This is a genomic window from Duganella rhizosphaerae (assembly GCF_040364205.1).
GTDB lineage: Bacteria > Pseudomonadota > Gammaproteobacteria > Burkholderiales > Burkholderiaceae_D > Rugamonas > Rugamonas rhizosphaerae.
The window spans coordinates 226242-282217 of sequence record NZ_BPWK01000005.1 but is presented as its reverse complement, the minus strand read 5'-3'; the positions used below and the strand labels follow the sequence as shown (position 1 = coordinate 282217).

51 protein-coding genes (2 of these 51 cut by a window edge) are annotated in these 55976 nt (G+C 63.0%); 15 read left to right on the top strand and 36 right to left on the bottom strand.

Translation table 11 applies throughout. The features are described from left to right. Positions 1 to 52, top strand: partial view of an alpha/beta hydrolase gene (locus tag RUGAMON1_RS13620; RefSeq protein WP_445231014.1) — the final stretch only. It extends 782 nt beyond the left edge of the window; the window shows 52 of its 834 coding nt (coding positions 783-834); its start codon lies off the left edge, out of view; it ends in the stop codon at positions 50 to 52. A 55-nt stretch (positions 53 to 107) separates the two neighbouring features. After that, complete coding sequence (gene dcd, locus RUGAMON1_RS13615; protein WP_026334698.1) at positions 108 to 674, top strand: dCTP deaminase; 567 nt, start codon at positions 108 to 110, stop codon at positions 672 to 674. 8 nt (positions 675 to 682) lie between these two features. Here the strand turns inward: dcd and RUGAMON1_RS13610 are convergent, their stop codons facing one another. Together RUGAMON1_RS13610 and RUGAMON1_RS13605 are read right to left on the bottom strand one after the other, a co-directional pair. Further along, positions 683 to 2233, bottom strand: a complete 1551-nt coding sequence (locus RUGAMON1_RS13610; RefSeq protein WP_445231013.1) for a HAMP domain-containing sensor histidine kinase — start codon at positions 2231 to 2233, stop codon at positions 683 to 685. Positions 2234 to 2236: 3 nt separating this feature from the next. Next, positions 2237 to 2929 (bottom strand): response regulator transcription factor, encoded by a 693-nt coding sequence (locus tag RUGAMON1_RS13605; RefSeq protein WP_116990876.1) that lies wholly within the window; start codon positions 2927 to 2929, stop codon positions 2237 to 2239. A 206-nt stretch (positions 2930 to 3135) separates the two neighbouring features. Between RUGAMON1_RS13605 and RUGAMON1_RS13600 the strand changes: the two genes are divergently transcribed. The 4 genes from RUGAMON1_RS13600 (at position 3136) to RUGAMON1_RS13585 (ending at position 6186) form a co-directional block, all read left to right on the top strand. Continuing rightward, a complete protein-coding gene (locus tag RUGAMON1_RS13600) occupies positions 3136 to 3657 on the top strand; it encodes a Spy/CpxP family protein refolding chaperone (protein WP_445231012.1) in 522 nt (173 codons plus the stop codon). Positions 3658 to 3686: 29 nt separating this feature from the next. Next, positions 3687 to 4346, top strand: coding sequence for a hypothetical protein (locus tag RUGAMON1_RS13595; RefSeq protein ID WP_445231011.1), 660 nt, complete (start codon positions 3687 to 3689; stop codon positions 4344 to 4346). Positions 4347 to 4359: 13 nt separating this feature from the next. Continuing rightward, a complete protein-coding gene (locus RUGAMON1_RS13590) occupies positions 4360 to 5235 on the top strand; it encodes a dioxygenase family protein (RefSeq protein ID WP_445231010.1) in 876 nt (291 codons plus the stop codon). A 156-nt stretch (positions 5236 to 5391) separates the two neighbouring features. Next, on the top strand, positions 5392 to 6186 hold the full coding sequence (locus RUGAMON1_RS13585) for a PEP-CTERM sorting domain-containing protein (RefSeq protein WP_445231009.1): 795 nt from the start codon (positions 5392 to 5394) through the stop codon (positions 6184 to 6186). A gap of 19 nt (positions 6187 to 6205) precedes the next feature. Here RUGAMON1_RS13585 and RUGAMON1_RS13580 read toward each other — a convergent pair whose 3' ends face one another. From RUGAMON1_RS13580 to RUGAMON1_RS13570, 3 genes are read right to left on the bottom strand one after another with little or no spacing between them, the layout of a single operon-like run. Next, positions 6206 to 7012, bottom strand: a complete 807-nt coding sequence (locus RUGAMON1_RS13580; protein ID WP_445231008.1) for a lipid II flippase Amj family protein — start codon at positions 7010 to 7012, stop codon at positions 6206 to 6208. Between the two features lie 32 nt (positions 7013 to 7044). Then, positions 7045 to 8481, bottom strand: coding sequence for a DUF1501 domain-containing protein (locus RUGAMON1_RS13575; RefSeq protein WP_445231007.1), 1437 nt, complete (start codon positions 8479 to 8481; stop codon positions 7045 to 7047). Between the two features lie 10 nt (positions 8482 to 8491). After that, the gene (locus RUGAMON1_RS13570; RefSeq protein ID WP_445231006.1) at positions 8492 to 10162 is read right to left on the bottom strand and encodes a DUF1800 domain-containing protein; all 1671 of its coding nucleotides are present in this window, start codon (positions 10160 to 10162) and stop codon (positions 8492 to 8494) included. An 85-nt stretch (positions 10163 to 10247) separates the two neighbouring features. On the opposite strand from RUGAMON1_RS13570, the gene RUGAMON1_RS13565 reads away from it, so the two are divergent. Further along, positions 10248 to 10409, top strand: a complete 162-nt coding sequence (locus RUGAMON1_RS13565) for a hypothetical protein (RefSeq protein ID WP_445231005.1) — start codon at positions 10248 to 10250, stop codon at positions 10407 to 10409. Between the two features lie 155 nt (positions 10410 to 10564). Here RUGAMON1_RS13565 and RUGAMON1_RS13560 read toward each other — a convergent pair whose 3' ends face one another. The 7 genes from RUGAMON1_RS13560 to RUGAMON1_RS13530 all read right to left on the bottom strand — a co-directional run bounded on the left by RUGAMON1_RS13560 (position 10565) and on the right by RUGAMON1_RS13530 (position 16733). After that, complete coding sequence (locus tag RUGAMON1_RS13560) at positions 10565 to 12817, bottom strand: Orn/Lys/Arg family decarboxylase (protein WP_445231004.1); 2253 nt, start codon at positions 12815 to 12817, stop codon at positions 10565 to 10567. Positions 12818 to 13017: 200 nt separating this feature from the next. After that, positions 13018 to 13638, bottom strand: coding sequence for a DUF4337 domain-containing protein (locus RUGAMON1_RS13555; protein ID WP_445231003.1), 621 nt, complete (start codon positions 13636 to 13638; stop codon positions 13018 to 13020). A 36-nt stretch (positions 13639 to 13674) separates the two neighbouring features. Further along, positions 13675 to 14160: a dihydrofolate reductase gene (locus tag RUGAMON1_RS13550; RefSeq protein ID WP_445231002.1), complete on the bottom strand. Its 486-nt coding sequence runs from the start codon at positions 14158 to 14160 to the stop codon at positions 13675 to 13677. Next, on the bottom strand, positions 14157 to 14636 hold the full coding sequence (gene yidD / locus RUGAMON1_RS13545; RefSeq protein WP_445231001.1) for a membrane protein insertion efficiency factor YidD: 480 nt from the start codon (positions 14634 to 14636) through the stop codon (positions 14157 to 14159). The genes RUGAMON1_RS13550 and yidD (RUGAMON1_RS13545) overlap by 4 nt, the downstream gene beginning before the upstream one ends. Positions 14637 to 14638: 2 nt before the next feature. Beyond that, positions 14639 to 15361, bottom strand: a complete 723-nt coding sequence (locus tag RUGAMON1_RS13540) for a hypothetical protein (protein WP_445231000.1) — start codon at positions 15359 to 15361, stop codon at positions 14639 to 14641. A gap of 60 nt (positions 15362 to 15421) precedes the next feature. After that, the gene (locus tag RUGAMON1_RS13535) at positions 15422 to 16207 is read right to left on the bottom strand and encodes an anti-sigma factor family protein (protein WP_445230999.1); all 786 of its coding nucleotides are present in this window, start codon (positions 16205 to 16207) and stop codon (positions 15422 to 15424) included. After that, positions 16197 to 16733 carry a sigma-70 family RNA polymerase sigma factor gene (locus RUGAMON1_RS13530; protein WP_445230998.1) on the bottom strand — a complete coding sequence of 179 codons (537 nt, stop codon included), beginning with the start codon at positions 16731 to 16733 and terminating at the stop codon, positions 16197 to 16199. The genes RUGAMON1_RS13535 and RUGAMON1_RS13530 overlap by 11 nt, the downstream gene beginning before the upstream one ends. Positions 16734 to 16907: 174 nt before the next feature. Here RUGAMON1_RS13530 and RUGAMON1_RS13525 point away from each other — a divergent pair, with 174 nt between their 5' ends. Both RUGAMON1_RS13525 and RUGAMON1_RS13520 read left to right on the top strand, forming a co-directional pair. Further along, the gene (locus tag RUGAMON1_RS13525; protein WP_445230997.1) at positions 16908 to 17789 is read left to right on the top strand and encodes a metallophosphoesterase family protein; all 882 of its coding nucleotides are present in this window, start codon (positions 16908 to 16910) and stop codon (positions 17787 to 17789) included. 6 nt (positions 17790 to 17795) lie between these two features. Beyond that, positions 17796 to 18149: a cupredoxin domain-containing protein gene (locus tag RUGAMON1_RS13520; protein ID WP_445230996.1), complete on the top strand. Its 354-nt coding sequence runs from the start codon at positions 17796 to 17798 to the stop codon at positions 18147 to 18149. Between the two features lies 1 nt (position 18150). On the opposite strand, the gene yidD (RUGAMON1_RS13515) is transcribed toward RUGAMON1_RS13520, so the two are convergent. The 13 genes from yidD (RUGAMON1_RS13515) to wrbA all read right to left on the bottom strand — a co-directional run bounded on the left by yidD (RUGAMON1_RS13515) (position 18151) and on the right by wrbA (position 32432). After that, the gene (gene yidD / locus RUGAMON1_RS13515; RefSeq protein ID WP_445230995.1) at positions 18151 to 18585 is read right to left on the bottom strand and encodes a membrane protein insertion efficiency factor YidD; all 435 of its coding nucleotides are present in this window, start codon (positions 18583 to 18585) and stop codon (positions 18151 to 18153) included. Further along, the gene (locus tag RUGAMON1_RS13510) at positions 18582 to 19277 is read right to left on the bottom strand and encodes an alpha/beta fold hydrolase (RefSeq protein WP_445230994.1); all 696 of its coding nucleotides are present in this window, start codon (positions 19275 to 19277) and stop codon (positions 18582 to 18584) included. Before RUGAMON1_RS13510 ends, yidD (RUGAMON1_RS13515) begins: the two co-directional genes overlap by 4 nt. Beyond that, positions 19274 to 20248: a thymidylate synthase gene (locus RUGAMON1_RS13505; protein WP_445230993.1), complete on the bottom strand. Its 975-nt coding sequence runs from the start codon at positions 20246 to 20248 to the stop codon at positions 19274 to 19276. Before RUGAMON1_RS13505 ends, RUGAMON1_RS13510 begins: the two co-directional genes overlap by 4 nt. A gap of 94 nt (positions 20249 to 20342) precedes the next feature. After that, positions 20343 to 21896: a DEAD/DEAH box helicase gene (locus RUGAMON1_RS13500; RefSeq protein ID WP_445230992.1), complete on the bottom strand. Its 1554-nt coding sequence runs from the start codon at positions 21894 to 21896 to the stop codon at positions 20343 to 20345. Positions 21897 to 21971: 75 nt separating this feature from the next. Then, positions 21972 to 23057: a threonine aldolase family protein gene (locus tag RUGAMON1_RS13495; protein ID WP_445230991.1), complete on the bottom strand. Its 1086-nt coding sequence runs from the start codon at positions 23055 to 23057 to the stop codon at positions 21972 to 21974. Between the two features lie 24 nt (positions 23058 to 23081). Beyond that, positions 23082 to 23855 carry a sterol desaturase family protein gene (locus tag RUGAMON1_RS13490; RefSeq protein WP_445230990.1) on the bottom strand — a complete coding sequence of 258 codons (774 nt, stop codon included), beginning with the start codon at positions 23853 to 23855 and terminating at the stop codon, positions 23082 to 23084. A gap of 66 nt (positions 23856 to 23921) precedes the next feature. After that, positions 23922 to 25757, bottom strand: a complete 1836-nt coding sequence (locus tag RUGAMON1_RS13485; RefSeq protein WP_445230989.1) for an ABC transporter transmembrane domain-containing protein — start codon at positions 25755 to 25757, stop codon at positions 23922 to 23924. Between the two features lie 66 nt (positions 25758 to 25823). Beyond that, positions 25824 to 26909, bottom strand: a complete 1086-nt coding sequence (locus RUGAMON1_RS13480) for a lipocalin-like domain-containing protein (protein WP_445230988.1) — start codon at positions 26907 to 26909, stop codon at positions 25824 to 25826. Further along, positions 26909 to 29464: an FtsX-like permease family protein gene (locus tag RUGAMON1_RS13475; RefSeq protein WP_445230987.1), complete on the bottom strand. Its 2556-nt coding sequence runs from the start codon at positions 29462 to 29464 to the stop codon at positions 26909 to 26911. Before RUGAMON1_RS13475 ends, RUGAMON1_RS13480 begins: the two co-directional genes overlap by 1 nt. A 74-nt stretch (positions 29465 to 29538) precedes the next feature. Next, positions 29539 to 29985 carry a DUF4124 domain-containing protein gene (locus RUGAMON1_RS13470; protein WP_445230986.1) on the bottom strand — a complete coding sequence of 149 codons (447 nt, stop codon included), beginning with the start codon at positions 29983 to 29985 and terminating at the stop codon, positions 29539 to 29541. Positions 29986 to 29996: 11 nt separating this feature from the next. Further along, positions 29997 to 31403: an FAD-binding oxidoreductase gene (locus RUGAMON1_RS13465; protein ID WP_445230985.1), complete on the bottom strand. Its 1407-nt coding sequence runs from the start codon at positions 31401 to 31403 to the stop codon at positions 29997 to 29999. Beyond that, the gene (locus tag RUGAMON1_RS13460; RefSeq protein WP_217944786.1) at positions 31400 to 31807 is read right to left on the bottom strand and encodes a DUF2069 domain-containing protein; all 408 of its coding nucleotides are present in this window, start codon (positions 31805 to 31807) and stop codon (positions 31400 to 31402) included. Before RUGAMON1_RS13460 ends, RUGAMON1_RS13465 begins: the two co-directional genes overlap by 4 nt. A 13-nt stretch (positions 31808 to 31820) precedes the next feature. Next, positions 31821 to 32432 carry an NAD(P)H:quinone oxidoreductase gene (wrbA, locus tag RUGAMON1_RS13455; protein WP_445230984.1) on the bottom strand — a complete coding sequence of 204 codons (612 nt, stop codon included), beginning with the start codon at positions 32430 to 32432 and terminating at the stop codon, positions 31821 to 31823. Positions 32433 to 32566: 134 nt separating this feature from the next. Between wrbA and RUGAMON1_RS13450 the strand changes: the two genes are divergently transcribed. Then, complete coding sequence (locus tag RUGAMON1_RS13450; RefSeq protein ID WP_445230983.1) at positions 32567 to 33874, top strand: YihY family inner membrane protein; 1308 nt, start codon at positions 32567 to 32569, stop codon at positions 33872 to 33874. Here the strand turns inward: RUGAMON1_RS13450 and RUGAMON1_RS13445 are convergent. Continuing rightward, the gene (locus tag RUGAMON1_RS13445) at positions 33871 to 35331 is read right to left on the bottom strand and encodes an aminotransferase-like domain-containing protein (RefSeq protein WP_445230982.1); all 1461 of its coding nucleotides are present in this window, start codon (positions 35329 to 35331) and stop codon (positions 33871 to 33873) included. The genes RUGAMON1_RS13450 and RUGAMON1_RS13445 overlap by 4 nt on opposite strands. 9 nt (positions 35332 to 35340) lie before the next feature. Next, a complete protein-coding gene (locus RUGAMON1_RS13440; protein ID WP_445230981.1) occupies positions 35341 to 35925 on the bottom strand; it encodes a LysE family translocator in 585 nt (194 codons plus the stop codon). Between the two features lie 175 nt (positions 35926 to 36100). Here RUGAMON1_RS13440 and RUGAMON1_RS13435 point away from each other — a divergent pair, with 175 nt between their 5' ends. Beyond that, complete coding sequence (locus RUGAMON1_RS13435; protein ID WP_445230980.1) at positions 36101 to 37237, top strand: HAF repeat-containing protein; 1137 nt, start codon at positions 36101 to 36103, stop codon at positions 37235 to 37237. Positions 37238 to 37306: 69 nt separating this feature from the next. Further along, positions 37307 to 37942: a hypothetical protein gene (locus RUGAMON1_RS13430; protein WP_445230979.1), complete on the top strand. Its 636-nt coding sequence runs from the start codon at positions 37307 to 37309 to the stop codon at positions 37940 to 37942. On the opposite strand, the gene RUGAMON1_RS13425 is transcribed toward RUGAMON1_RS13430, so the two are convergent. From RUGAMON1_RS13425 to RUGAMON1_RS13405, 5 genes are all read right to left on the bottom strand, one after another. Then, positions 37932 to 40169 (bottom strand): DEAD/DEAH box helicase, encoded by a 2238-nt coding sequence (locus tag RUGAMON1_RS13425; RefSeq protein WP_445230978.1) that lies wholly within the window; start codon positions 40167 to 40169, stop codon positions 37932 to 37934. The genes RUGAMON1_RS13430 and RUGAMON1_RS13425 overlap by 11 nt on opposite strands. Positions 40170 to 40172: 3 nt before the next feature. Next, on the bottom strand, positions 40173 to 41474 hold the full coding sequence (locus RUGAMON1_RS13420) for an ATP-binding protein (RefSeq protein WP_445230977.1): 1302 nt from the start codon (positions 41472 to 41474) through the stop codon (positions 40173 to 40175). Beyond that, positions 41471 to 43909 carry a tellurite resistance TerB family protein gene (locus RUGAMON1_RS13415; protein WP_445230976.1) on the bottom strand — a complete coding sequence of 813 codons (2439 nt, stop codon included), beginning with the start codon at positions 43907 to 43909 and terminating at the stop codon, positions 41471 to 41473. The genes RUGAMON1_RS13420 and RUGAMON1_RS13415 overlap by 4 nt, the downstream gene beginning before the upstream one ends. Positions 43910 to 44343: 434 nt before the next feature. Continuing rightward, positions 44344 to 45147, bottom strand: a complete 804-nt coding sequence (locus RUGAMON1_RS13410) for an alpha/beta fold hydrolase (protein ID WP_445230975.1) — start codon at positions 45145 to 45147, stop codon at positions 44344 to 44346. A gap of 1 nt (position 45148) precedes the next feature. After that, complete coding sequence (locus RUGAMON1_RS13405; RefSeq protein ID WP_445230974.1) at positions 45149 to 46459, bottom strand: O-acetylhomoserine aminocarboxypropyltransferase; 1311 nt, start codon at positions 46457 to 46459, stop codon at positions 45149 to 45151. Positions 46460 to 46655: 196 nt separating this feature from the next. On the opposite strand from RUGAMON1_RS13405, the gene RUGAMON1_RS13400 reads away from it, so the two are divergent. Further along, positions 46656 to 47111 carry a CBS domain-containing protein gene (locus RUGAMON1_RS13400; protein WP_445230973.1) on the top strand — a complete coding sequence of 152 codons (456 nt, stop codon included), beginning with the start codon at positions 46656 to 46658 and terminating at the stop codon, positions 47109 to 47111. 48 nt (positions 47112 to 47159) lie between these two features. On the opposite strand, the gene RUGAMON1_RS13395 is transcribed toward RUGAMON1_RS13400, so the two are convergent. Beyond that, entirely contained in the window at positions 47160 to 49421 is a 2262-nt protein-coding gene (locus RUGAMON1_RS13395; protein ID WP_445230972.1) for a putative bifunctional diguanylate cyclase/phosphodiesterase, read from the bottom strand. Between the two features lie 252 nt (positions 49422 to 49673). Here RUGAMON1_RS13395 and aroC point away from each other — a divergent pair, with 252 nt between their 5' ends. Continuing rightward, positions 49674 to 50795 carry a chorismate synthase gene (gene aroC / locus RUGAMON1_RS13390; protein WP_445230971.1) on the top strand — a complete coding sequence of 374 codons (1122 nt, stop codon included), beginning with the start codon at positions 49674 to 49676 and terminating at the stop codon, positions 50793 to 50795. A gap of 3 nt (positions 50796 to 50798) precedes the next feature. Continuing rightward, complete coding sequence (locus RUGAMON1_RS13385; protein WP_445230970.1) at positions 50799 to 51950, top strand: MFS transporter; 1152 nt, start codon at positions 50799 to 50801, stop codon at positions 51948 to 51950. On the opposite strand, the gene RUGAMON1_RS13380 is transcribed toward RUGAMON1_RS13385, so the two are convergent. The 3 genes from RUGAMON1_RS13380 to RUGAMON1_RS13370 form a co-directional block, all read right to left on the bottom strand. Beyond that, positions 51947 to 53443 (bottom strand): HDOD domain-containing protein, encoded by a 1497-nt coding sequence (locus tag RUGAMON1_RS13380; RefSeq protein WP_445230969.1) that lies wholly within the window; start codon positions 53441 to 53443, stop codon positions 51947 to 51949. The genes RUGAMON1_RS13385 and RUGAMON1_RS13380 overlap by 4 nt on opposite strands. Continuing rightward, positions 53440 to 55113 carry a putative bifunctional diguanylate cyclase/phosphodiesterase gene (locus RUGAMON1_RS13375; RefSeq protein WP_445230968.1) on the bottom strand — a complete coding sequence of 558 codons (1674 nt, stop codon included), beginning with the start codon at positions 55111 to 55113 and terminating at the stop codon, positions 53440 to 53442. The genes RUGAMON1_RS13380 and RUGAMON1_RS13375 overlap by 4 nt, the downstream gene beginning before the upstream one ends. Positions 55114 to 55371: 258 nt before the next feature. Next, positions 55372 to 55976, bottom strand: partial view of an enoyl-CoA hydratase-related protein gene (locus tag RUGAMON1_RS13370; RefSeq protein WP_445230967.1) — the 3' end only. Its footprint extends 688 nt past the window's final position; 605 of the gene's 1293 nt are visible here — the last part of the coding sequence; its start codon lies off the right edge, out of view; it ends in the stop codon at positions 55372 to 55374.

The following is a 55976-nucleotide window of genomic DNA, read 5'->3' as shown; positions in this document are numbered from 1 at the left end:
GCTGTTGGGTGAATCTGGTAAAAAAGTTCTTAAAAAGCAGGCTTTCGCGTAAAATCTTGGGCATTCGGCGCTGTTGCGCCGCCCCTGAACTTTAGGAATGCCTCGCGATGACGATTAAAAGTGATAAATGGATACGCCGTATGGCGGAGCAGCATGGGATGATCGAGCCGTTCTTCCCGGACCAGGTACGCCAGGAAGACGGCCGCAAGGTCATCTCCTACGGCACGTCTTCCTACGGTTACGACATCCGTTGCGCCGATGAATTCAAGGTCTTCACCAACATCAACAGCACCATCGTCGATCCGAAGAACTTCGATTCGAACTCCTTCGTCGATATCAAGAGCGATGTCTGCATCATCCCGCCGAACTCGTTCGCGCTGGCCCGCACCATGGAATACTTCCGCATTCCACGCAGCGTGTTGACGGTTTGCCTGGGCAAATCGACCTATGCGCGTTGCGGCATCATCGTCAACGTGACGCCGTTCGAGCCGGAATGGGAAGGTTATGTGACGCTGGAGTTCTCCAACACCACGCCGCTGCCGGCCAAGATCTATGCGCACGAAGGCTGCGCGCAGGTGCTGTTCTTCGAGAGCGACGAAGTGTGCGACGTGTCGTACAAGGACCGCAACGGCAAGTACCAGGGCCAGCACGGCGTAACGTTGCCTAAGGCCTAAGAACTGGTTCAGGCTTTCACAGGCAGTATCATTTCCACGCACAGGCCGCCACCGGCGCGGTTGCTGGCCTTGATGCTGCCACCGTAGGCTTCGATCACGTGCTGGGCGATCGCCAGGCCGAGGCCGTGGCCTTCGGTGCTGGCGCTGCTGGAGCGGAAGAAGGGCTGGAAGATGGTGTCGAGCTCGGCCGGCGCCACGCCCGGCCCGCGATCGAGCACGCGGATGCTCAGGCTGCGGGCGTCGGGCAGGGCGCGGGTTTGCAGCTGCACCACGCCGCCCTCGGGACTGTGCTTGATGGCGTTGCGCACCACGTTCTCGATGGCGCGGCCCAGCAGGTCGGCCTGGCCGGCGACCAGCACGTCGGCTTCGCCTTCCTGCACCACGCTGCGCTGCTGGCTGGATGCTTCGTAGTTGGCGTCGTCGGCGATTTGCTCCAGCAGTTCGGCCATGCTGATTTCTTCCTGGCTGGCCTTGATGGCGCCTGCTTCCAGGCGCGCCAGCGTCAGTAATTCCCCCACCAGCTTGTCCATGCGCACGCTCTCGCGTTCAATGCGCTCCAGCGAGGCCGCCAGCTTTTCCGGCTGCTGGTGCGCCAGGCCGATCGCCGCCTGCAAGCGCGCCAGCGGCGAACGCAGTTCGTGCGAGACGTCGTGCAGCAAGCGGGTCTGGCCGTCGATCAGGCTGCGCAGGCGCGCCGTCATGCGGTCGAAGTCTCGGCCGAGGTCGTTCAGTTCGGAGTTGCGTTTGCCTTTGCCGGTCGCGCCGAAACGCGGCGCCAGGTCGCCGCCGGCGGCGGCGTCGAAGGCCAGCCGCAGGGCGCGGATCGGCCGTGAAAAATACCAGGCCAGCAGCATTGAGAACAACAGGCTGGCCAGCGTGGCGGCGGCGACCGGCACCCACAGGGTCAGCGGCTGGAAGCGCGGGCCGCGCATGTCGCCAGGGCCGCCCGGACCGCCGTAGCCGCGGTCGTTGCCCGGCGGGGCGTCGGGAGCGGCGCCGGCGTGGCTGGGATCGAAGCCGGGGCCGGAATCTGGGCCCGGACCTGGGCCCGGAGCTTGGCCGGCGCCGTCGGGCCGGCCGCCGCGTGGAGTCGGTCCCCCTTGCAGCGCCATCTGGGTGCTGCCCAGGCCCGCCATCAGCGGGCGGTCGAGGCCGAGGCCGTGCGATGGTATAAACAATATATATCGTTTCCCTTCCAGGTCGGCGACCTGGCGCACCACGCGGCGCTTGCCTTCCTGCTTGAGCAAGGCGCGCGATTCGCGCAGCATGGATGCATTGACGGTGCGCTCCAACAGCTCATGGCCCTGTTCGTCGACCGCGAACACCTTGTGCCGTTCCATCCCCTCCAGCAGACGCCGCAGCGCCTTGACGCCGCCGAATTCCAGCGTGGCGGCGGCCGAGCCGATCGCCATTTCTGCCGGCGGGCTGGTGTCCAGGTCGTTGGCCTGGCTGGCTTGCTGATCGCGGTTCTTGAGCCAGACGGCGCCGCCGATGCCAACCGTGGCGGTCAGCTGGGCCAGCAAGATGCAGACGAAAAACTTCCAGAACAAACGGCCCACGGGCTACTCCTTGATCAGCTGATAGCCCAGGCGGTACACGGTTTGCAGGCAGGAGCGGCCGTCGGCGATGGTGCCGAGCTTGTGGCGCAAGCTGCTCAGGTGGACGTCGATATTGCGGTCGAAGCGCGCCAGCGGCCGGCCCAGGCCCTGCTCGGACAAGGCGTTCTTGCTGACCGGACGGCCTGCGTTGCGTGCCAGCACTTCGAGCAGGTTGAATTCGGTGCTGGTCAGTTCCAGCTTGTCGCCGGCCCAGGCCGCGCGCCGTTGTTCCGGCCACATGGTCAGCTGGCCGACGGTCAGCGCGGCCGGCGTGCCGTTGTCGAGCGGCGCGCTCTGCGCCCGGCGCAGGATGGCGCGGATGCGGGCGGTCAGCTCGCGCGGGGTGCAAGGCTTGGCCACGTAATCGTCGGCGCCCAGCTCCAGGCCGACGATGCGGTCGGTGTCGTCGCCGCGTCCGGTCAGCATCAGGATCGGCAACTGGCTGTTGGTGCGGATGCGGCGCAGCGTCTCCAGGCCGTTCATGCGCGGCATCATCACATCCAGGATGGCGATCGAATACAGGCCGGTGAAGGCCTCGGCGGTGCCGGCTTCGCCGTCGTGCACCATTTTAACGTCGAAGCCTTCCTGTTCCAGGTATTCCTTGAACATGCCCACCAGTTCGATGTCGTCGTCTATCAGCAGTACTTTGCTCTTCATGCCGCATGCTTCTTTCTATGTCAATGGGCCGATCATAACAGCCCCGCAGGTGCATCCGGCGGTCTTTTACCCCGATTTACAACGCCTTGCTCAATGCCAATTACGTGTCAAAACGGCCATCTTTACATCGATTTACCCGGGGCTTACGGCGCTTTACACGGGGCGGCCAGAGAATGGCTGCTCCCTACCAACCAAGGATTGTTTGCATGAAAACTCCAAAAAACGGCTTACACAATATCTTGCTGGCTGCCGCCATGGCGCTGCCGCTGTTCGCCGCAGGCGGCGCCGCCCGTGCCGATGACCTGGGCGACGACGGCGTCCGTCCACCGATGATGAGGCAGGGCGCCGAGCACGACGGCCCTGAGCATGGCGCCGGCAACCGCGGTCCCGTACCGGGCTTCCACCACGGCCGTCCGCCGTTTGTCCACGGTATCGAACTGAGCGAGGCACAGGAAGACCAGGTGTTCGCCATTCTGCATGCGCAGGAACCGTATCTGCGCGACCAGGGCAAGGCCGCCGCCAAGGCCCACGAGGCGTTGCGCGCGCTGGGCAGCGCCGACCGGTACGACGACGCCAAGGCCGCAGCGCTGGCCAGGGATGGCGCGACGGCGATGGCCAACATCGCCTTGCAGCATGTGCGTACCCAACAGAAGCTGCTGGCCGTGCTGACCGCGGAGCAGCGCAAGAAGCAGGCCGAAGGCGAAGCCCGCCGCATGCCGAGTCCCTGATGTCCCTGAACCATTGAACGGAGAATCTTATGTCGATTAGCGCCCTGAGTTCCAGCAACACCAGCCAGCTTAGCTTCCTGAGCCGTTTGAGCAGTGCCAGCGCCAGCAGCGGCGCCGAGGCCACGCGCGGCGCACCGCCGCCACGTCCGCCCGATGGCGGCGGCTTCGTCTCGGCCATCGCCGACGCGTTGAAATCGATCGGCATCACCGACGCCAGCGATACCAACAGCACCAGCAGCACCGGCAGCTCGACTTCCAGCAACAGTGCCGACGGCGCCGACACCACGGACAGCAGCGGCACCGTGGCCGATGCGCTGGGCAGCTTCCTGCAAAGCCTGATGGGCGCGCTGCACGCGCAGCACACCAGCAGCAGCGAGGCGCCGGCGTATGGCGACGCGCAGCAGGGAGGCGGCCCCGGCGGCCCGGGCAAGCTGGAGTCGGATCTGCAAAGCCTGCTCTCCAAACTGGACTCGGGCGGCACCGACAGCACGGACGACAGCGACGCTGTCAGCCAGCTGGAAAGCAGCTTCGCCAACCTGCTCGACAAGCTGGGCGGCGGCGCCAGCGCCGGCGCCGACAGCACCGCCAGCACCGACGCCAACACCAAGCTGGCGGCATTCCTGCAGGCGTTGTCGACCAAGGCGGGCGGCAACGGGACCAGCGGCAACCTGGTCAACACCACGGTATAAACAAGGAGAAAAAATGCAATCCCACGACGACACCCACGAACATAGCCTGGCGGCCGACCTGAGCGCCATGCTGAACCTGGTCAGCGACCGTCGCCAGAGCTTGCGCTGGCTGCTGGCTGGCGCCTCGGCGCTGCCGGTCCTTGGTTGCGGCGGAGGCGGCTCATCGGCCAGCGACACCAGCAGCGCGACTACTACCAGCACGGCCACCACCACCACCACGACAACTACAACGCCAACCGGCTCGTGCGCGGTGATCCCCGAGGAAACCGGCGGCCCGTATCCGGGCGACGGCACCAACAGCAACAACAGCGGCGTGGTCAATGTGCTGACCCAGTCGGGCGTGGTGCGCAGCGACATCCGCAGCAGCTTCAACGGCCCGACCGGCGTCGCGGCCGGCGTGCCGCTGACCATCAAGCTGCAGATCGTCAACGCCAACGGCAGTTGCGCGGCGCTGTCCGGCTACGCGGTCTACCTGTGGCACTGCGACCGCGACGGCAACTACTCGTTGTACTCGAACGGGGTCACCGACCAGAACTACCTGCGCGGGGTGCAGGCCAGCGACAGCAACGGCAACCTGACGTTCCAGACCATCTTCCCGGGCTGCTACTCGGGCCGCATGCCACACGTACACTTCGAGGTCTATCCGACGCTGGCCAAGAGCAGCAGCGCGGCCAACCGCGTCAAGACCTCGCAGTTCACTTTCCCGATGGCGACGCTCAACGAGGTCTACGCCGCCAGCGGCTACAGCGCCAGCGTGCGCAACCTGGCGCAGATCAGCTACGCCAGCGACATGGTCTTCAGCGACGGCTATTCCCTGCAAATGGCCGCCGTCACCGGCAACGCCACCGACGGCTACGTGGTGACGTTGACGGTGGGAGTGAGCGCCTGATTGAATGACGCCTGGGCCGCCGGAGCAGACTGGAGACGCTTGCCGTTAATTAATCGTTGTCAACAATGCATCCGCATGCTAATCTGCGTTGCGTTGTTTTCAAAATGACAATATACGGTATTCTTTTGATACTCTCTTGAAGCCAAGGACCGGTCCATGAAATCACTTTCCCGCGTAGTCGCAAGTCTTTCCCTCATGCTGGCGGCCAGCTGCGCCAGCGCCTATGAATCGCATCTGGATACCAATGCTCTTACCTACGATTCCAGTGCACCTTATGCAACTCTCGAGTACGACAATCCAGGGGCGACCCAGATAACAACGGGATTTGGCGGGTATAACACGGCGGATACCGGCGCCGTCTTTTTCGCAGGGGGGCGAACGGGAAGCAGTCTCTATCAGCAGGATATCCAGATTGCAGCGAAGGCGGGCTACACCGTAACAGGCTACTCGCTGTCGACCTTCTTCCAGTCCGAGGTTGTTAACAACTATCCGGTGATCATTCCCGACCCCTCGCTTCACGTCAATACCGCAGGCGTCGCCTCTGCCGACTTCACGCTGACCATGACCGCAAAATCGATCGACGGCTCCACGATTTACGACAGGTCTTCGCTGGAGCAGTCAAATTTGAATGGGGAATCGGGGAATTGGGTGACGTTGAATAGCCCGGTCATGTCTCTGCAGAACCCGTTCTTGCTGCATCTGGATCAAAACCTGATGGTGACAGCTATCGCAGGACTGCGCGAGCGGTGGATTAGCGGCGAAGGGTACGATTACGTTGACGACCAGTTCTTTGCTGCGCATGCCTTTGGCATCGCCGTGTTGTTGGAGCTGACGGTCTATACGGCGCCGCTGGCGGCCCCGGTCCCGGAACCGGAACAATATGCCATGCTGCTGCTGGGATGTGCGCTGGTGGGCGCCGTTGCGCTGCGAAATAAACGGCGCCGGTCGTAGCCTTCCACGTTCCAAGCTGTTACAGCACCTTGGCCACCCAGACGATCAGCGCGGCCGAGGGCACCAGCAGCATTTGCGCCAGCAAGGTGCCGGCCAGGCGGCTGCCGACCAGCCATACGACGGCGCGGCGGAACTGTGTATCGCTGACGCGGCCCTCGACCACGTCGTCGGTCATGCCCGACATATGGGGATCGATGAACACCGCCATCATCACGGTGGCGCCGCCGTTGATGATGGACGACAGCGTGCTCGACGTGACCCGCACCTCGGGATCGAGCACGCCGGCATACAGCGAGGCGAACACGCCGACGGTCCACAGCGCCACCGCGCCGACGTTGAGCAAGGTCACCGACATCGACACGCTGCCGCTGTCGCGCAGCCCGCGCACATTGTCGGGCGACGGCATGGCCGCCACGTCCTTCACGTAGGACAGCCCACCTTTGAAGAAGCCGTGCAGCAGCAGCTTGGGCACCGAGCGGTGCACCTGGAAATGCTCGACCGCGCGGCAGAACACGCGCTGGAAGGTCGGGATCAGGATGGCCCCGGCCAGCGTCGCCAGCGTGGCCGCCAGCAGCAGCCAGCGCAGGTCGGACAGCACATGGTCGGCCGCCAGCGGCTGGGCCAGGCTCAGTTCGATGCGCTTGGCCAGGAAGGGGCCGAGGAAGGAATTCGAGGTGCGCGACACCAGCACCAGGATGCTGAACAAGGCCAGCGATACGGCGATGCGCCGGGTGCGCACCCCGGCTATCCTCACCGAGTAGGCGAGGGTGCCGATGATGTGGATCACAAACGTCAGAAAACAGATGAAGACCAGTTGCTTGTCCATGGGGCGCGCGGGCGGGTGTTACAGATCCGGCATCATCCCATAAAGCCGAGGTTGCGGGTGCTGAAGTTGCCGATATTCGGGAACACATCGGCGATCTGCGTGGCCGACAGGCCGAACCAGCTGGCCAGCGTGGCGCCGTACTGGTCGACCGAGGTGGTCGGCAGCAGCGCGCCGGAGCCGACGTCGAGGTCGTGGCCCAGGCCGGTGTCCGGCATGTGGCCGTAGATGTTCTTGCCCTTGACCGCGCCGCCCATGATGAAGTGGTGCGAGCCCCAGCCGTGATCGGTGCCGTCGCCGTTGCTGGTGAAGGTGCGGCCGAAGTCCGAGGCGGTGAACAGCGTCACCTGCTTGCGCATGTCGGCGCCTTGCAGCCCCGCCATGACGCCGTCGAAGTAGGCCATGGCGTGCGCCACCTTGGCCAGCAGGTCGGCTTGATTGCGCGCCTGCAGATCATGGCTGTCGAAGCCGCTCAGGCTGACATAGAACACCTGGCGCTTGAGCCCCAATGCGTTGCGGGCGCCAATGACGCGGGCCACTGTCTGCAGCTGCACTGCGAGCGGATTCACACTGGTCGCCCCGGTGTTCGGATTGATGTAAGGGGGGGGATTGGCGACCCCAGTTGCGCCGGCGCCCAACATGGCGCTCGCCAAGGCGGCATGGGAATCGATCGCGCGTGCCGTGACAGCGGCATATTCCTTTTGGAAGGGATCGTTGTAGTCGCCGGCCACGATCTGGCGCAAGGGGTTGGCGGAGGCGGGGGCACCGAACATGCTGCCGGAGAGTTTATTGATCGGTGCGGCGCCGGCGCCGCTTAGCTGATAGTAGCGCACCGAACGGCCACTCAAGAATGTCGCGTTGCCGGCGGTCGAGATGCAGGTGAAGGAGGCATTGCCGTTACTCGCGGCCAGCAAGTCGCCGAGCCGGCCGCCCCAGCCGGGGCCGCCAGCTTGCTCGGTCTGTGACGATTGCCACATTGCTTGCTGGTCGTTGTGCGAGAAAAGACGCGATGGCAGGACCGCGGCGCCAGCCTTGTACTGTGCCAGGGTCACCGGCTCGATCAGGGTGCCAACGTTGGCCAGCACGGCGACGCGGCCGGCGTCAAACAGCTCTTTCAGCGGCTGCATCGATGGGTGGAGCGCAAATGTGCGTCCCGCTTGCGGTGAATTTGGTACGACGGGTAGGACGCCGCCTGTGGCACCTACGGCTGGCAAGGCGATGGAGCCGCCGTCGGCGGTGGTGCGGATGCGTCGATAAGTGTTCCAGGAGGTGCTGTCGGTGGCCAGCACAGTGTTGAAATGGTCATTGCCGCCGTTGAGGAAAAGACATACGATGGCTTTGTAGTCGGTGGCGTCGGCGGCGGCGGCGTTGCCCATGGCTGCAAGGTTGAGGGTGAACGGTAGGCTGCTGCCACCGGCCAGTGCTAGCATTTTTCCGAGAAACTGGCGGCGTGTAGGTGAGTCGAAGTGCATGATTGGTTCCTTAACGTTGGGCCAGGTATTCGGGAGATGCCATGGTCAGAAAAATCGCCATACAAACCCGATTTTTACGGGCACTGGCGACCTCGCTTGCGTTGCTGCTGTTGGCGACTGGCAGCGTGATGGTGTTCAGCGTGCTGATGATCTGGTTGCGCAGCGTGGTCGACATTCCCCCGCTGAGCAGCAATAGATTAAGGCGGTCGAGCAGCAATGCCGGCTGCGCGGCCAAGGCCATTTCGGCGCTATAGTCGCCCTTGACATCACCGAGAGCGCCAACCCCGTAGGGTATGACTTCCTGCATGAAGTTCAGATAGCCGGTGACGGACGGCTCGCCGGTGATCTGCATTTCCGGCGCCACCAGGCCCTGTGCCGACAGTGACGTGTTCGGCGGCATATAGGTGGGACGGAAGAAGTTGAATACCGACGGTGAGCGCAGCGGTGTCTGGGCCAGCGCGCCGAGGACGCTGTCCGTGGTGGTTATCTGGAAGTGACCCGAGGCGGACTTTGCGTTGAAGGCGCGCATCCAGTTCGCCAAGCGCAGTACCGGCTCACGCAGCTTCTTCGCGGCGCCGGTGTCTTGCGCTTCAGGGGCAAGCAGCACTGCTCGGATGACCGCACGCATGTCGCCGCGCACGCCGTAGCCGTTGTTCGCGAAGGCTGCCGACACCCGGCTGACGTAGGCAGGGCTCGGGTTGCTGCTGACCAGGCGCTGGATCAACTGGCGTCCGATGAAGGGACCAACGTTCGGGTGCAGGAACAGCGTGTCGAGCGCTGCCTTGAGCTCGACCGTGGCGTTGCCTCCGCTCAGTTGCGTACCAAGGAAGCTTTTTGCCGACGTCGAATGGAAGGCCGGGTAGTTCTGCATTGGCGTCCAGTCGCGCGCCGGGTCAACGGCCGCGCCATAGAAACGGTTCGCGCTGAGGTCGGGCCCGGCCCAGCTCCAGCCGGTAAATACCTTGGACAGACCAGCGACGTCTTCGTGCCTATAGGTTTCGACCGGCCGCCCATTTTGAAGTTTCAGGCTGCCGTCGGCATTTAGCTGATACAAGCCGATCGTCATCAACTGCATGATTTCACGGGCGAAGTTTTCGTCCGGTAGCCGGGTGCCGTCTTCTTTTTGATTGTGCATGTGGCTCAGATACATGCCCATCATTGGATGCAGCGCTACGTTTTGCAGCAGGTCACGAAAATTGCCGAAGGCGCTATGACCTAACATGTCGTAGTAACTTGCGACGCCAGCTGGGTGAGAATAAAGACGGTCCTCCGCAGTGGAAATGACAAATATCTGCGAGAGTGCAAAGGTGACGCGTTGTCGCAGCTGGTCATCGCCGGTCGCAGCCTGTTTCCAGAACGATTCATACACTTGATTGGGTGACAGGGCGATGACAGCTGGCAGTGAGGGTGCGAGGTTTTGCACGTAGCTGCGGTGTAGTGACTGAGGTTTCTTGAATTGATCCGTGATCCAGTCCTCTTTACTGCTGGACACGAGTGCACTGATGGATGCGGCGCTCGGGCCGAACGTGGCCTGGGCCAGGAACTGTGCGGCTGCGGCCGGTGTGAGCGGATTGACTGGGCCGGTGGGTGACGGCGAAATAGGTTCTGCCGGCGTGAGTGGCGCACTAGGCCCGGCGCCACGCCGGCTTTCGTTGGTACTAGCGGCAGTGCCGGCCGCCAAACTACCCCCTGAGCTGATCCTGAGGCCTGCGGTTACGGGGGGGCGGGATGGGGCGGGATCAGGCGTTCCGCCGCCGCAAGCGCTGATGGCCAAGACTACTGCCAGCCCGGATGCTGATTTCAGTAAAGTGAACTTCATGCTTTTGCCTTTTGGAATTCCAAAAGGGGCGATTGTAAAAGAGCTCAACTATCAAGACAAAACCAATTTCAATTCCGCGTGGCAACATTGGATTTTTGACCGATTTTGACAGATGAAGCGCAAATTTTAGATGAAGTTATGATGATGCAAATAACAAATTTTCTCGGGAAATGTTAATTATACGCAACATAAAATTTCTAGTGCAAAAAAAACCGCCGGCCCGAACGCATTCGGTGCCGGCGGTTGACGGGCCGTGGTTGCTGTTTATTGCTTGACGCAATCGACGAAGTAACCGCGCTTGCCGTCCACTTCACGCTTGACCAGGCCGTGCACGTCGGTCTCGAAGCCGGGGAAGCGCTCGTTGAAGTCGCGCGCGAAGCGCAGGTAGTCGACGATGGTCTTGTTGAAGCGCTCGCCCGGGATCAGCAGCGGAATGCCCGGCGGGTAAGGCGTCAGCAGGATCGACGTGATGCGGCCTTCCAGCTCGTCAATGGCGACGCGCTCGATCTCGCGGTGCGCCATCTTGGCGAACGCGTCCGACGGCTTCATGGCCGGGATCATGTCCGACAGGTACATCTCGGTGGTCAGGCGCGCGACGTCGTAGGCCTTGTAGAAATCGTGGATCTGCTGGCACAGGTCGCGCAGGCCCATGCCTTCGTAGGTCGGGTTGGCGGCCGCGAACTCCGGCAGGATGCGCCACATCGGCTGGTTCTTGTCGTAATCGTCCTTGAACTGCTGCAAGGCGGTCAGCAGCGTGTTCCAGCGGCCCTTGGTGATGCCGATGGTGAACATGATGAAGAACGAGTACAGGCCGCACTTCTCGATGATCACGCCGTGCTCGGCCAGGTACTTGGTGACGATGGACGCCGGAATGCCGGTCTCGGCAAACTGGCCGTCCAGCGACAGGCCGGGGTTGACGATGGTGGCCTTGATCGGGTCCAGCATGTTGAAGCCCGGCGCCAGCTTGCCGAAGCCGTGCCAGTCGTCCTCGGCCTTGATGATCCAGTCTTCCTGCGAACCGATGCCTTCTTCGGCGAACTTGTCCGGGCCCCACACCTGGAACCACCAGTCCTTGCCCCATTCCTGGTCGATCTTCTTCATCGCGCGGCGGAAGTCCAGCGCTTCGAGGATCGATTCTTCCACCAGCGCGGTGCCGCCCGGCGCTTCCATCATGGCCGCGGCGACGTCGCACGAGGCGATGATCGAATACTGCGGCGAGGTCGAGGTGTGCATCAGGTAGGCCTCGTTGAAGGCGTCGCGGTCCAGCTTGACCGACTCCGATTCGCGCACCAGCACCTGCGAGGCCTGCGACAGGCCGGCCAGCAGCTTGTGGGTGGACTGGGTCGAGAAGATCATCGACTCCTTGGCGCGCGGACGGTCCTTGCCGATCGCGTGCATGTTCTTGTAGAAGTCGTGGAAGGTGGCGTGCGGCAGCCATGCTTCGTCGAAGTGCAGCGTGTCGATCCGGCCGTCGAGCATTTCGCGCAGGGTTTCGACGTTGTAGACCACGCCGTCGTAGGTCGACTGGGTGATGGTCAGGATGCGCGGCTTCTTGTTCACCGCTTCGCGCGCGAACGGGTTGGCGTCGATCTTGCGCTGGATGCTCTCCATCGTGAACTCTTCCAGCGGAATCGGACCGATGATGCCCAGGTGGTTGCGGGTCGGCATCAGGAACACCGGAATCGCACCGCACATGATGATCGAGTGCAGGATGGACTTGTGGCAGTTGCGGTCGACCACGACGATGTCGCCCGGCGCCACCGTCGAGTGCCAGACCATCTTGTTCGAGGTCGAGGTGCCGTTGGTGACGAAGTAGCAGTGGTCGGCGTTGAAGATGCGGGCGGCGTTGCGCTCGGACGCGGCCACCGGGCCGGTGTGGTCGAGCAGCTGGCCCAGCTCTTCGACGGCGTTGCAGACGTCGGCGCGCAGCATGTTTTCGCCGAAGAACTGGTGGAACATCTGGCCGATCGGCGACTTCAGGAAGGCCACGCCGCCCGAGTGGCCGGGGCAGTGCCACGAGTAGGAACCGTCGTTGGCGTAGTGCACCAGCGCGCGGAAGAACGGCGGCGACAGGCCGTCCAGGTAGGACTTGGCTTCGCGGATGATGTGGCGCGCCACGAACTCCGGGGTGTCCTCGAACATGTGGATGAAGCCGTGCAGCTCGCGCAGGATATCGTTGGGGATATGGCGCGAGGTGCGGGTTTCGCCGTACAGGTAGATCGGGATGTCGGCGTTCTTGTAGCGGATTTCCTCGACGAAGGCGCGCAGCGACTTCAGCGCGGTGTCGGTTTCCTCGACCGAGCCGCCGCCGAATTCCTCATCGTCGATCGACAGCACGAAGGCCGAGGCGCGCGACTGCTGCTGGGCGAACTGGGACAGGTCGCCGTAGCTGGTCACGCCCACCACTTCCATGCCTTCTTTTTCCATTGCATCGGCCAGGGCGCGAATGCCCAGGCCGGACGTGTTCTCGGAACGGAAATCCTCGTCGATAATGACGATGGGGAAACGAAATTTCATGCATGTCTCCAAAAAAGCAAGCCGCCCCTGACTTGTGTGGAGGGGCGGACTAGGGCGCGACCACCGATCCGGCAGCCGCAGAAAAAAAATAAGAACGGGATTCTCGCAGAAATGGGGCCGCTGCGGGAAAAAAATATTGCAAAAATCCAGACAAGATTGCCGCAATACTATGACGACGGTATTACACCGGTTGTTACGCCTTAGTGCCCGACCGCGCCGCCGCCCAGTTTGGCCAGCATCTGGCCGACCGGATCGACGTGGAACCAGGCAAACGCGCCCAGCGCGATGCCGACGCCGGCCACGCCGTAGGCCAGGCCCATCATCCATTTCTTGCGGGTCAGCAGGGTGATGGCGGCCAGCGAGATGGCGATCTGCTCGGCGGTGGTGGCCAGCGCCCACTGGTGGTGCTCGTGCATGGCTTCGTCCGATTTGTGGTTCCACTCTTTAGAGGATTCCTCCCACTTTTCGGCTTCCTTCTTGATGTCTTCCTTTTCCGTCTTGTAGCGGGCCATGTCGGCCTCGTACTTCTTCGGATCGATGCCCGGCAGCGACATCGCCAGCTCGGCCAGGTTCTGCTTGCTGGACTTGGCCTGGTAGTAGTTCCAGCTGTTGGCGGCCTGGGTCTTGTCGATGGCCGCGTTGTTCTTGAACAGCGCCGCGTCATTCTGCGTGGCGCCGCCCAGGTAGCCGAAGGTGGCGCCGACGGTGGCCAGGATGGCCGTCATGACGGCAATATTGTTCGAAAAGCCATCGCTACCGTGGGCAGCGTGTTCGACCGCGTGATCGTGCGGTCCGTGTACGTGAAAACCGTCGCCTGACATGTGCTGTTGATCCTTGATGAGGTTGAAGATTGGGACTTAGGCCTTGCGGCGCAGTGTAACAAAAGCGTACTGCAAATCGGCCGCTTCCGACGCATGCCGCTCGCGCGCGGTTTCCTGCCACACGCTGGCGTCCAGCTCGGGGAAGAAGGCGTCACACTGGTAGGTGCGGGCGATCTCGGTGATTATCAACTGGTCGGCCAGCTGCATCGATTGTCGGTAGATCTCGGCGCCGCCGATGACGAAGCCGGTGGCGCCGTCCAGCAGCGCCAGGGCCGCCTCGACCGAGCCGACCGCTTCCACGCCGTCGTGGCGCCAGTCGGGATTGCGGGTGATGACGATGTTGCGGCGGTTGGGCAGCGGACGGCCGATCGAATCAAACGTTTTACGACCCATGATGATCGGGTGGCCGGTGGTCAAACGCTTGAAATGCGCGAGGTCTTCCGGCAGCTTCCACGGCAGGGTGTTGTTGATGCCGATGCCGCGCTGGGCGTCCATGGCGACGATGATGGTCAGTGTGCTCATTTTTTGATGCTATCAGATGCAGAGCCGACATTATCGTTCAATTTGGCCTTTTTCGGCGTCGCCGATTTCTTGCGCCGTGCGCGGCGGGGCGAGTTGCCGGGATAGTTGTCGTCGAGTTCGGTCGGCAGGGTGCTGTAGCGCCAGCTGCAGCAGCGGGCGCTGCGCGCCCAGTCGGCGAAGAAGTCGCAGCCGAACTCGAACACCTCGCCCCAGCTGCAAAAGCCTGCCTGCCTGAGATGGCGCGCCGACAGGGCCGGGCGCGGCGGCCGATGACGGTGGTGCAGGTCGCCGCAATCGTCCATGCGGCGGCGTAACAGCAGCAAGCCGGCCACCGTGCCGTAGCGGGCGATGGCGCGCTTGCCATACTGGGAGCAGCTGTCGCGGCCGGTATGGACGCGAAAGGCGCAGCTGAAGCCCTTCAGCGGCGACAGGTAGCGTTGGTAGGCCGCGATGGCGGCGAGGGCGGGGCGTTTCATCGTCAGGGATTGTATTCGGCTTCTATCTTCGCGTATTCGCCGCTAGCGTCCTCAAAGAACTTGCCGTTCCAGCGGAAGACGATAGTACGCTCCGGCTGCTGCTCCACCTTGACCCGGTAGACGAGGGCCGGCTGGCCGTCGCGCGTGGATTCCTCGACGGTGGCCTTGAGTTTTTGCGGCGGCGGACCATTGCCATCCTCGCGGTCGCGCTCAATGATGAGTTGGACAAGCTCTTGCAGGGTGTCGCCTTCAATGCGGAACATCATGTAATGGCCCAGCATACCTTCGCCGCGCATCAGCATTTCCGAGCCTTTGCAGACGATCTGCTCGCGCGGTTCGCCAGGAATGATTGTCTTGAGCTCGAAGTTATGGGCAGGCGCGAACCTCGCGTCGGACATAGCGCTGGCCTGGCTGCCGTGTAGTGCTTTGTACTTGCTGACGGACTGCCCATTGCTCATGGTGATCGACAGGAAGCGTATCGTTTCTATCGGCGGCGCGGTCACCTCCAACAGGAAGTCCTTGCCTTTCAGTGATTGTTCCACTTCCATGGCCTTGGCGGGCGCCTCCTCGGCGACGGCAGTGGCCGCCGGTGCCCTGGGGCCGACCGGAGCGCCGGCCACCACCCGCGGCGTCGGGGTGGCGGTATCGGCAGGGCGACGGTTGACTACCAATACCAGCACGACTAGCGCCAGCGCGGCGATGGACGCGATCAATTTTTTGTTCATGTTCTAATGTGATCAATTAAACAAGCCACAATAGCACGCCGCTGCGAAAACCCGCGTCCTCTACTGCGCGTCGGCCTGCGCCACTTTCTGGCGCAGCTGGCCGGCGAACTGCGCCAGGTCCTGCGGGTTCATGTCCGACACGGCCGAGTACTGCATGCCGTCCTGCGACCAGCGCAGCAGGTGAAAGCCCTGCCGCATGCTCGCCTGCGGGGCGCCGGCATGGGCGCGGGCGTCCGGCCAGATGTACAGGTTGAGGATGTGCTGGCGGTGGCGGTAGGCCAGCGCCGCCACCGGCCGCTGCTGAAGATAATCGAGGCGGCCGCCGACCAGCGTGTAGCCCTGCTCCGCCAGGTCGAACACCGGCGGCGAAAAATCCAGCTTGCCGGCGAACCAGGGCTTGACCGTATGCTGGTCGGTCGAGGCCACGTCGGCCAGGTGGTTGGGCATCAGCGCGCGGAAGTGGCTGGCCACCAGTTCCTGCTCGATGCGCTCGTTGGCTGTCGGCTGGCCGAGGTACAGCGTCAGCGTGACGGCAAAGGCGGCCGTCGCCGCTCCCGCCAGGCCGAGGTTGATCCACGCCCACGGCCATGCGCGCAGGGCCGGGCGGCGCGGCCGGTGCGCGGGCTCGGCGCGTAGCGCGGCGTGGATGCGGTGCTTCAGATACTCGGGCGCGGCATGGCGGCTCGCCTCCGCGCCGATCCGCCCGCGCAGCGCCTCCAGCTCCTCCAGCGCGGCGCTGCAATCGGCGCAGCCCGACAAATGCGCCTCCAGCTGCCGCCGGTCGGCCGCACTCAGTTCATCGTCCAGATACGCCGACAGCATTTCCTGGCTGTGCTTAGATTCCATCCTGTCCTCCGTGCTTCAGATACGCCAGCAGCAGCTTGCGCGCGCGGGCCAGCCGCGACATCACCGTGCCGATCGGCGTTTCAGTCACCTGCGCAATCTGCTTGTACGACAGATCGTCCATCTCCTTCAACACCAGCACTTCGCGGAACGCCTGCGGCAACTGGGCCAGCGCGGCGTTGACGCTGCGGCCGGTGTCGCGGCTGGCGACGATGGCGGCCGGATCGGTGGACTCATCGTCGCCGTGCAGCGTCTCATCGAAGCTGACATCGCCGCGCTGCGCCTGGCCGTCGCGCAGCGCGCTGTAGTAGGTATGGCGCACGATGGTCAGCAGCCACGCGCGCACGTCGCCTCCGCGAAAGCCGTCGGCAAAGCGGAAGGCGCGCAGATAGGCGCTCTGCACCAGATCGTCGGCGTCATGCTCGTTGCGGGTCAGCCAGCGGGCCAGGTTGTAGGCCGCGTCCAGGTGCGGCATGGCCATCGCCTCGAACCGTGCGGTTTTGTCGTCGTCGCCCAAAAACTTATCCATTGCAGTGGTCCAGTGGATGAAGACTCCGTCCGGTGCGGTTTTATTCCCGCCTGAGAAATAAAAAAATAATCGGGAATATCCGGGCCGTGATCCGGGTTTTAGCCGGTACGACCGTCGCTTGCCGATTATGCCATGTCGCGGCGACGTCCTGATAACCACACCACGGAGTACATCATGATCGATCGCAGAGGATTTTTAAGGCTGGGCGCAGTGGGCGGCGGCGCCGTCTTCATGTCCGGCTTGTACGGCAAGGCCATGGCCGCCGCCGGCTACGAGGATTTCTACTTTGTGCAGCTGTCCGACTCGCACTGGGGCTACAAGGGCCCGGCCAATCCGGAGGCGCAGAACACGCTCAGGCAGGCGGTGGAGAGCGTCAATGCGCTGACGACGCCGCCCGATTTCATCGTCTTCACCGGCGACCTGACCCACACCACCGACGACGCGGCCGAGCGCCGCCGGCGCATGGCGGAGTTCAAGCAGATCGTGGGCGGCCTGAAGGTCAAGGACGTGCACTTCCTGGCGGGCGAGCACGACGCTTCGCTCGACAACGGCGCGGCGTTCCAGGAGTTCTTCGGGCCCACGCACTACAGCTTCGATCACAAGGGCGTGCACTTCATCGCCATCGACAACGTCTCCGACCCCGGCGCGCGCATCGGCGAGGCGCAACTGGCGTGGCTGAAGGCCGATCTGGCGAAACAGGCGCAGGACGCGCGCATCGTCGTGCTGACGCACCGGCCTTTGTTCGATCTGGCGCCGAAATGGGACTGGGCCACGCGCGACGGCGAGCAGGCGATGGCGCTGCTGATGCCGTATTCGAACGTCACGGTGTTCTATGGCCATATCCACCAAGAGAATCACCATATGAGCGGCCACATCGCGCATCACGCGGCCAAGTCGCTGATCTTCCCGCTGCCGGCGCCGGGTTCGCAGGACAAGCGCACGCCGCTGCCGTGGGACCCCGCAGCTCCCGGCAAGGGTCTGGGCTTCCGCGAGGTGGAGGCAGAGATGAAGCCGGTGGCGTATCAGATCACCGAATTCCCAGCGATGAAAGGATAAATCAACATGTTGAGCAAACGTAGAATGCTGATGTGCGCGCCGTTGGCGCTGGTCGCCCTGGGCGCGGTGCAGGCCAAGGCGAAGGAGCGGGTCATCAAGATCGAGGCCCGCAAGTTCCGCTACGCGCCGAACGTGATCGAATTGAAGAAGGGCGAGGCGGTGGTGCTGGAACTGACGGCGCTGGACTTCCCGCACGGCTTCAGCCTGCCGGACTTCAAGATCCGCGCCGATCTGGTGATCGGCAAACCCGTGCGGGTGAAACTGAAGCCGGAGGAGGCCGGGCAGTTCGGTTTTTTATGCGATAACTTCTGCGGCAGCGGCCATGAGGAGATGTCCGGCACGCTGATCGTCAAGGCCTGAGTTATTCCAGTCCCTCCGTAGGGTAGACGCGTACATAAGGGTCTTTGTTCTTGCGGTTGCGCCCTTGGTCGCGGCAACCTCTGATGTCGCAATTGCCGATGTCGCCCGCGCATGAGGCGATATCGCAGGCGTCTCCGACGCAGGACAGGTCGGGCAGGTCGCAGGACGGGTCGCAAAAACCGGCCTGCGCACGGTGGCGCGCGCTCATGGCGCGCATCGCCGGCGGGCGATGCTGGCGATGCTTGTCGCCGCAGGCGTTCATGCGGCGGTTCAGCAGCATCAGGCCGAGGACCAGGCCATGCCTGGCGATGACGCGCTGGCCGTAAGCGGAGCAGCTATCGCGGCCGGTGTAGACGCTGAACGCGCAGGAAAAGCCCTTTAACCGCGACAGGTGGCGTCGATAGAACGCGATGGCGGCGAGGGCGAGTCGTTTCATGCGGCGTGATGGAACGCCAGTATGTCGGCGGCCAGCGTTTGCGGGGCCTCCAGCGGGATCATATGGCCGGTGTCGTCGTGAAGGTTCAGGCGGGCGTCGGGCAGGTGGCGCTGCATCTCGCGAAGGTGGGCCGGGTCGACCAGTTGGTCGCCCGTTGCGCCGACGATCAGCACCGGGCAGGTGATTTCCGTCAGCCGCTCCATCAGGTCCGGCCGCTCCATCGAAGCGGTGAACTGCGCCAGCAGAACATCCTTGCCCAGGTCCAGCGCCATCTGCTGGATGATGTCGATGATGGACTGGTCGCCGAGATGCGTCTCATGCAGCAGCTCGCGCAGGCGCATGCGCGTCATGCCGGTGTAGGCATTGTTCTTCAACATGGGGATGATGCGGCGGCGGGTTTGTATCTCGGTTTCGCTCAGGCCGCGCGCCGAATTTGCGATCAGCACCAGCGACTGCACGCGCTCGGGATGCAGCAGCGCGTACTCGATGGCGAGATAGGCGCCCAGCGAGAACGCCACCAGGTGCGCCGACGGCGCGCTGTGCGCCGCGATCAGCTCCTGCATCTCCAAGCGTGTGCGCGCCTTGTGCAGCGGGACGTAGTTGAACGCGAAGCCGCTGCCCAGCAACGGCGTCAAACGGGACCACATCCTTTCGTCGCACAGCGTGCCGGGGATGAAGTCCAGTTGCGTCATACCGCCATCGGTGCCGTGATCGGCGCGTGGTGCTGGTAGCCTTCCAGCGAGAAGTCCGACGGCTCGACTTTTTCCAGCCATTCCGGCTCGTACTTGCCGGTCTTGGCGAAATCCGGCACGCGGTCGGAGATGCGGAACTGCGGCGCTGGGAACGGCGTGCGGGTCAGCTGTTCCTTGACCATGTCCATGTGGTTTTCGTAGATATGCGCGTCACCGATGAAGTAGGTGAACCAGCGCGGCGTGTAGCCGGTCAGACGGCCGACCAGGTGCATCAGCGCGGCGCCTTCCGCGAGGTTGAACGGCGTGCCCAGACCCAGGTCGTTGGAGCGGACGTAGAGGCACATCGACAGCTCGCGCGTGGCTGGATTCGGAATGAACTGGTACAGCAGGTGGCAGGCAGGCAGCGCGACCGAGTCCAGTACCGCAGGATTCCAGCCGTGGAAAAGGATGCGGCGGCTGCCCGGATTGTTGACGATGGTGTCCAGGCATTCGCGCAGCTGGTCGATCGCCTTGTGCAGCAGGACCTTGGTCACGCCTTGGTCTTCGATCTGCGAGATCAGACGGAAGCCGTTCTTTTGCGCGTCGGCGATCTGCGCCGGCTGGTCGACGGCGATCAGTTTGAAGCCCGGCCATTGGCGCCATTGCACGCCGTAGACCGGACCCAGGTCGTCTTCGCCGAGGCGGTACGGATTGTCCAGCCACTGCTTGTTCTCGTTGGCGTTCTGGTCCCAGACCTTGCAGCCCAGCGCGCGGAAGTCGGCGGCGCTGCTGGAGGCGCGCAGGAAGGCGCACAGTTCGCCGACCACGGATTTGAATGCCAGTTTTTTGGTCGTCACGGCGGGGAAGCCGTCGTTCAGCAGGTCGAAGCGCATCATCGCGCCCGGCACGCTCAGGGTGCGGATGCCGGTGCGGTTGTCTTGCCAGCTGCCCGTATCGAGGACGGTCTGGATCAGTTCCTGGTATTGCTGCATTCAATTCTCCAACATGGTGCACGGGCCGCGACGGCCCGGAAAGATGGCTATTTTATCAGGCGGCGCGCATGAAAGCACATGGCCGCCCAGGCGCTCAGCTTGGGCCGGTCTTGCGGCCGCCCGGCTTTGCGGCGGCCTTGCCTGCGGTCCGCGCCAGCGACTTGGCGCCACGTCCGCCGGTGACCACGACCGCTCCCTTGGGCGCTGCCGCCGCTGGCTTGCCGCCGTAGATGCGGCCTGCGGCCGGTTTGCCGCCTGCCGAGCGTGCGCCGCCGGGTGGTTTGCCCGAAGGCGCCGGTGGCGTCCACGTGCCCAGCGACGCATCGCCGCCGGCCGGACGGGCCGTCACTGCTGGCTTGCCGCCCGCCGCAACGCCGCCCGTGGCAGAGCTGCCAGTCGCCGCCTTGCCGCCGGCAGGACCGGTGAATGGGCGCTTCTTCTTGGCCGGCGCTTCCGCTGCGGCTTTCTTGGCCAATGCTGCCGCCACGCCTTTCGGACCGGTCTCCGGTACGCGGTGGTCGGCCTCGAAGCCCGGCTCCTCAATGCGATGGATGACCTGGCGGGTCAGTGTTTCGATGGCCTTCAGCATATCGACTTCGTCGGCGCAGACCAGCGAGACGGCTTCGCCCTCCATGCCGGCGCGGCCGGTGCGGCCGATGCGGTGGATGTAGTCCTCGGCCACGGTCGGCAGGTCGAAGTTGACCACCTGCGGCAGCGCCTGGATATCCAGGCCGCGCGCGGCGACGTCGGTGGCCACCAGCAGCTGCACTTCGGCGTTCTTGAAGCGGGCCAGCGCGCGCAGGCGGGCCGGCTGGGTTTTGTCGCCGTGGATGGAATCGGCGGAAATGCCGTGTTCCTGCAAGGTCGTCATCAGCGTCTCGACGCCCTTGCGGGTCTTGACGAAGACCAGCACCTGGCCCCAGTTCAGCTTCTTCAGCAGGTGCAGCAGCAGTTCCGGCTTGCGGCGCTTGTCGGTCGGGATCAGCCACTGCTTGACGGTCTTGGTGGCGGTATTGCTGGCGCTGACCTGGATCGACACCGGATCCTTGAGCATGCCGGCGGCCAGTTTGCGGATCTCATCGGAGAAGGTGGCCGAAAACAGCAAGGTCTGGCGCTGCTTGGGCAGGGCCGCCAGCAGGATGTCCAGGTCGCGCTCGAAGCCCAGGTCCAGCATACGGTCCGCTTCATCGAGCACCAGCGTTTGCAGCATGGCGAAGCTGATCGCGCCCTGGTCGTGCAGGTCGATCAGTCGGCCCGGCGTGGCCACGAGCACGTCCAGGCCCTTGCGCAGTTTGGTGATCTGCGGCTCGATCGGCACGCCGCCATAGGCCACGGCCGATTTCAGCGGCAGGTTGCCGCCGTAGCTGCGGAAGCTCTCGTAGACCTGTTCGGCCAGTTCGCGCGTCGGCACCAGCACCAGGCAGCGGATCGCCTTCGGAGCGGTCATGCCGTCCATGGTCAGGCGCTGCAGGATGGGCAGGGCGAAGCCCGCCGTCTTGCCGGTGCCGGTCTGCGCCGCCGCCATCAGGTCGCGGCCTGCCAGTACGGCGGGAATGGCTTGCTTCTGGACGGGCGTGGGCTGTTTGTAGCCCAGCGTCTCCAGCGTGCGCTGTATGGGGTCGATCAGGCCGAGGGCTTGGAAGGTCATGATGTATGCAGTCAATTTGAAAGATGCGCGAAAAAGAGGGCGCAGTGTAGCCGGTTGCACCGGCTTGTGCAGGAATTAGTTGGACATCGCGTCCGACCACAGGGTCAGGATCTCGCGTACGCGCTGGTCCGGCATGTTGAGCAGGTTGTCGCCGATATAAAGCTCCACCGAGCTGCGACCCGGCAGCGCGGCGTGGCTGGCGCCATTGAACAGCCACACGCCATGCTGCTCGGCGATGCGGTTGCGGATCTCGTTGGCGCGCTCGCGGCTGACCGGCAGGTGCAGGTGCAGCATGCTTGCTTGCGGACGGGCGGGATTCGGCGTCAGCTGCGGGTAGTCGCGCAGAACTTCATAGAGCCACTCGGTGCGGCGGAAGTAGTTCGGCATCGCCGCCATCCGCGCATCGAACTGCATCGCGGCGGCCACCACGTACGGCGTGCGCTGGTAGACGTTCCCGCCCTGGCGGCGGAACCACTCCTGGGCCTTGGCGACAAACGCTTCGCTCCCCAGCAGCATGGCGCCGCCCATGCCGCCTATGCCCTTGTACATCGAGATGTAGACCGAATCGAAACCGGCTGCAATCTCGGCGGCCGGGCAGCCATATGCGGCGGCGGTCTCGAACAAGCGCGCGCCGTCCAGGTGCAGGTGGATGGACAGTTCGCGGCAGTAGGCCTTGATGGCCTCCAGATCGTGCCAGCTTGGACACTGGCCGCCGATCTCGCGCATCGGCAGCTCCAGCATGGCGGCGCCCAGCTTGTCCGGGATGCCTTTCAGCTCTTCCAGCGTCCACGGGCGGTGCGGGTCGCCGATCTGCATAGCCTGGAAATGGTCGAGCAGCTGATGGTTGCCACGCTCATGGCGCAGAATGTGCGAGGTCGGATGCAGCGCCACCAGCCGGCTGCCGCGCTCCGAGCAGGCGATGCGCAGCGCGGTGGCCTGGGCCATCGTGCCGGAGATGCAGAACAACGCCGCTTCAAAGCCCAGCAGCGTGGCGACCTTCTGCTCGAAGTCCTGTATCAGCGTGCCGCTGCCGTAGGTATCGTGCGCCACGCCGTTGGCCTCGCACCATGCGGACATCGCCCCGAACTGTTGGGCGGGCGAGGGCTGGCGATGGCCGGGAAGGTGGGTTGTGCAGCTGAGCCGCAGTTCGGCGTCGGTCAAGGCGTTCTCCTGAAAGGGAGAATGTTACCGGCTTTTTGCCTCCGGGGCTGAAAAACCGGCTTTACGATAGTGTTCGTCGTAGTCCGGCGACAGCGTGCCCATCATCCGGTCCCAGAACAGGAAGTACCAACTGTAGTTGTAGCGTCCCCGCGCATGGTGGGTGTTGTGGGCCGTGGAGGTGTTGATCCAGCGGCCCAGCCAGTGCTTCGACAGCGCGCGCGGGAACAGCTCGTAGCCCAGGTGCGTGTACACCGCGAAGGCCGTATTAATCCACGTGAAGATGATCAGCGACCAGAACGTGACCGGCAGCACCAGCAGTATGACGATGCTGGCGCCGCTGTCGATCACCGCCTCCAATGGGCTGATCGAGTAGGTGGACCATGGGCCGGTGTTGGTGGAGAGGTGGTGGGTGCGGTGCGCCCAGCGGAACAGGCGGCGGTGGTGCATCAGCCGGTGCGTCCAGTAGAACCAGGTGTCCTGGATCAGCATCATCAGCACCACCATGGCGGCGATAAAGCCCCATCCGCGACCATAGGCGTGCACGCTCTGGTAGAAGTGGGTGTGCTGGCCGAGGCCCAATGCAAAAGCCACCGGCATGACGCTGCCTATCACCACGATGCTGAGGATGGAGGTCAGGACTTCGCGCCGGACCTGCGGTACGCCGATCGGTTTCGCCTGCAGGCGCTGCCGTCCACCGGGGCGATAGCGCCACCATATCCATAGTGCGCCGAACACGGCGACCACGATCATGTAGTCCCGCGCTACGCGTTCAATGTTGAACAAAAGTTTGTACAGCATGGCGCACCCTTGAAAATAAGATAACGCATGCTAAGGCCGGCGGCGCCGGCCGTGCTTATGAATTGATTAATGTTCCACGTGGACGTTGTGGAATTGCAGCGCAGCCAAGTTGGCGTAGATGCCGCCCAGCGCCACCAGCGACGAGTGGGTGCCGGTTTCGACGATGCGGCCGTCTTCCATCACGATGATGCGGTCGGCGCGCTGCACCGTCGCCAGGCGGTGCGCGATGATGACGGTGGTGCGGCCGACCATCGCCGCTTCCAGCGCCTTCTGTACCAGGCGCTCGGACTCCGCATCCAGCGCGCTGGTGGCTTCGTCGAGCAGCAGCAGCGGCGGGTTTTTCAGCAGTGCGCGGGCGATGGCGATGCGCTGGCGCTGGCCGCCGGACAGCCGCACGCCGCGCTCGCCCAGGAAGGATTGATAGCCCTGCGGCAGGCGTTCGATGAATTCGTGGGCGGCGGCCAGCTTGGCGGCCTGGATCACTTCCTCGTCGGTGGCGCCGGCGCGGCCGTAGCGGATGTTTTCCATCGCATCGGCCGAGAAGATCACCGTATCCTGCGGCACGATGCCGATGGCGTCGCGCAGCGTGTGCAGATCGAGCTTGGTGATGTCGACGCCATCGAGCTTGATGCTGCCGCTCTGCGGATCGTAGAAGCGCAGGAACAGCTGGAACAACGTGGTCTTGCCGGCGCCGGAAGGGCCGACCACGGCCACCGTTTCACCCGGCTTGATATCCAGCGACAGATGGCCCAGCGCCGCCGTGTCGGGACGCGACGGGTAGCTGAACGACACGTCCTGCAGGCTCAGTGCCGCGCCGTTGGCGGCGCGCGGCGGCAGCGCCAGCGGCATGGCCGGCGACTGGATGTTCGACTTGACCGACATCAGTTCCAGCAGGCGCTCGGTGGCGCCGGCGGCGCGCTGCGCCTCGCCCATCACTTCGGACAGGGCGCCGATGGCGCCGGCCACGATGGACGCGTACAGGATGAATTGACCGAGATCGCCACCGGTCATGTCGCCGTTGAGCACAGCGTGCGCGCCCAGCCACAGCACGAACACGATGGTGCCGAACACCAGCACGATGGCGATCATGGTCAGCAGCGCGCGCGCGCGGATGCGGCGCATGGCGGTGCCGAACGCGCCTTCGACCGAGGCGCCGAAGCGGTCCGATTCGATCTTCTCGTGGGTGAAGGCCTGCACCGTCGGCATGGCGTTGAGGATTTCGCCGGCCATGGCGGAGGCGTCGGCGATGCGGTCCTGCGAATCGCGCGACAGCTTGCGCACGCGGCGGCCGAACATCACGATCGGCAGCACGGTCAGGATCAGCAGGCCGATGATGATGGCCGACAGCTTGGCGCTGGTCACGAACAGCATCACCAGGCCGCCGATGAACAGCAGCACGTTACGCAGCGCCATCGAGATGCTGGTGCCGACAACGGCCTGGATCAGCGTGGTGTCGGTGGTGATGCGGGACAGGACTTCGCCGGTCTGGGTGGTCTCGAAAAACTCGGGACTCTGGGTGACGACGTGTTTGTAGACGGCGCTGCGGATGTCGGCGGTGACGCGCTCGCCGAGCCAGGAGACCGTGTAGAAGCGGGCCGCCGTGGCAAGGGCCAGCACGGTGGCGACGCCAAACAGCGCCAGGAACACCAGGTCGACGTGCTGGATGCTCTTGGTGCCGGCGCCGCCGAAGCCCAGGTCGATCATCTGCTTGAAGGCGGCGGGTATCGCCAGCGTGGAGCAGGCGGCGACCACCAGCGCGATACCGGCGAGGACGAACTGGCGCTTGTACGGCAGCAGGAAAGGCGTGAGTCCGCGCAGGGTGGCTAGACTGCCTTTCTTGGCTTCCCTTGCTGTGTTGGGGGCGGTTGCGGACTGGGTGCTGGCGGTGGTGCTGTTGGTCATCGTGTGGCTGCTGTTTGTAAGTATTCTTTGTTGACGATTCGGGCGATGTTAAATTGTTCGGTGCTGCTAAAACTTGATCGGTCCTACATAGCCGGTCATTTCCAGATAGGCCCGGCCGGCCGGTTTGCCGTCCCGCTCCAGCGCTACCGCGCCCTCCCAGTACACTGCGCCGACGGAACGCCGCGAGTCGAGCTCCTGGTCATCCTGCAAAGGGACGACCTGCCACACGGTGCTGCCGGTGGTGAGCTGGGTCGCGACGGGATACTCGGCATTGGTGCGGGGTGAACGCCACCGTCTTTGCGGGGTAAAGCTGACCTGGTCCGGGGAGAACTGCGTGATCTTACCGGATGCATCGCGCCATGTCGCGTGCGACCATAGTTTAGCACCTGTCTTGCTGCGCATCTGGAAAGCCATCAGCGCACCGCCATCGGTGAGATTGGCGCCTATCCAGTCCCAGCCGGCGGCATCGGCGGCGACGTAGCGGGTGGACCATTCGTGATCGAGCCAGCTGGCGCCAGTGACGGCGACCGCCTGGCCGGCGCGGGTGACGGTGCCGGTGGTGGTCAATTGTGGCTGGCTGTAGTAGTAGCTGCTGTCGGAAAGCTGCGCGCCCTTGCGGGAATAACCGCGGTCGCCCTGCAGCAGCACCGGCTGCGATGGCGTCAGTTTCAGCTCCAGTTTGAAGCTGGCGGCGTCGAGGTGCACCTGGTAGCTGCCGTCGGCGGCGCGGGTCATGCGCCAGTCTTCGAGCTTGACGTCGGTGTCGCCGACCTTGACATAGGACAGGCCAAAACCCTCGCGCGCGCTGCGCTGGTCGTGCAGCAGCTTGCCGTTGGCCGGGTCGGAGACGGCCGCGTGGCCGATGATCAGCTGCTTGGGGGCGAACTGGCTGGGATTGGCGCGGTCGTGCTGGGTGGCGCTGCGGAAGAAGGTGACCTGGAAGCCCAGCGGCTTGCCGTCGGCCGTGTTCAGCCAGCCGGTGACGTACCACCATTCGGTCTTGTAGTCGGGATGGGCGCCGAAGTCCGCCGGGAAGCTCAGCGAGGCGCCGGGCGCCAGCGGCGCAACCGCCTTGAACACCGGCTCCGCCGCGTGGGCCGAGCATGCCGCCAGCAGCGCCAGCGCGGCTGCGCAACGTTGGATCAGATTCATTACCAGTCCTCCCTGACTGCGCGTATCGGCCCGCCCGACAACGATTGGCGGCCGGCCAGCAGCGCCGTCAGCGCGGAGGCGGCCAGCAGCAGGCCCGCCACGATGGCCAGCAAAGGCCACGGCAAGTGCAGCTGCATGGTCCAGTGGAAGGACTGCGGGTTGACCACGAAAACCAGTATCAGGCTGATGACCCAGCCCAGCACGAAGCCGGTGACGATGCCCAGCCCCGTCAGGGCGCCGCCTTCGATGGCCAGTATCGACAGGATCTGGCGCCGCGTGACGCCGACGTGGCGCAGCATGCCGAACTCCTTGGCCCGCGCCAGCGTCTGCGCCGAGAAGGTGGCGGCCACGCCGAACAGTCCGATGACGATGGCGATCGCCTCCAGCAAATAAGTGATGGCGAAGCTGCGGTCGAAGATTTTCATGCTCATCGCGCGGATCTCGGACGGCGCGGTGGTCGTCAGCGCGGCGGCGAACGGCAGGCGCTTCATGGCGCGTTCGGTATCGGCGGCCTTGGCGCCGGGCTTCAGCCACAGCGCGGCGTTGCTGGCGTCCATGTCGCCGGTGATGGCGCGGTAGTCGCCCAGCCGCATCTGGATCGAGCCGGTCGGGCGGGCGTAGTCGCGCCACACGCCGGCCACCTGGAAGGCGTGCAGTTTGCCGTTCAACGGCAGTTCGATGCGCTGGCCGACGCTCATGCCGTACAAATCGACCATCGCTTCCGATATCCACACCGGCGGCGGGGCGCCGGGGCCTGGCACCTGCGTGGCGCCGACGATGGCCAAGGTTTTGCCGGGATCGGCCGGGTCCACGTTACGCGCCATCAGCGCGACCGGCGGCCGGGCCGACGCCAGCGAGATGGCGCGCACGCGCAGGAAGTCGGCGCTGGCGACGCCGGGCAGGGCGGCGATGGTGGCCTGCTCCTGCGGCCGCAGTCCGGCGGTGGTGCCGGCGCTGGTGGTGCTGACGTAGATATCCGCCGGCAGGATGTGTTGCAGCCAGTCGTCCAGCGACACGCGGAAACTGGCGACCATGATCGCCATCGCCACCATCAGGCTGAAGCTGGACAGCACGCCGCCCAGCGCGATGCCGGCCTGGCTGGAAGCGTTGGCGAGACGCGACAGCGTCAGCGTGATCACCGGCGAGGCCCCGGGTTTGCCGGCGGTGGCGGCGCTCCAGCGCTGGTGCGCCACCCGGAACACGATGGCGGCCAGGCGCGGCATCAGCGCGATCGCGCCGACCAGCAGCAGCGCTATCGACAGGTAGCCGAACAAGGGCAGCTCAAATATCGGCGGCGCTTGCGACAGCAGCGCGGCCAGCGCGATGCAGGCGAGCGCCGGCCAGGCCTTGGACAGGCCCGACATCGCCGCTTCCTCGGTACCGGATTTGAGCGCGACGGCAGGCTTGGCGCGGGCCGCGTCCAGCGCCGGCGCGGCGCAACCCAGCAAGGCCACGACGACGCCGAGCGCGAAGTAGATCGTTGCGGCGACCGGCGTGAACTGCACCTGCGGCCGCACGCCGGAGAAGAAGCCCGCACCCAGGTCGGCGCCCATGAAGTGCAACGCGGCGGCGGCCATGCCATAACCAGCGGCGATGCCGATGGCCGATCCGGCCACGCCCAGGCTCAGGCCTTCGATCAGGATCTGGCGCAGCAGGTGCTTGCGGTCCATGCCCAATACGCGCAGCAGCGCGAACTGGCTGCGGCGGCGTATCACCGACAAGGCCTGGGTGGAGAACACCAGGAAGGCGCCGGTGAACAGAGCGACCAGCGCCAGCACGGTCAGGTTGACGCGATAGGCGCGGCTCATCCCTTCGTTGCGGTTGTTCTGGTCTTCGTCGTTGGGCTGGTTGACGCGGAAGCGGCCGGGGTAGTCATGTTGCAGTTGTTGTTCCAGCTCGGCTTTGAAGGCGTCGCGATTGACGCCGTCGCGCAGTTTGAGGTCGATGCGGGACAGTTGGCCCAGCTTTTCGAAGCGCCATTGCGCCGCGCCCAGGTCCATCACGCCGATGCGCTGGCCGGCGCGGGCGCGTTGCAGTGCACCGGCCACGCGCAGTTTCAGTTCGCCCACGCCCACTTGCAGCGTCAGCTGCGCGCCCTTGGCGGGCTTGAGCCATTGTTGCGCCGCCGTCGACAGGAACAGGGTGTCGTCGGCCAGGATGTCGGTCGGGTGGTCTTCGGCGGGCACGCCGACCAGGTCGGACGAGATGAAACTGGCGCGGAAGGCGTCGACGCCCAGGATCTTCAGCGCGGTCGACTCGCCGGGCACGGAAGCGTCGAACTCCAGCACCGGCGACGCCACGGCCACGCCGGCGCGCTGCGCCAGCACGGGGTAGATGGCTTCGTCGAAGAACGGCTCGGTGCCGCGCACCTGGACGTCGGCCACGCCGGACAAGCCCTTGATGGCGGAAGAGAATTCGTTGAAGGCGGCGGCGTTGATCAGATGGATGGCGAAGCCGAGCGAGATGCCGACCGCAATCGCGGCAATCGCCACCAGTGCGCGCAGCGGATGCGCGCGCCATTCGCCCAGCAACAGCCAGCGTGACAAGCGGCCCATCGCAGCCGTGTCCCGGATCGGCGCCGGTGCGGCTGGTTTTGCCGCGGATATCGGCTCAGGCATAGCATCAGACATTACTTCGGACACTCCAGCGCCAGGGTGTCGCCGGCGCGTTTGGCGCGCAGCTTGGCGTTATCGAGATTGGGAAGGGAGGCACGGGCCACGTCTTCGTCGGCCCATCGCTTGTTCAGTTTGAGTTTGCCGCATCGCTTGTGCTGCGCGGCTGCGGCCTGCGCGGCCTTGTCGGCGGCGCGTGCATCCTGGTCCTCGTGCTGGTGACGGGCCTTTTCCAGTTTTGCCGCCTCCTTGCGCTGCCGCGCCAGATCGGCCGCCGCTGCGGGATCCACCGCCGGCGCGACCGGCACCGCCAGCGTCGTCGAGGACGCCGCGTTGGCAGGGCAAGGCATATCGCTGTAACTGACCTTGCCGTCGACGGTGCATTTGTTGACGCCCTGGCCGTGCGCAGTCAGCGCCACGGCCCACAGCAGTACAGCGCAAGACAGGCGAAGATCAATGTTCATGACAGTCCCGATCACAGAATTTTCCCGGGATTCATGATACCCAGCGGGTCCAGCGCCGCTTTGATGGCCCGCATCATGTTCAGTTCCACCGCCGATTTATAGTGCGCCAGTTCGTCCCGTTTCAGGGCGCCGATGCCGTGTTCCGCCGAAATCGAACCGCCGAAACCGACCACGCTGTCGTGCACCACGCGATTGACCTTGTCCTGGTTGGCCAAAAAGTCTTCGTTGGAGATGCCGTCCGGCGGCGCCACGTTGTAGTGCAGGTTGCCGTCGCCCAGATGGCCGAAGCACACCAGCTGGCAGCCGGGAAAGGCCGCTTCCAGCAAGGGGCCGGTGGCCGCGATGAAGTCGGCGATGCTCGATACCGGCAGCGAGATATCGTGCTTGATGTTCTTGCCGGCCTTGGCCTGCGCCAGCGGGATGTGTTCGCGCAGTTGCCACAGCCCGGCCGATTGCGCCACCGAGCTGGCCACCACCGCATCGCTGATGACGTCGCGCTCCAGCGCCGCGCCGATCGCCTGTTCCAGCAGGCCGACGGCATGCTGCTCCGATTCGCTGCTCGACAATTCCAGCAGCACGTACTGTGGATGGGGCGCCGCGAACGGCTTGGGCAGCGACGGGAACTGCTGCGACACCAGCTCCAGGCAGTAGCGCGACATCAGCTCGAAGCCGGTCAGGCTGGAGCCGCAATGGTCCTGCATCAGGTTCAGTAATTGCAGCGCGTGGGCGGGCGAGGGCAGCGCGGCCAGCGCGGTGATGCTGGCCTTGGGCTGCGGATAAAGCTTGAGCACCGCGCCGGTGATGATGCCCAGCGTGCCTTCGGCGCCGATGAACAGGTCGCGCAGGTCGTAGCCGGTATTGTCCTTGCGCAGGCCGCGCAAGCCGCTCCAGATATCGCCTTGCGGTGTGACGACTTCCAGGCCGAGGCACAGTTCGCGCGTATTGCCGTAGCGGAGAACCGCCGTGCCGCCGGCGTTGGTGGACAGGTTGCCGCCGATGGTGCAGCTGCCTTCCGCCGCCAGCGACAGCGGGAACAGGCAGCCCGCAGCGGCTGCGGCTTCCTGCACCTGCTGGAGGATGCAGCCCGCGTCCACGGTCATGGTGCGGTTGACGGGATCGACCTGGCGGATGGTGTTCAGCCGCGCCAGCGACAGCACGACGGCGTCGCCGCTGGCGTCCGGCACGCTGCCGAGCACCAGCCCCGTATTGCCGCCCTGCGGCACCAAGGCCACGCGCCACTGCGCGCACGCGCGCACCAGCGCCGCCACCTGATCCGCCGACGCCGGCCGCAGCACGGCCAGCGCCTTGCCGGTAAAGCGTCCGCGCCAATCGGTGAGGAAGGGCGCCATGTCGGCGGGCGTGTCGAGTACAAAGGCATCGCCCACCACGGAGCGGCAGTGGGTGAGGAAGTCCATCATTTGACGGTGTTGACCTTGACCTTGTCCAGCAATTCCTTGGCCAGCTTCTTCGCCGCTTTTTTATACGGACGCAGATACATCACAGCGCAGACGAAGTAGATGCAGACGATCAGCGCCTCGCCCCAGGCCAGCCATGCGGACAGCGTGCCCTTGTCGCTCCAGCCGCGCACCACGCCTTCGGTGAAGTACAGCAGGATCATCATCGAGGTCCACTGCAAGGTGTAGATGTCGCGCTTCCACACGCCGTACAGCGGCAGCAGCAGCGGCAGGGCCTTCAGCACCAGCCAGGAGCCGCCAGGTTTCAGCGGCGCCAGCACCATCTCCCACAGCACGCACCAGACAATCAGCGTCGCCAGGCTGCCGATGGCGCCCCAGTGAAAATACTTTTGCATCGTGTTTTCCATCATGCGTCCCCGTTCAAGCGACGGCGCGCAGTTTGACGGCCGTTTCGGCCAGGCGCCGGCCCAGCGCGATGGCCAGGCGTTTTTCATCTTCCGTGATGGTCTTCTTGCCGTCAAGTCCGGACCAGTGGCTGGCGCCGTAGGGCGTGCCGCCGCTGGAGGTGGTCATCAGTTCCGGGTTGGTGTAGGGCAGGCCGAGCACCATCAGGCCGTGGTGGAACAGCGGTATCATCATCGACAGCAGCGTCGATTCCTGGCCGCCGTGCAGGCTGCCGGTGGACGTGAACACGCACGCAGGCTTGCCGGCCAGCGCGCCGGACAGCCATTGGGCGGCCGTGCCGTCCCAAAAATACTTCATCGCCGACGCCATGTTGCCGAAGCGGGTGGGCGAACCCACGGCCAGGCCCGCGCATTCGGCCAAGTCGTCCAGCTCGACATAGGGCGCGCCGTCGGCCGGCACGTCCGGCTCGGTGGCTTCGGTCACGGTCGACACGGCTGGCACCGTGCGCAGGCGCGCATCGCAGCCCGGAACGCTTTCCACGCCCTGGGCGATCAACTCTGCCAATTTGCGCGTGGCGCCGTGACGGGAGTAAAACAATACGAGAATAATCAGATTAGCTTGGTTCATCGGCGGTATTATAGGGCGCTTTAGCGGGTGGCATCGCTGCCGCCCTTGTATTTCGATTATCGCCCATGTACGAAAAATATATTCATCCGGTTTTCCAGTATGTTTCCCGCAGCTGCCGTGGCGGGATAGACACAATGCGGTCGCTGACCTGGCCCGAAGTGCGGGACCTGTTCCTGTTTGCCCAACGCCGCCTGCGCGAGGAAAGCCTGCCGCAAGTGGCCGGCAGCCTCACTTTTACCACGGTGTTCGCGCTGGTGCCGCTGTTGACGATCGCGCTGGCGATCTTCACCACTTTCCCGCTGTTTAACTCCTTCCGCAGTTCGCTGGAAGCCTACTTCGTGCAAAGCGTGATGCCGAAGTCGATTTCCACCACCATCCTCAACTACCTGACCATGTTCGCCTCCAAGGCCACGCGGCTGTCGGCGGTGGGCGCGGTGGCGCTGATCTTCACGTCGATCGCGATGATGAACCTGATCGAGCGGGTGTTCAACCGCATCTGGCGGGTGCGCGCCGAGCGGCGCTGGACCAAGCGCATCCTGGTCTACTGGGCCATCATCACGCTCGGCCCCTTGCTGATCGGCGTGTCGCTGACGCTGTCGGGGCAGGTCTTCATGGCCACCAGCGATTTGATCGGCGACGTGCCGGTGGTCGGCGCGCTGATTTATACGGTGCTGTCGCTGGCGCTGACCACGGCCGGCTTCACGCTGCTGTATGTGGCGGTGCCGAACCGCGATGTCGACTGGCACGACGGCGCCTGGGGCGGCCTGGTGGCCGGCCTGGCGTTCGAGGTGGCCAAGCGCGGCTTCGCGGTCTTCATCACCCAGTTCCCGACGTATTCGAAGATCTATGGCGCGCTGGCGGCGCTGCCGCTGTTCCTGTTGTGGGTCTATGTATCGTGGCTGATTACACTGTTCGGCGCGCTGCTGGTGGCCGCGCTGCCGGTGGTGAAGTACGAGCGCTGGTGGCACGAGGCGCAGCCGGGCGGCGAATTCGTCGACGCGATGGCGATCCTGCGGGTGCTGCATGTGGCCTGCAAATGCGGCGACACCGCGCTGGTGAGCGCGGGCGCGATCCGCGCGCGCACCCGGCTGGGCTTTGACGAGATGGACACGCTGCTGGAAAAAATGATGATCGCGGGCTGGGTCGGACGCGTCAAGGTCGAAGCGCCGCAGCGGGTGCAGTGGGGTAAGCGCGTCAGCGACGGCGGCGATCACTGGGTCATCCTGGCCAATGTGGAGAAGCTGACGCTGGCCGAAGTCTATCGCCTGTTCGTGTTCTCCGGCCTGCCGATCAATGCCGGCGTGGTCAGCGACAGCGACGATGAGCGCGACCAGCAAGTGGCGCGCGAAGCGGCGTCGCTGGCACGGGAAGTGGAATCGGCGGTCGAAGCGGGCCTGGGCAAGTCCCTGGCCGATCACTTCGGGCCGATCGACTGTCGCTAGTCCTTCGAGCTCGCCATGCCGCTGGCGCGCGCCAGGCTTGAGCGCGCTCCTGCCACGGCCTGCAAACGCTGTTGCAGGTAGCTGCTCAGGCGTGGATGCTGGCTGAACGCGACGTTGAAGCGGATGTGCTGGTCGGGCGTGTCATTGGCCGAGAAGGCGGCGCCGCGCATCAGCAGGATGTTGTTGCGGTAGGCGTCCTGCACCAGCAGGTCGACGTCCAGACCTTCGGGCATCGTGCCCCACAAGAAGATGCCGGCGTCGCCGGGCTGCTCGAACAGCACGCCCGCCGCGCTCAATTGCTGCGTGCTGGCGTTGCGCGCCGCCATGATCTTGCGCTGCATGCGGTCCAGGTGTTTGCGCAGGTTGCCGGCCCTGAGGACTTCCAGCAGCACATATTCGTTCAGCGCCGGCATCGTCATGATGGAGTGGATCTTGGACCGCATCAGCACTTTGAGCAAGGCGGGGGCGGCGGCGAGATAGCCCATCCGCAGGGCGGGACTGAGCGCCTTGCAAAAGCTGGAGTAGTAAATCACGCCGTCGAGCCCGGCCATGGCGGCCAGCCGGGTGCTGTGGCCTTGCTGGAAATGACCGTGCACGTCGTCTTCGGCAATCAGGAAGCCATGCTGCTGCGCCAGCATCAATACCTTGTGCAGATTGGCGGCGCTGCTGCTCCATCCGGTCGGGTTGTGCAAAGCCGTTTGCACGAACAGCAGGCGGGGGCGATGCTCGCGGCAGGCGGCTTCCAGTTCATCGAGGTCGAGGCCTTCGGGCCGGCGCTTGATGGGCACCAGCCGTATGCCATCCTGGCGCAGGCGGCCAAACATCAGGAAATAGCCGGGGTCTTCCACCAGCACGGTGTCGCCAGGCTGCAAAAAACTCCGGCAAATCAAGTCGATTGCGTGGGTGCCGCCAAACGTGGTGAGGATGTGGCCGGCGTCCGCGGCGATGCCGATGCCGCGCAACAGCAGCGCGATGTGCTCGCGCAGTTCCGGCAGCCCCTGGGGCGGACAGCGCGAGGCCATGCCGGCGGCGCTGCGCGTCAAGGCCCGTTGCACGGCGGTGGCCGGGACCGCGTCTTGCAGCCAGGTCGGCGGCAACGCGCCGCTGCTGGCCAATAAGATGCCGGCACGCTGGTCGTTTGCCTGCTGCGCCAACCAGACCGGTTCCTGCTCCACGCCCGCTTCCAGCGCGACCTCATCGGGAATCGACTTGCCGGCGCCGTTGGTCGTGCTCACAAAGAAACCCGCCGTGCCGTGGGAATCGATGACGCCGGCTGCGACCAGCCTGTCATAGGCCACCACGACGGTGTTGGTGCTGACCGCCAGCTGGGTGGCGAGCTGGCGTATCGACATCAGTTTGGCGCCGCCAGCCAGCGCCCGGCTCTCGACCATATGGCGCAGCTTGGCTTCAATCTGCGTGGACAGGGCGATGGGAGAGGAGCGGTCGATGGCGAACATGGCGAGAGTCTAGCGTAAAAACATCACGGCGAGCACGAGCAAGATGGCGGCCATCGTCAAATTGAACAGGCGCTGCTTGCGTGGATCTTGCAGGAAGCGGCGGATCGACACGCCGAACAAGGCCCACATGGCGTTGCAAGGCGCGCCGACCAGCGTGCCGATCACCGACACCAGCAGCGCGCTGGCGAGCGTGCCGTGCCCCTCCGGCATGAACACCGATGCGACCGTTACGGCCTTCACCCAGCTCTTGGGATTGAGCGCCTGAAATGTCGCGGCCTGGGCAAACGACACCGCCTTGGGTGCTTGCGCGCCGCTCACCGTGGCGCCGCTGAGCTTCCAGGCCAGGAACACCAGGTACAGCGATCCCGCGATACGCAGCGCTTGTTGCGCCAAGGGATAGGCCAGGAAGACGCTGCCCAAGCCCACGCACATGAGCATGGTTTGCACGAACAAGCCGGCCTGGATGCCCATGATGGCGGGCAGCGCGCCGCGGCCGCCGAAGTTGGCGCCGGTGGTGGCGAGCATGACGTTGTTTGGTCCGGGCGTGGCCGACATCACCAGGCAATAGCTCATCAAGGGCAGGAGTTCGGTCATGGTTGGCAATTCTCAGTGTGGACGTGGCACCAGTCTAGAAGCGCGGCGCGGCGGGCGCAAGGCACAAGGCCATGGCGACAGACTCATGCTGTATCAGTCGATGGATAGCGACAGTTGCTGAGCGTCCGGCTATCGTTATAGAATTGGCATTCATAAAAATCAACTGGGAGATGTCATGCTGAGAATGCCGATTGCGTTGATCTTGTTAGGTTTTGCCGGCGTGGCGTCTTCCGCCCAGCAATTGCACCCGCCGGGTTTGGGCGAGCGTGGCAACGAGGCCAGTATCGCGGTCGATATCAACGCATCGGGCCAGGTGGCCGGCATCATCGAGGAAGAGAACGGCCGCCAGCGCGCGGTGCTGTGGAGTAAGCGCCTGGTTGAACTGGGCACCCTCGGCGGCAGCGACTCCTTCACCACCGGCATCAACATCGGCGGCGACGTCGTCGGCTCGGCAATGGACGGCGCCCGCCACTGGCGCGCCTTCGTCGCCCGCGCCGGCCTGGCGATGCGTGACCTCGGCACGCTGGGCGGCAGCAGCAGCTACGGCACCGGCATCAGTCGCTCCGGCCAGGCGGTGGGCTTCGCCGACACCAGCGACGGCTACTTCCACGCTTTCTCCACCGGCGTCAATGGCGACGGCCCGCTGGTCGATCTGGGTACCCTGGGCGGCAACATCAGCTACGCGGCCGGCGTCAACACCGACGGCGTGATCGTCGGCACGGCGGCGCTGTCGGACGGCTATCGCCGCGCCTTTATCTACCGGCCCGGCGTCGGCATGAAGGAGTTGGGCACGCTGGGCGGACGCTCCAGCGGCGCCACCGCCGTCAACGATTCCGGCGTGGTGGTCGGTTCATCCGAGACGCCGGACCGCCGCTGGCACGCCTTTGTCCACGATGGAAAAAAGATGGTCGACCTGGGCGCGATGATCGGCTACGGCAACAGCTTCGCCACCGCCATCAACGCCGCCGGCCATGTGGTCGGCAGCATCCGCATCGGCGACGAGCGCCGCTCCTTCGTCTACCGCGACGGCAAGATGACGGTGCATCCGGGCGGCTTTGGCCTGTACCTGGTCAACAGCATCAACGCCGAGGAGCTGGTAATCGGCGCCAAATACGTCGGCAAGAAGTTCGAGGCCTCGACCATGCACTCGGCGCAGCGCGCCGTGGTCACGCATGGCGACACCGATCTGGTGACGCTGATCGTGGTGGTTCTGGCCACCACTACCGGTATCGTGATCTACCGCCGCCGTTATCGCGGCATCGTGATGCAGGGCGCGAACCGCATCATCCGCTTCAAGTTCCCGCAAAACTGAATCTTGAGAATCTTAAGAAAGCCTACTAAGCTCAGATCATTTAGTGGAGTAGTTGCTTAAGGAGTTCTCTTGGTAAACACGGTAAAAACTAGAGAACGTGAGCGTATCCCAATTCATCCAGATGCTGTTGAGCGCCTGCTTGATCAGTTCGCACAGCTTGTCGAGGGGCGATTGAAAGCTCTTGCTCGGGGCCGCGATCGTGAGAAAGTGATTGTGCTTGCTATGCAAGCATTGAGCGAAGCGCGCGCGTCGCTAACGAGTATCTTCGTTGGCGTCAAGCTACCTGCCGCCAAGCTCAAGGCTTCGGATGTTATATCGCAGGGGTTGGTATCACTTTCACAGGCCACGTTGTATCGGGCTGCTGAAAATGGGCGGTTTTACTTTATTGCGCCTAGGGGACGCAGTACCAGCAGGGCGTTCCCGGCATGGCAATTTATCGCACCGGTACCCGAGCTGATCGAACCAGTGCTCCACCAACTTGAGAACCAGCCGTGTAGCGAAATTCATGCATTCTGGGTGGGGGCAGTTGACGATATCAATGAGCTCTCGCCGGCGGAACTGTTGGCGGGCAAGCCCTTTGATACGCGTCTTGACGTTCATGAAAGTCAGCACCGGTTGTTGAGACTACCTGCAAATGAGCGCTTGCGAAAAGTTCGAGAGCTGGCCGAACTTTATGCCAAGGGTATGGCCGATATCATAGGCTAACCCCAGCCGGTTGCGACGACACTGCTGAAGGTACAAAAAAAGGCTGTGTCTTTAACCATTCATGTGCGCCTTCAATATCCAGTTTCAGACTCGCGAAGGAATTCTGTAGTAGGCGTTCGGGGAGAGTCCAATCCCACTTCTCTTGTGTCAAATTATGGGCCTCAGCGAGGAGAGTATTCGCTGACGGCGCCGGCAATGCAGCAATGCCCTTGAGGTACGCAATGGCATCGTCGGCCGAATTCTCATCCCCGTAGATTTCAAGCGCGGGGCCGACTAACGAGACGCTAAGTCCTTTTGTACGAAGCATCATCGCGAGCGCTTCGTTCTTTGCGTCTCCCAGCCAAGTGAAGAATAGGTGCGAGCTCCCAGCGCTAACGAACAGGTTCGTACCTAGCGAAAAACGGAGATATGCGTTGCGTCCTTCGGTCGTCAGCCGTTTAGCTGTTTCATCCAGAAAGGTCAACTCCTGAGAACTCTCGTAAAGCTCCTGCATGCGTTGGCGGACTCGGTCGTGGGTAGCTCCGCCTGGGCTGTTGAAGGGGGGCGCCTTGCCTGTTTTGTGATGCGTAACAAAGATGGACTTGGACTCGTCATCTACTTCGTCTACCCGCCAGGTTTTCGCTGCGAATAGGATGAAGTCTCCGACGCTAATAGCGCTAGAGACTGGTATCGAGCCCAAGGTCTTGCTGCCGGCCACGACACGGAACTCCTCTTCGGAGCTGAACGCGGCGTAAAACGAATAGTGGTTGACCAACTTAGAACCTAGAGGTCCGTGCAAAAGGACGCCGGACGATTCCTGTTGCAGAATTTCCGTCGCTCCTAAATGCGATAGCAACTCTATGAAGTCGCTTTTCGAAACAGACTCAAATGGGCCTGTATTGCATAGCGTTCGATAGGCATCTGCGGCGGTGATACCTCCGCGTTGAGCAATCAGCGAAAGCAACTGCTGCACAAACGTGGACAGATGCTGTCCATGCGCTCTCGGCGGCTCAAACCAACCTTCCAATAGGAGGCTAATCATCGCGGTTAGTTCGAAGATACCCTCGCGCAGTTGTGTTAGAACATGTGACCTCTCCGTCAGCTCTAATTCAACCGCATATGCTCGCAGTATGGCCGGTTCACCCTTCCGGCGTCCGGACCTTCCGAGCCGTTGGCGCATGCTTGCAACCGACGGGGGAGAGCCGATTTGAGCGATGCTCTTTACTGCACCGATATCGATGCCTAGTTCTAACGTGTTTGTACAAACTGCCGTAGCGTGGCGCTCCTTGTTTTTCAGCGCCGATTCGGTTTCTTCTCGAATTTCTTTTGAGAGATTTCCGTGATGGGGCCAAAATTCATTTGGTCTTCCATTCTCTTCGCATAGCTTTTGGAGCCCGTATGTGTAATGCTCCACCTTCGAGCGGCTGTTTGGAAAGACGAGATTGTTGGACCCTATTAAAGTTTTAAAGAGATGTGTTGTGATTGAAAAGGTAGCCTGCGATTCAGAAATTTCCTCATCAAAATCCTTCTTGGGCTCCATTTCGATAAATCCCTTTACCACAAGCTTTAGCTCGCCACCTTCCGACTTCGACTCGATAATTTCGACTTTATCTTCTGAGTGCGGTCGCAGGAAATACGCGGCCAGGCGCATATCCCCCAGGGTGGCAGACAGACCGATGCGAGGAACGTTCCTATTTGCTGCAAGCTCTATTCGGTGCATCAACGATTGCAGTTGCTTCCCTCGCTCGCTACCGATGAATGCGTGTAGCTCATCGACGACGATGTATTTGAGGTTGGAGAACAGAACAGGCGCGGAAAATCCTTTGTTGCACAATAGCGCCTCAAGCGACTCAGGTGTAATTAGCAATATGCCGGAAGGAAGCTTTAGAAAGCGCGACTTCGAGGAGGATGAGATGTCGCCATGCCAAGGCCAAACAGGAAGTTCAAGCGCGTCACAAAGAGGTTCTAACCTGCCAAACTGATCGTTGATTAGTGCTTTCAAAGGACTGATATAAATCACCAAACCATTCGGGTCCTCAAGCTGAAGAAGATGTGTAAGGACTGGCAGCATTGCTGCTTCTGTCTTGCCGGCAGCTGTTGCTGCTGCGACTATTACATCGTGGTCTCCAGGGAGGATGGCGGGAATTGCGCGTTCTTGAGCTTCTCGTAGCTCCTCCCAGCCTGCGGACCAAATCCAACGCCGAATGCGCTCATCAAGTAGTTCAAAAGACGATGATTGCTGACTCATTGTTTACATCTTAAAGCTGGCGAGCTCGTCGTCTGCATCCACTTCGGCATCCGCACTGCCGGCAGTGTCTGGCTCCACTTCGACCACGTCAATTAGCGGTCTCCAGTCCTGACCAGGATTTTGCTCAAGAACTGCAAGCAGATTGATGAATGCGGTAATCGTTGTGCGTGGTGTGCGGAAGTAGCTATCACCCAAGCGGCGTGCGCAATGCGTCATGAATGGAGCGATGGCCTCATCGGGAAGTAGGTATTTTTCCGGCAAGCCGAAAGCGTAGACGTTCCGAAGTTTCAGAAGCATGACGTAGAAGTCCTCAGGCGATAAACTAGCCAGTCGGATTACTGGGCCGCTAAAATCGACAAGCCCAGATTTCGCAAAAGAATTTTCGGCAAGCCTACTTTGAAGAGCAGGATAGCTGTACAGGCCTCTGCGTGTATCCATCAAAAATTCTGGTGTACCTCCGAGGATGAAGCCCAACCCTTCAGCTGAACCTTGAAGCGAGTCGTTGAGAATGCGAAGGATTTGTTCGTAATTTGCATTGCGCGCCTGTGTGTTGGACAGCTTGTAGAGATTAACCAGCTCATCCAGGCATACGACAAATCCTGAATATCCTGCCAGGCGTACAAACCGGGCAAATAGTTTTAGTTGGTCGTAGAACGAAGCGTCGTCGACTATTGTGCGTACGCCTAGCGCTTGGCGAGCATCGGTGCGGGTAGAGAATTCGCCGCGGAGCCAGCGAATCGCGTCTGACTTAAGCTGTTCGTTGCCTTCGTCAAATCCTCTGCAGTAGCAAGAAACGACTTCAGCAAAATCGAAGCCATTGACCATTTCGGTTAGGTGTTCCAGTTTCGAACGAATAACCAGCTCGGTAGTCGTGCCTGCGGAGAGTGCCTCCGTTTTTGCATTCGCGACGAAACGCTCAACGATTCCGTTCATGGCGCCGCCATCGGGTTTTGTTCTTGTCGATAGATTGCGCATCAATTCCGCGAATAGAGACCTGGCTTGGCCACCGGTGGCGTGGAGGCGTCGGTCAGGATTTAGGTCAGCATTTGCGGTAACGAGCTTGCGCTCCATCGCAACTGCTCGTACGAGATTGAGAAAGAACGTCTTGCCAGCGCCGTATTCGCCGATGACGAAGCGAATAGTTGAGCCCCCATCTGCGATGCGATCAATATCTTGAATAAGCGTTTCGATTTCGTGATTTCGCCCCACCTGAATTAAATGCTGTCCATGTCGTGGTGAAACCCCAGCTCGCAGGGACTGAATGACCGCGTCTCGGTCCTTTGGACGGATTGGTGTTGTGCTCATTGCGCCATGCTTTCTATCAGTTCTGCATTGATTTCTACTGGATCATCACCCTCTGTGAACGTCGTATCCAGTTCATCGAGGCTTGCCTCATTCAATTTTTCTAGTGCGCCATCTAGCATAATGTTCAAGTCCTGCGCCGCATCAAGAAGCTCGGCCCTATCCCAGGTCAGCCGGGACATGAGCAAGCGGGCGAAGGCGCTATGAGCGTCGTCTAGTCCGAGTATAGTATTTGAATGCTGTGGTTCTGCAGGTGCTTCCTGTACTGTTGATACTGGTGCTGTTTCTTCTACAAAGATATCCGCGAGACGTTGTGCAATTTTGTCGCTCGACTCTTTAAGCGCCGCAATCTTCAATGGGTCCAATGCGAAACCGGTTGCCACGCGCTCTCCACTCAAGTTGGATGGCTGCGATTGCGATAAGGCGCCGGCATGCGCGGAATGAATGTCGCTGTACGCAGTAGTTCTTTCGAGGCCGAGCTGAAGGTATATCTTCTCCAGAAGTTTGACTTCTTCAGGCAATGCGACCCCGTCAGCCAAAACCATTGCGGCGGCGAACGCCGCAATTGCTTCACGAGTCTGTTTGTCTAGCTGTTCAACTTTTTTCTTGATCGTCGAGAGCGCGACTGAACTGTTTGCCAGCATCCGTCCGTATGCTTTTAGGCGCTGCCGCGATTGAGCGTTGAGATGGTCCCACTTATCGATGTAGAGATAGAGGTGAGCCAGTTCGCTGTCCGAGAAATCGCCATCTGCGTGCGCAACGGCCGCAGCGAGTTCGACGCTAATCTTGGCAACTTTGTAGGCAGGATTATCCCTTACGTCCTGTGCTCGCACACTGGTCTCAAAAAGCACGAGAGGATCTTCGGGTTTGCTTGCTCGGATGCTGCTAAGAACGTCAGGCTCGATACCAATTCCTTCCGCTTCTAGAGCACTTGCGAGGGCTTGTTGCTTGTCTTTGGTAGGCTCGCCCGTTGCCTTGAAGGTTGTGAACAGTTCTTTAAAGCTCAGAAGTAGCAGGCCATTTGAGACCTTGATCTTGATGTCTTCGATGGCTTTGCGAGACGTGTCTGGCCAGAACTCGAAGGGCAGGGTAAGCACCGCTTCAAGGTCCTGTTTACCATCGGGATTGCGTGCGAGATATCGGCTGTAGGGTTCAAGTACCTTAGTGCAGGAGTCCACAATTGCTTGTAGCTTTTTGACCGGAGCTGTGAGTGCTGTTACGTCCGGGGTGTCACCGAACTTCATGTCCACGCTGTTTGAGCCCATGAAGCCGCTAGAGGCCGGGCGATAACTCAATTTCAGCTTGGTCTTATTCGGTGCGATTTTTAATCCTTGGCCGAATGCTTTCGCGTACTCGCTTACGAACAGCTTCTTGAACTCTTCAGCGCACCTTTGTACTGGGGTTCTCCTCGCAATCGCGGGGTCTCGTTCAGCCCAGGCTAAAGCGAGGTGCACTGGTATGGGGATGCCGTCACGAACTGCTTGGCCAATTGCAAGTCGTAGTGGAAGCGGCAAGCCGAAGGAGGCGGGAAGGTTGCCAAGTTCGCCTTCGTATAGCTTCGAGGATTGATTTGTGGCGTCGATAATTTCTATCAACTGCCCACAGTACATCTTGAAGGAGCCAGAGTTGATGGCATAGGTGGCGTATAGGCGCTTTAACTCACGAGCTATTTCGGGAAGTTCATCCTGTGCCTGCTTTTCTCCAAGAATGTCTAAGATTATCCGGCGTTCAAGTCCGTAAAAATAAAGGAAGACATAGCCGATATCGGCGTCTGGTGCGCTTCTGCCGTCTGCCAACCAGAGTAGATAGGCCCGACGTGCTTGAGGCGAAATGTCCGAATAACTGGGCCAGTAGTTCGTGTGTCGTTCGGTGTAGTGGCCGTTCTTCGCGACGGGTTTACGTGGGTCAATCAACGATGGCTCTACGCCGCCATGAACGGTTGTGAGCGTTGGTCCTACGTAAATTAGACCTCCGCGTATCTCAATTCCGGCGACCACGAAGGATTCAGATTTACCCAACCAACGCGCTGACTTAAATTGTTCTGGCGCCGGAGGAATTTTGTAATCACTCACGCGCGCACGAGTTTCAGCAGAGCCAAACGATCGAAGTTCATCGTCTTCAATCCATTCCGTGGCTGTACCCGGTTGGGGACGCGACTGAGGCTGGCCGGCAGGTCTTGCACTCCATGTTCGTGATGCCATGTCATGCGTGTTCGCTTGTGCTACGTTCGAAGGATTTTGCATCGGCTGAACGGGCGGGCACTGGCGTTCGTGGGCTCGTTGCGAGTGACGGTAGAGCCGGTAAATTAGATAGGCGACGACTGCGGCGACAAAAAATGGCCAATAGTCGACGACGAGTTTTGCCAAGACAGCTAATGCGGCCGCGATGATTACGATGGTGCCGGCGAGGCTGGAACTTTCCTTACGACGCTTTGCCAATCTAGTTCCCCTGTCTGAACTTTGTGCATTCGAGCCCCAAAGCCATCTTGATCGTTAATTTTTGATTGTTGGTAATAGATCTGCTTGATAATACCTTAACGATCCACAACCGAAAAGTTGTTTTGCGAACACGTCAATTGCGCCAAGCCCTAACATTTTTTATTCTTGCGCGCAAGCGAGTCTTCATTGAGCTTGATGGGCATGCGGAGCCACCGGAGCGCAATCTTGCGAGACGCCGTGATGTAGGGAGATCTGAGATTGTGGCAGGATGGCATGCGCTAAGTGACTAGGAAGGACCTTGTGCACTATGCTCACGCTTTTTTTTTGTCGCGAGTGATGGATAGTCTCGGCGCGGCTCGTCGTACCTAAAGCGAACGTTTTGGGAATACCGCTGAATACTCGAAATTGCAGCGGGATTCCTGCTTCGTCAAGTTTTAGCTGCTGGCGAAACTGAACAAGGCGTCCAGCACCGCGTCCGGCTGCTCGCTCATCAGTGAGTGGCCGCTGTCCACCGTCACCACTTTCCCGTGGCTGATGGTGGAGGTCAGCAGCTTGGTGGATTTGGGCGGCGTCATCATGTCGCGCGCGCCGAACAGGAACAGGGTTGGGCAGCGCACCGCCTGCGCCGCCGCTTCGCCGTTGGCGTAGGCGTTACAGGCCGAGAAGTCGGTGTAAAACACCTGCTGCGGATTGATCTGCGAGATGCGCTGCATCAGCCGGCGCGAGCCGCCCATGGTGTTGAAGCCCGGCCCTGGGCACGACGGCTTTTGCGCGATCGACGAGTGCGACCAGATGTTGACCATGTCGATGGCGTTTTGCTCATCGGTGCGCGAGGTTTCCAGCAGCGCGTCCGAGACCTTCATCGGGTAGGTCGAACCTATCATGCCCAGATGCGTCACGCGCTCCGGCGCCTTGTGCGAGGCTTCCAGCGCGATCAACGACCCCATGCTGTGGCCGAACAGCGCGGCTTTCTGCACGCCGGCGGCGTCCAGCACTTGCAGCAGCCAGTCGGCCAGTTCGGGCACGCTGGTCTTGGCCGCGCCCTTGCTGCGGCCGTGGCCCGGCAGGTCCACCGCCAGCACGCTGTAGCCGTGATGGGCGAAATAGCGGGTCTGCAAAATCCACACCGAATGATCGTTTTGCGCGCCGTGGATGAAGACCACCGTCGGCAGGGCGGCGTTGAATGGCTTGCCGCCGGTGTAGCAGTAGGCGTCCACGCCTTGTACGGTCAGCAGCATGTCATGCTCCTTTCTGCGACAGCTTCAGGCCGCGCGCCAGGTCTTCGATCAAATCGTCCACGTCCTCCAATCCCACCGACAGCCGCATCGTGCCTTCGGTGATACCGGATGCCGCCAACTGGTCGGCCGGCACGCGGAAGTGGGTGGTGGAGGCGGGATGGATCGCCAGCGATTTGGCGTCGCCGACGTTGGCCAGGTGCGAGAACACTTTCAGGCTGTCGACGAAACGGCGGCCGGCGGCGCGATCGCCCTTCAGGTTGAAGGAGAACACGGCGCCGCAGCCTTTGGGCAGCAGGCGCTTGGCCAGCTCGTAGTCCGGGTGCGACGGCAGCTCGGGGTAGGACACCGACTCCACGGCGGGATTCGACAGCAGGAACTCGACCACCTTGCGGGTGTTGGCCACGTGCCGGTCCATGCGCAGGCCCAGCGTCTCCACGCCTTGCAGCACGGCGAAGGCGTTGTGCGGGCTCATGACGGCGCCGAAGTCGCGCAGGCCTTCGCGGCGGGCGCGCAGCGCGAACGCCGCCACCGTGGACTCTTCGGTGAACACCATGCCGTGGAAGCCGTCGTACGGCTCGCACAGTTCGGCGAAACGGCCGGTTTTTTCATAGGCCGCTTGCCAGTCGAAGGTGCCGCCGTCCACCAGCAGGCCGCCGATGGCGGTGCCATGCCCGCACAGGAACTTGGTCGCCGAGTGGAACACCAGGTCGGCGCCGTGCTCGAAGGGCTTGAGCAGGTAGGGCGTGGTGAAGGTGGAGTCCATCATCAGCGGCAGGTGCTGCTCGTGCGCGATGGCGGCGACGGCTTCGATATCGAGTACGTCCAGACCGGGATTGCCCAGCGTTTCCGCGAACAGCACCTTGGTGTTGGGCCGGATCGCGGCGCGCCAGGCGTCGAGGTCGCGCGGGTCGACGAAGGTGGTGTCGATGCCGAAGCGCTTGAGCGTGTAGGCCAGCATATTGTGCGAGCCGCCGTACAGCGCGCGCGAGGCGACGATGTGCGAGCCGGCGCCGGCGATGGTGGCCAGGCCGAGGTGCATCGCGGCCTGGCCGCTGGCGGTGGCGATGCCGGCCACGCCGCCTTCCAGCGCGGCGATGCGTTCCTCCAGCACCGCGTTGGTCGGGTTCGAGATGCGGGAGTAGACGTGGCCGGCGCGTTCCATGTTGAACAGCGAGGCGGCGTGGTCGGAGTCCTTGAAGGCAAAGGATGAGGTGAAGTAGACCGGCGTGGCGCGTGCGCCGGTGGCGGGGTCGGGCGCCGCGCCGGCGTGCAGCGCGAGGGTGTCAAAGCCGGGATATTTGGGTCCGCTCATAAGGTCTCGTTGGAGTGATAGGAATGCCCGGCATCCTACCCTGAATCGCAACTTGGCAACAGCACTGTAAAAATGTTGCGATTTGCTTATCCAGAGCGCTGGATTTTTTGCCGGGCATACGCTACATTCGCTATAAGGCTACAATAATTAGAACCCCCATTCACACAGCCTATATCAGCGGACAGGACGGCCCAAAATGAAAGTCTCCGAAATTCTTCAGGTTAAAGGCAGCATTCTCTACACTATTTCGCCTGACCAGCCGTTGGCGGACGCCGCTAATACGATGGCGGAAAAAGACATCGGCTCGCTCGTGGTCATGGAATTCGGCGAGTTGGCCGGCATGCTGACCTTCCGCGAAGTGCTGCGCGCGCTGCACGAAAACGCCGGCACGGTCGGCGCGGGCTCGGTGCGCAAGCATATGGACGACCACCCGATCACCGTGACCCCGGATACCGAGGTCAATGAGGTGCGCCGCATCATGCTGGAAAAGCACGCGCGCTATCTGCCGGTGATGAACGCCAAAACCATCCTCGGCGTGATTTCGTTCTACGACGTCGCCCGCGCGGTGCTGGAAGCGCAGAGCTTCGAGAACAAGATGCTGAAAGCGTATATCCGCGACTGGCCGGCCGAGACGGCGGACCAAGCCGATTAATCCGGGCTCCGTACAAATGAAGACGCCATCCGAGGATGGCGTTTTTTATTAGGCCGCGCCTTCCAGCGCGTCGTTGCTGAGCCAACCGTTGAGCGCTGTCGCCGTCATCGGCCGTGCGAACAGGAAGCCCTGCGCCAGCGGACAGCCCAGCGCTTGCAGTATCTGCGCCTGGCGCTCGTCTTCCACGCCTTCCGCGATCACGGCCAGGCCCAGGTTGCGGCCCAGCTGGATCACCATCTCGGCGATGCTGCTGCCGCGCGCGGAGCCGGTGATCTCGGTGACGAAGGCGCGGTCGATCTTCAGACGGTCGATCTGCAGCCGCTGCAGGTAGGACAGCGACGAGAAACCGGTGCCGAAATCGTCGATCGCGATGCTGACACCGGTCTGCTTGATCTGGCCCAGCATCTTGATCAGCAGGTCCGGCTCTTCCATCGCCATCGACTCGGTGATCTCCAGTTCCACGAACTCCGGCGGGGCGCCGGTGTCTTCCAGCGCCTTGCGCAGCATTTCCAGGAAGTGCGGATGGCGGAACTGCACCTGCGAGACGTTAATCGACATCATGAAGTTCGTATGCCCGGCCTTGCGCAGGTCCACCAGCTCGCGGCAGGCGGTGCGCATCACCCATTCGCCCAGGTCGATGATCAGGCCGGAATACTCGGCGATCGGGATGAAACGGTCGGGCGAGATGAACTTGCCGTCCGGCGTTTGCCAGCGCAGCAGCGCCTCGGCGCCCACCGGCCGGCGCGTGGCCAGGTCGATCTGCGGCTGGTACACCACGAACAACTGGTTCTGGCCGAAGGCGGTGCGCAGCGCATGCATCATGCGCACCCGTTCGCGGATCTCCACGCCCATCGAGCGCGAGAAATAGAAGTGGCCGGCGCGCTGCTGCGACTTGGCGCGCTTGAGCGCGATGTCGGCGTCCTTGAGGGCGTCGGCGCCGCTGCCTTCGTGCTCGCCCAGGCGCACCAGGCCCAGGGTGGCCGACAGCTGCACGTCCTGGCCGTCGATGCTGAACGGGTGGGCAAACAGCGCCAGGATATTGGCCGGGTTCACTTGCGAGGAGTCGCCCAGCACGCAGAAGATATCGCCGCCGATGCGCGCCACCGTCAGCTGGTCGCCCAGCTGGGTTTGCAGACGGCCGGCGACGGCCACCAGCAGCATGTCGCCGAACTGGTGGCCCAGCGCGTCGTTGGTCTCGGCAAAGTGATCCAGATCAACCAGCGACAGCGTGGCCTCGTCGCGCGCGGGGCCGGCCAGCGTGGCGTCCAGGATCTCGACCAGGCGGGTGCGGTTGGGCAGCTTGGACAGCTGGTCGTAGAAGGCGGCGTTGTGCAGGTGCGTGACCAGTTCCACGTTGTCCAGGCCGACGGCCACGTTGGAGCAGAACACTTCCAGCAGGCGCTCGTCGATCTCGGTCGGCGCGCGGCCGACGTCGAGGTAGGCGACGAAGTCGCGGCTGGCTTTGCCGGCGAAGTACAGCGTGATGAAGTCCGGGCCGTAGATGTTGCGGCGCTGGCCCAGGGTCAGCTCCATGGCGTCGTACACCGGCTTGTGGTCCTGGTCGCACAGGGTGGCGTTGTCGAGGTGGCGGTAGTTGCCGATGGTGGCCATCACCATCAGCTTGTGGCAGCCGTCTTCCGGGCATTCCTGCACGCACAGCACGCCGTTGCCGTCCTGGCCGAGCAGGTCGGCGATCTGCGCCAGCACGCCGGAGGCGAAGTTCTGCACGCCGTGCAGCGACATCAGCTGGGTGCTGGCGTGGACGATCTGGTTCAGGCCACGGCGGCTGTCGTTGATCTTGCGGATTTGTTCATAGGAGCGGATCGCCGCCGTCACCGTGGTGAACAACTTGATGCGGGTCAGCTCGGACTTGGTCTTGTAGTCGTTGATGTCGAAATCGCGGATGGCGTCGATCTCCGGCGCATAGCCGGGCTGCCCGGTGCGCAGGATGATGCGCACGTCGGCCAGGTTCAGCGTTTCGCGGATGTAGCGCACCAGGTGCAGGCCGGCGTCGTCCTGCTCCATCACCACATCGAGCAGGATCACGGCGATTTCGGCTTCGTGTTTTAACAGTTCGCGCGCCTGCCCAGCTGAATACGCATGCACGAATTCGAGCGGGCGCTGCTGCATGTCGAGGTTACCGAGCGCAAAGGTGGTGGTCGAATGCACGTCTTCATCGTCGTCGATGATCATGACCCGCCAAACGTTGCGGGCGCCCGGTACCGCGGGCGCCGTCGGATGCTCTTCTAAGAATACCAGATCGTCTTGATCGTCCTTGGATTGCTCAAGGGGTGTGATCGGTGGGGGCATGTGTAGCTTCTCCAGGATTTCTCGGTGTTCTTGAGTTCAAGTATATAGCGAATTGTTAAAAAGAATGCGGATTTCCCGCGGTTTACACAGAACGTTGCATACTGGTGTGCAAGTTTGCCATGCTTTCAACGAAAGAATGATATTTTACCAATGGAAACTTGTGCTTTGGAAATTATTATGCCGACACGACGGCAATCGCCGCCGACTGGTAGAATTGGGTACTTTCCACCTTTTTCCAAAGATTCTCTTCCTATGTCCGGCAATACATTTGGCAAATTGTTTTCAGTTACTACCTTTGGTGAGTCGCACGGTCCCGCGATTGGTTGTGTGATCGATGGCTGCCCACCGGGACTGCCTTTGTCGGAAGCGGATATCCAGCCGGAACTGGACCGCCGCAAGCCGGGCACGTCGCGCCACGTGACGCAGCGCAAGGAGCCGGACACGGTGGAAATCCTGTCGGGCGTGTACCTGGGTGTCACCACTGGCACGCCGATCGCGCTGCTGATCCGCAACGAGGACCAGCGCAGCAAGGACTACGGCAATATTGCCGAGAGTTTCCGCCCCGGCCATGCAGATTACACGTACTGGCACAAATACGGCGTCCGCGATCCGCGCGGCGGCGGCCGCTCGTCGGCGCGTCTGACGGCGCCGGTGGTCGGCGCCGCTGCCATCGCCAAGAAATGGCTGAACCAGCAATACGGCACCGTCTTCAAAGGTTGCATGAGCCAGCTCGGCGAGATCGAAGTGCCGTTCCAGGACTGGATCCACGTGCACGACAACCCGTTCTTCGCGGCCAGCGGCGACGCCGACCTGATCGCCCGCATGGAAGAGGCGATGGACGAGCTGCGCAAGGCCGGCGATTCGATCGGCGCGCGCATCGACGTCATCGCCCAGAACATTCCGGTGGGCCTGGGCCAGCCCATCTACGACAAGCTCGACGCCGACATCGCCTACGCGATGATGGGCATTAACGCCGTCAAGGGCGTGGAAATCGGCGCCGGCTTCAAGTCGGTGGCGCAGAAGGGTTCCGTGCACGGCGACTCGCTGACGCCGACCGGCTTCATCGGCAACAACGCCGGCGGCGTGTTGGGCGGCATTTCGACCGGCCAGGACATCACGGTGTCGATTGCCATCAAGCCGACCTCGTCGATCCGCACGCCGCGCCAGTCGATCGACAAGGACGGCAATCGGGTGATGGTCGAGACCTTCGGTCGCCACGATCCGTGCGTCGGCATCCGCGCCACGCCGATCGCCGAGGCCATGCTGGCGCTGGTGCTGATGGACCACGCGCTGATGCACCGCGCGCAGTGCGGCGACGTCCATGTGACGACGCCGAACATCGCGCCGCCCGCGACGCCCACCACCTCGCGTTAAGCGGTGCCGGTACAAGCCTTCAGCTTCGCCTTATTCCTGTTTTGCTACTACGCGCACGCGGGAACCTGGACCACCTACGCCACGCTGTTCTTTGCCGATAAAGGCATGACGGTGGCGCAGATCGGCGTGCTGATGTCGATGACCCAGGTGCTGCGCATCGTCGGCCCCAACGTCTGGGGCTACGTCGCCGATCATTACGACCGCCGCGTGCTGGTGCTGCGCATGGCCGGCTTTGCCGCGCTGGTGGGATTCTCCGGCTTCTTCTTCGGCAGCACCTTCTCCCACTTCATGCTGGCGATGATCGTGCTGAACCTGTTTACCAGCGGCCAGGCGCCGATCTGCGAAGCGCTGATGCTGTCCGAGATGCGCGGCGACCTGACCTTCTATGGCCGCATCCGTATGTGGGGTTCGATCGGCTTCATCGTCTCGGTCACGCTGGCCTCGTACGCGCTGGAACACTACGGCATCGTCGCGCTGCCGTGGGTGGCCGCCGCGCTGCTGGTGCTGACCATCGGCGCCGCGTTCCGCCTGCAGGACGTGCCGCGCCGCGTGCACAAGGTGGCGCCGCCGCCGTTGATGTCGCTGCTGCGCCGGCGCGAGGTGATCGCCTTCTTCGCCTCGACCGCGCTGATGGTGGCGGCCCACACGTCGCTGTACACCTTCTATTCGCTCTACCTTGAACGCGCCGGCTACAGCAAGACCGTGATCGGCGCCATGTGGTCGCTGGGCGTGCTGGCCGAGGTGCTGCTGTTTTACTTCCAGGCGCCGCTGTTCAAGCGCTGGGGCGCCAAGGTGATGATGTACGTGACGCTGGCGGCGGCGCTGGTGCGCTTCCTGATGATCGGTTTCGGCCCGCAGGTGCTGTGGTTGCTGATCGTGGCGCAGGTGCTGCATGCGGCCACGTTCGCGCTGCATCACTCGTCGTGCGTGATGACTTTGCAGCGCTGGTTCTCCGGCCCCTTGCAGGCGCGCGGCCAGGCGCTGTACATGAGCATTTCGTATGGCGTCGGCGGCTCGCTGGGCGGCTTGTTCCTGGCGCAGTGGTGGGAGAGGGCGGGGCCGCAGTCGGTGTACTACGTGGCGGCGGTGCTGGTGCTGGGCTCCGCGCTGGCTGCCGTGCTGTCCTACCGCTGGCAGCAGCGCGACAGCTATTAATTGCGGGTGGAGACGGCTTCCTGCTTGTGGCGGCGTTCCACCGCCTTGACCACCAGCGCGCGCATGTCGTTCAACAGCGAGAACTCGGTCTGGCTCAGCTGGATCGGCGGGAAGGAATCGTCCCAGTCGCCGTACAGGAAGCCGGCCGGCTGGCCGTTCGCCGACAGCGGCAGGATCACGAAGCTGCGCGCTTCGGACAAGGAACTCTTCCACCACAACGGCAGCTTGGCGGCGAACTTGGCGTCGCGGGCGTTTTCGATGAAGATCACGCGGTCGCTGTTCAGGGCCGCGTGGAACACGTTCGGTTCGTAGGCGTCGTCGAAGGTCAGCGCCGGCAGCAGCTCCTTGCTGCCTTCGCCGAAGCTGATCTTGGCGGTGTACTGGTTGTCCTTGCGGTTGCGCACAAACGCCACCGCGCGCGAGAAGTCCAGGCCTTTGTACACGGTTTCCAGCGCGATCTGCACCATCTGGCCGGGGTTGGCCGTCTCCAGCATGTCGCGCATGTCGGCCAGGCCGCTGAGCAGGATCTTGTTGCCGGCGGCGCGCTGGCGCGTCTTGGCCAGCGCCTTGGCGCGGCGTTCGGCGGGGCGCGACAGCGGCGCGATGGTCAGGTCGGCCGCCGCCACCACCTTGGCCTGCTCGATGGCGTGCATCAGGTTGTCCGGCTCCACGCCCAGCATGGAGGAATAAGCCTCGGTCAGTTGCTTGACCACGGCCGCGCCGTCCGGATCGTCGTGCCACAGCGATTCCGCGCACAGCGCCGACATCGTCGACAGGCCGGCGATCCAGTCGGAGGTGCTCACTTCGGCGCCCGGCGCCGGCGGCGCGACCTTGCGCATGCCGTTCACCAGCGTGCCGGGCAGGCCCCAGTGCAGGGCGGCGGCGTGGCCGATTTCTTCCATCGCCAGGCCCAGCATTTCAGGCGCGACGTCGTCGATGTGACGGCCTGCCTGGTCGGCCGCGTGCTGCAATTCGTGCCAGCGTTCCGGCATGTAGAAGGTCATCATCATGCGGCCCAGCGTGTGCAGCATCGAGCACACCACGGCTTCCTCGCCGTGGCGGCTTTCGGCCGTGTAGGCGATCTGCTGCGCCACGATCCCGGCCAGCACGGCCTTTTCCATTTCGATGTGGGCGACGGTGGCGTCGGGCGAACCGGCGGCCAGTTCCTCGATCAGCTTCAGGCCCAGCGCCAGGTGGCCGATGGCCTCCGTGCCCAGCACCAGCACCGCCTTGGAGACGGTGTTGACGTGCTGGCCGAAGGCCGAATACATGCCGCTGTTGGCCAGCCGCAGCACCTTCTGCGTCAGCACCGGGTCGGACAGCACGGTGCGGGTCATGTTGAATTCCTGGTCGTCCTCGCCGCGCATCGCGCCCAGGATGGCGGTGATGGCCTTGGCGAAGCCGGGCATGTCGCCGCGGCGGCGGGTGCAGTCCCACAGCGTCGCCAGCGTGGCGTCGCCCAGCGGGGTGCTGGCGGTGAAGCGCGCCGTCATTGCGCCACCTGGCGCAGTTCGGCTGGCACCACTTTGACGTGGATGCTTTCCTTGAGCGCGGCCATGGCCACGTTGGCGGCCATCGGCTTGCCGGTCAGGTAGCCCTGGATGTACTGGCAGCCGCGATGTTCCAGGTATTCCATCTGGCCTTCGGTTTCCACACCCTCGGCCACCACCGACAAGTCGAGGTGCTTGGCCAGGTCGAGCACGGCGTTGCAGATGGCGCCGTCCTTTTGCGAGCCGGGCAGGTCGCGGATGAAGGTGCGGTCGATCTTCAGCACGGAAATGGGGAAGCGCTTCAGGTAGGCCAGCGAAGAATAGCCGGTGCCGAAATCGTCAATCGCGATGCGGGCGTTGCGCTCCGCCATCTTGGACAGGATGGACTCGGCATGCACCGGGTCGATCATCAAAGTGCCTTCTGTGATTTCTAAAACCAATTGCTCACCAAGTAGGCCGGAGAAGGCGATCGCATCGTCCAGCACGTCGAGAAATTTATCGTTGCGGAATTGCCGCGGGCTGATATTAACAGAGATGTACAGGCTGCGCTTGGCCACCTCTTCGAACTGTTTCAGCTGCACGCAGGCGGCCTTCAAGGCCCAGGCGCCCAGCAAGTTGATGAGCCCGTTGGTTTCGGCGATCGGGATGAAGCGCGCCGGCGGCACCATGCCCAGGGTCGGATGCTTCCAGCGCATCAGCGTTTCGAAGCCCTGGATCTCGCGCGTGCGGGCGTCGACGATGGGCTGGTAGTACAGCAGGAACTCGCCCTCGCGCACCGCCTGGAACATTGCCGCTTCCAGCGAAATATCGTGCTCCGGCGGGCCGGACTGGGACTGGCTGTAGACCACGCAACGGGCCTTGCCGGTTTCCTTGGCGCGCGACATGGCGGCGTCGGCCAGCGCGACCAGCCGCACCTCGTCCTCGGCGTGCTGCGGATAGACCGCCACGCCGACCGAGGCGCCGACATAGATCGTGTGGTTGTCGATTTCAAACGGCGACTGCAAGGTGGCGATCAGGCGGCCGGTGACCAGCTTGATCTGCGCCTCGGTGGCGGTGCCGGGCAGCACGGCGACAAACTCGTCGCCGCCGACGCGGGCCAGGGTGTCGCTGTCGCGCAGGGTCTTGCGCAGGCGGGCGGCGGCGGTGCGCAGCACGGCGTCGCCGATCGGATGGCCGAGGCCGTCGTTGACTTTCTTGAAACCGTCCAGGCCGATGGTGGCGACCGAGAAGCCTTGTCCGGAGCGGCGCGCGTTGGCGATCACCATGCGCATGCGGTCCGACAGCAGCAGGCGGTTGGGCAGTTCGGTCAGGGCGTCGTGGGTGGCCATGTGGCGCAGCCGCTCTTCGGTGGCGTGCTGCACCGTCATGTCGCGGCCGACCACCAGCAGCTCGCTGGCGCCATGCTGGTTGGCGTAGCAGGACACCCGCAGCTCGTGCCAGATCTCGGCGTCCGGCGTCTTGATGCGCGCTTCCAGCAGGCGGGACTGGCCCGATGCGCCCACTTCGGCCAGCAGGGTGGCCATCGGCGCCTGGTCGTCCAGCGACATCAGGCGCGGCAGCGTGTCGCCGGCCAGCGGTGCCTGACTGGCGATCAGGGAGACCGCGCGTTTGCTGGCAAACAGTATCTGCCCCAGCTGATTCAGGCGGAAAACAATATCGCCCGCCTCTTCCATGAGGTTATCCAATTCATGACGCGGGGATGGGGCTGGGATACTGGAAAACATCGCGAGGATCTAATCTTTCATTTTATACATGTAACGTGGCTGCGCGAATCTTGCAAAACCAGAACGCAATGTATCACTGATGAGAGTGGAATTACATGAAAAATGACAACATCCGGGTGACTTTTACAGTTTTCTATTGAGTTGGGCTAAAAAATCGGCTCGGCAGAGGGGAAAACACGGCTGTTTCGGGCAGCCGTGCGGGGCGGTTCAGGCGAAGCGCGTGCCGAGCTCGGCAATGCGTTTTGCATAGTGCTGCGGGCCGACATGCTGGACAAAGTGGACGGCGCCGCCGGTGTGGGCCGGGAATCCGAGCAGGCGCACGGAAATCAGGTCGGCCTCGTCGCTGCCGACGGCGCCCCGTTCTACTTGATCCTGTGCGGTGAGGGACAGCGCATACAACAGGCGGTCGCGGATGTCGGCCAGGCCGGGTGCCGGCGTGGGCGCCGCGTCATCGGTGCGGACTGCGATGGCGCCAGCGTCGGGCGGTGGCGGCAGGCCGGCGGCGCGCACGGCGTTGCGCAGCAGCGCTTCCGGCACCGATTCGGACCGCAGCGCTTGTACCTCGTCGGCGTAGCGCCGGTGCAGCGCGGCGGCCAATTCCAGCGCCGCTTTGGATGACAGGTCGGCGCGGATCTGGCTCAGGCGCATCAGGTTGCGGGCCACGGGGCTGATCGCCGTCTGGCAGAAATATCGGCTTTCGATCAGCAGTGCGCTGTCGAAGTCCACCTGCAGGCCTTCCACCATGGCGCACAGGATGGCTTCCGGCGCGGGCGCATGGCCGCCGGTGCGCTCGCGCAGCATGGCGGGCGCCA

What these genes read in the sequence shown, in the direction of transcription:
- RUGAMON1_RS13425 (WP_445230978.1), bottom strand. Translation starts at nt 40,169, where the DNA reads ATGAGTCAGCAATCATCGTCTTTTGAACTACTTGATGAGCGCATTCGG.
- RUGAMON1_RS13530 (WP_445230998.1), bottom strand. Translation starts at nt 16,733, where the DNA reads ATGGATAAGTTTTTGGGCGACGACGACAAAACCGCACGGTTCGAGGCG.
- wrbA (WP_445230984.1), bottom strand. Translation starts at nt 32,432, where the DNA reads ATGAACCAAGCTAATCTGATTATTCTCGTATTGTTTTACTCCCGTCAC.
- RUGAMON1_RS13380 (WP_445230969.1), bottom strand. Translation starts at nt 53,443, where the DNA reads ATGACGGCGCGCTTCACCGCCAGCACCCCGCTGGGCGACGCCACGCTG.
- RUGAMON1_RS13590 (WP_445231010.1), top strand. Translation starts at nt 4,360, where the DNA reads ATGCAATCCCACGACGACACCCACGAACATAGCCTGGCGGCCGACCTG.
- RUGAMON1_RS13395 (WP_445230972.1), bottom strand. Translation starts at nt 49,421, where the DNA reads ATGCCCCCACCGATCACACCCCTTGAGCAATCCAAGGACGATCAAGAC.
- RUGAMON1_RS13405 (WP_445230974.1), bottom strand. Translation starts at nt 46,459, where the DNA reads ATGAGCGGACCCAAATATCCCGGCTTTGACACCCTCGCGCTGCACGCC.
- RUGAMON1_RS13500 (WP_445230992.1), bottom strand. Translation starts at nt 21,896, where the DNA reads ATGACCTTCCAAGCCCTCGGCCTGATCGACCCCATACAGCGCACGCTG.
- RUGAMON1_RS13605 (WP_116990876.1), bottom strand. Translation starts at nt 2,929, where the DNA reads ATGAAGAGCAAAGTACTGCTGATAGACGACGACATCGAACTGGTGGGC.
- RUGAMON1_RS13400 (WP_445230973.1), top strand. Translation starts at nt 46,656, where the DNA reads ATGAAAGTCTCCGAAATTCTTCAGGTTAAAGGCAGCATTCTCTACACT.
- RUGAMON1_RS13525 (WP_445230997.1), top strand. Translation starts at nt 16,908, where the DNA reads ATGATCGATCGCAGAGGATTTTTAAGGCTGGGCGCAGTGGGCGGCGGC.
- RUGAMON1_RS13555 (WP_445231003.1), bottom strand. Translation starts at nt 13,638, where the DNA reads ATGTCAGGCGACGGTTTTCACGTACACGGACCGCACGATCACGCGGTC.
- RUGAMON1_RS13505 (WP_445230993.1), bottom strand. Translation starts at nt 20,248, where the DNA reads ATGCAGCAATACCAGGAACTGATCCAGACCGTCCTCGATACGGGCAGC.
- RUGAMON1_RS13595 (WP_445231011.1), top strand. Translation starts at nt 3,687, where the DNA reads ATGTCGATTAGCGCCCTGAGTTCCAGCAACACCAGCCAGCTTAGCTTC.
- RUGAMON1_RS13475 (WP_445230987.1), bottom strand. Translation starts at nt 29,464, where the DNA reads ATGGGCCGCTTGTCACGCTGGCTGTTGCTGGGCGAATGGCGCGCGCAT.
- RUGAMON1_RS13410 (WP_445230975.1), bottom strand. Translation starts at nt 45,147, where the DNA reads ATGCTGCTGACCGTACAAGGCGTGGACGCCTACTGCTACACCGGCGGC.
- RUGAMON1_RS13445 (WP_445230982.1), bottom strand. Translation starts at nt 35,331, where the DNA reads ATGTTCGCCATCGACCGCTCCTCTCCCATCGCCCTGTCCACGCAGATT.
- RUGAMON1_RS13440 (WP_445230981.1), bottom strand. Translation starts at nt 35,925, where the DNA reads ATGACCGAACTCCTGCCCTTGATGAGCTATTGCCTGGTGATGTCGGCC.
- RUGAMON1_RS13490 (WP_445230990.1), bottom strand. Translation starts at nt 23,855, where the DNA reads ATGCTGTACAAACTTTTGTTCAACATTGAACGCGTAGCGCGGGACTAC.
- RUGAMON1_RS13485 (WP_445230989.1), bottom strand. Translation starts at nt 25,757, where the DNA reads ATGACCAACAGCACCACCGCCAGCACCCAGTCCGCAACCGCCCCCAAC.
- RUGAMON1_RS13460 (WP_217944786.1), bottom strand. Translation starts at nt 31,807, where the DNA reads ATGGAAAACACGATGCAAAAGTATTTTCACTGGGGCGCCATCGGCAGC.
- RUGAMON1_RS13585 (WP_445231009.1), top strand. Translation starts at nt 5,392, where the DNA reads ATGAAATCACTTTCCCGCGTAGTCGCAAGTCTTTCCCTCATGCTGGCG.
- RUGAMON1_RS13550 (WP_445231002.1), bottom strand. Translation starts at nt 14,160, where the DNA reads ATGAGCACACTGACCATCATCGTCGCCATGGACGCCCAGCGCGGCATC.
- dcd (WP_026334698.1), top strand. Translation starts at nt 108, where the DNA reads ATGACGATTAAAAGTGATAAATGGATACGCCGTATGGCGGAGCAGCAT.
- RUGAMON1_RS13465 (WP_445230985.1), bottom strand. Translation starts at nt 31,403, where the DNA reads ATGATGGACTTCCTCACCCACTGCCGCTCCGTGGTGGGCGATGCCTTT.
- RUGAMON1_RS13480 (WP_445230988.1), bottom strand. Translation starts at nt 26,909, where the DNA reads ATGAATCTGATCCAACGTTGCGCAGCCGCGCTGGCGCTGCTGGCGGCA.
- yidD (WP_445230995.1), bottom strand. Translation starts at nt 18,585, where the DNA reads ATGAAACGACTCGCCCTCGCCGCCATCGCGTTCTATCGACGCCACCTG.
- RUGAMON1_RS13600 (WP_445231012.1), top strand. Translation starts at nt 3,136, where the DNA reads ATGAAAACTCCAAAAAACGGCTTACACAATATCTTGCTGGCTGCCGCC.
- RUGAMON1_RS13375 (WP_445230968.1), bottom strand. Translation starts at nt 55,113, where the DNA reads ATGGAAGAGGCGGGCGATATTGTTTTCCGCCTGAATCAGCTGGGGCAG.
- RUGAMON1_RS13510 (WP_445230994.1), bottom strand. Translation starts at nt 19,277, where the DNA reads ATGACGCAACTGGACTTCATCCCCGGCACGCTGTGCGACGAAAGGATG.
- RUGAMON1_RS13420 (WP_445230977.1), bottom strand. Translation starts at nt 41,474, where the DNA reads ATGAGCACAACACCAATCCGTCCAAAGGACCGAGACGCGGTCATTCAG.
- RUGAMON1_RS13575 (WP_445231007.1), bottom strand. Translation starts at nt 8,481, where the DNA reads ATGCACTTCGACTCACCTACACGCCGCCAGTTTCTCGGAAAAATGCTA.
- RUGAMON1_RS13470 (WP_445230986.1), bottom strand. Translation starts at nt 29,985, where the DNA reads ATGAACATTGATCTTCGCCTGTCTTGCGCTGTACTGCTGTGGGCCGTG.
- RUGAMON1_RS13450 (WP_445230983.1), top strand. Translation starts at nt 32,567, where the DNA reads ATGCGGTCGCTGACCTGGCCCGAAGTGCGGGACCTGTTCCTGTTTGCC.
- RUGAMON1_RS13580 (WP_445231008.1), bottom strand. Translation starts at nt 7,012, where the DNA reads ATGGACAAGCAACTGGTCTTCATCTGTTTTCTGACGTTTGTGATCCAC.
- RUGAMON1_RS13520 (WP_445230996.1), top strand. Translation starts at nt 17,796, where the DNA reads ATGTTGAGCAAACGTAGAATGCTGATGTGCGCGCCGTTGGCGCTGGTC.
- RUGAMON1_RS13540 (WP_445231000.1), bottom strand. Translation starts at nt 15,361, where the DNA reads ATGAACAAAAAATTGATCGCGTCCATCGCCGCGCTGGCGCTAGTCGTG.
- aroC (WP_445230971.1), top strand. Translation starts at nt 49,674, where the DNA reads ATGTCCGGCAATACATTTGGCAAATTGTTTTCAGTTACTACCTTTGGT.
- RUGAMON1_RS13565 (WP_445231005.1), top strand. Translation starts at nt 10,248, where the DNA reads ATGGCCAAGACTACTGCCAGCCCGGATGCTGATTTCAGTAAAGTGAAC.
- RUGAMON1_RS13435 (WP_445230980.1), top strand. Translation starts at nt 36,101, where the DNA reads ATGCTGAGAATGCCGATTGCGTTGATCTTGTTAGGTTTTGCCGGCGTG.
- RUGAMON1_RS13560 (WP_445231004.1), bottom strand. Translation starts at nt 12,817, where the DNA reads ATGAAATTTCGTTTCCCCATCGTCATTATCGACGAGGATTTCCGTTCC.
- yidD (WP_445231001.1), bottom strand. Translation starts at nt 14,636, where the DNA reads ATGAAACGCCCCGCCCTCGCCGCCATCGCGGCCTACCAACGCTACCTG.
- RUGAMON1_RS13535 (WP_445230999.1), bottom strand. Translation starts at nt 16,207, where the DNA reads ATGGAATCTAAGCACAGCCAGGAAATGCTGTCGGCGTATCTGGACGAT.